Raw genomic sequence first — 50,973 nt, forward strand, 5'->3', positions numbered from 1 at the left:
CGTGGGCCCCGCCTCACCAGCACCCACACCCCGCCGCTTCGCGGCCGCCCCCTGACTCAGGGGGCTGTCATCTCGATAGACTTTTTCGTTGCGTCGCTGCACTCCTCCGCAACATGGCCCCCACCATGACGACCCTCCTGATTGCCGATGATCATCCGCTGTTCCGCGAAGCCCTTCGTGGGGCCGTGCAACGCGTCATCCCCGGCGTGCAGCTGTACGAAGCGGACAGCGTGGAAGCGCTGTACCAACTGGCCGACCAGCACACCGACGCCGACCTGGTCCTGATGGACCTCAACATGCCCGGCGCACAGGGCTTCAACGCGCTCGTGCATATGCGCGCCCTGCACCCGCAGCTGCCGGTGGTGGTGGTATCCGCCCGTGAGGAGCCGACGGTAATGCGCCGCGCGCTCGACCATGGTGCGTTCGGCTTCATCCCCAAATCCGCCGATTCGGACACGATCGGCCATGCGCTGGGCACCATCCTGGATGGCGAGACCTGGGCACCGCCGGAAGCGCACAACGTGCCCCAGACCGGGCGCGAGGAACGCGAAATCGGCCAGCGCCTGCGCGAGCTGACCCCGCAGCAGTTCCGGGTATTGCAGATGCTCGGCGCCGGCCGCCTCAACAAGCAGATCGCCTACGACCTCAACGTCTCCGAAGCGACGATCAAGGCCCACGTCACCGCGATCCTGCGCAAGCTCGGCGTCACCAACCGCACCCAGGCGGTGCTGATGGCCGGCAAGCTGGCCATCGATGACGAGCAGATCGTGCTGCCGCCGGAAGAAGAGTGACGGTGGTTGCCAACTGCGGCGCGCCTTGTGGGCGCCTAAAACGCGACGATGACGAGATCAGCTCTGGTGGGCTGACGGGTGCCGATCGTAGAGTGGGCGATATCGCCCACCAACCACCGCGATGAACCAATCTCCTCACGGCAACAAACCTGGTTGCTTTCTTCATCCCAAGGAACGGGACGCCATCCGCGTCCTTATCTCGTTCATTCGCGACGGCTGCCCAGACGGCCCCTTACCTGACGGATTCCCAATCAATCAGATCGAGGACTTCAGGCGCGTCGCTCTGGAGTACTTCTCCGATCCTCCCGACCCCATCCATCACTTTCGTATCGATGTGCCCAGTGACGACTTTGTTCGTACGCAGGCTGCGGTTTACTGGCGTCCTTCAGGCATGCAGATCGAGTTGGCTCTCACGACCGATGGCGAAAGCAGCGATCTGACGGCTGTCTTCGATATGGACCGCCAGAGCACTACGTTTGCAGGCCCGAAACTGTACGACCTGCATGTGCTTTAGCATGCTGAGGTCCATTCAACGAACAGCAACGCACCGCAGATGAACGACTGGAAACTCATCGACAGCGATTCCGTCGAGATTGGGTGGCTTCGTCATTGTCGGCCTGGCCGCTACGGCACGTTTGAAGGTGAGTTCGAGCCTTGCGTCGGATATGGGAAGTACGAAGCATGCTTCACTGCATTGGAGCGGGCGGCGAACGAGATGCGGCTGTCGGAGATTGATCAGATCGAGGGCCACATTGCCAGCCTCGGCCTCCATGTCCAGCCCATCGGAGGCCGCAGCAAGTCGCAAACGGTAGTTGATCTGCAAATCATGGAGGGACACTGCAGTTTTAGATTGCTTCGTTCGCAGTCGGATAGCGATACGTCTGCCGATCCACACCGTCAGCCGCTGTCTGCCAAGCCGCCGCTGAGTGACTGACTGCAGAACGGTGGACCCGGATCATGAGTCGCTGACGCTATGCCGGAACGAACAGCATCCACGCATGGCGTGGATCTACACGCGCCGGCGTTATAGCCGGAGCTATGAATTCCAGCGTTACCTGCGCAATTCGCGGTAAACGTTCCACGCCGCACACCCGGTGCTAAGCTTCGCGTCCCCTTGGGGAGTAGCCGGATTCCTGCTGAAGGAATCGCCCGTATCAACATACTCGGCCAGTGCGCCGTGGTGCGGGCAACCATCTTGGTTGGCGAGACCAGCGGTCCGCGTGCGCAACGACAGGTTGGGCGCGTCCGCGGTCCGTTGCTCGCTCTCGCCCGACCTGTCGCGTACCCCAATGTCCCCCATTTCGATCCTGCTGATCGGCTTTGCCATGTCCACCGATGCCTTCGCTGCTGCCATCGGCAAGGGCGCAGCCATGCGCAAGCCACGCTTTTCCGACGCCTTGCGCGCCGGCCTGATTTTCGGTGTCATCGAAGGCATCACGCCGGTGATCGGCTGGCTGCTCGGCCGCGCTGCACTGGCGTATGTGGAGGCCTTCGATCACTGGATCGCGTTCGGCCTGCTCGGTGCGCTGGGCGTGCACATGATCATCAACGGCTTGCGTCCCGATGACGGCGCCGAGGACGAAGACACCAGCAAGCACCATGGCTTCTGGCGCCTGGCGATGACCGGCTTCGCCACCAGCATCGATGCGATGGCGGTCGGCATCGGCCTGGCTTTCCTCGACGTGCATATTGGTGTGATGGCGCTGATCATCGGCCTGTGCACGCTCACCATGGTGACCGCCGGCATCATGCTCGGCCGCGTGCTGGGCGGCATGGTCGGCAAGCGCGCCGAGATCATCGGCGGTCTGATCCTGATCATCATCGGCTCCACCATCCTGTACGAACACCTCAGCGGCGCCGTGGCCTGACCGGCGGTCATGCCGGCCCCGCGGCTAAAGATCGCCGCGGGTGTCGTGGAAGGCGGCCAGGAAGGCGCGCAGCGAGGCCGGCTTGATTGGTTTGGTCAACAACCGGTAGCCGCGGTCACGTGCCATCCGCTTGAGCTCATCGCGCCCATCGGCGGTGAGCAGCGCGCCGGGAATCGCACGCCCGGCCTTCTGGCCCAGCGCCACCAGCGTGTCCAGCCCGTCCAGGCGGTCGTGCAGGTGGTAGTCCACCAACATCACGTCCGGCCGTTCGACCACTTTCTCCAGTGCCTGGTCGACGGTGCTGGCGGTGATCACCTGCACCTGCCAACGGCCCAGCAGCGCCCGCATGCCATCCAGGATTTCCTGGTCGTTATCCACGCACAGCACGCGCATGCCGGCCAGTGAATCGGCGCGGGTGACCGGGCTCGGTGCCGGCAGTGCTTCTGCGGTCGGCAAGGCGGGGGCCGCCACGAGGGGCAGCAGGATCGAGAACATGCTGCCGCTGCCGACCCGGCTGCGGGCGTTGAGGCGGTGATCGAGCAGGCGCGAGATACGCTGGCAGATCGACAGGCCCAGCCCCAGGCCCTGCTCGCCCCAGTCGAACGGCTGCTGGTAGCGATGGAACTCATCGAAAATCTGTTGCATGTGGTGTTCGGGAATGCCCGGGCCGGTATCCCATACCTGCAGTTCCACCTCCGGCCCGCGATGACGCACGGCCAGCACGATGCGGCCCTGGCGCGTGTAGCGCAGCGCATTGGCCAGGAAGTTCTGCAGCACGCGGCGCAGCAGGCGGCGATCGCTGCGTACCCAGGCCGGCCGCGCGAACAGATCCATGCGCAACCCACGGCCGGCCGCGACGGGCGAGTACTGCGCCGCCAGCTCGCGCATCAGCAGGCTGACATCGAAATCGCCGATCACCGGATGCAGGCCACCGGCATCCAGACGGGAGACATCCAGCAGGCCATCCAGCAGTTCCTCGGCTGCACGCAACGAGGCATCCACGCGCTCGGCCAGATGCCGTTGCTCTTCGTTGTTGTGGTGACTCTCACGCAGCGCTGAAGCGAACAGACGGGCAGCATTGAGCGGCTGCAGCACGTCATGGCTGATCGCGGCCAGGAAGCGCGTCTTGGACTGCTGGGCCACCTCGGCTTCATGCGAGCGCTCGGCCACGCGCTGCTCCAGCGTTTCGTTGGCTTCCAGCAGCGCGCGCTCGGCGTGCTTGTAGTCGGTGATGTCGTTGTAACTGGTGACGTAGCCACCGCCGGGCAGCGCCTGCCCGCGCATCTCGATCACCTTGCCGTCGCTGCGGGTGCGCTCGAAGATGTGCGGCGAGCCGGCACGCATGTAGCCGATGCGGCGGTTGATCTGCAGCTCGATGTCACCCTCGCCGAGCTCACCGCGCTCGGCGTTGTAGCGGATCAGGTCGGCCACCGGCCGGCCCACGTAGAGCATCCCGTCGGGGTACCCGAACATCTGCTGGTAGCGGCGGTTCCAGGCGGTCAGGCGCATGTCCGGATCAACCACGCTGACCCCCGCGCTGATGTTCTCCAGGGTGGTGGAGAGAATCTCGCGGTTGAAGCGCAGTTCCTGGCCTGCCTCGTCGAGCACCGCCACCACTTCGCCCAGGTCCATGCCCGAACCGCGCAGCAGGCTGGTCAGCAGCAGGCGGGCCGACGCCGCGCCGATCGAGGCCGCCAGCAGGCGCTCGGTGAACTGCACCCAGGCACGGTCCGCCGGCGCGGACGCCTGCAGCTCGCGGTCCATGGACTGCGCCTGCTCGAAGAACGATCGCCGGGCATGACGGTCGCCCACCACGCGCGAGGCCAGCGCCAACAGGTCACCGACATGCACGTTGCCCGGCCACGCACCGGCCACCGACGGGCGCTGCGCGTAGGGGTCCAGGAACGGCGCCGCACGCAGGCGTTCATCCACGCCAGGACGCCAGCGCACCGAAACCAGCACCATCGCCGCGACATTGACCAGCAGCGACCAGAATGTGCCGTGGGTCAGCGGGTCCCAGCCGCTCATGCCGAACAGGTGCTGCGGCTGCAGCCAGCCGATCCCGAACGGGCCCTGCACCAGCCAGGCCGACGACATCCAGCCGGCCTGGGTCAGCGCCGGCAACAGCAGCGTATATACCCAGGTGCCGAAGCCGAGCAGCATGCCGACTTCCACGCCGCGGCGGCTGGCGCCACGCCAATACAACCCACCGATCAGCCCGGGCGCGAACTGCGCCACCGCCGCGAACGCCATCAACCCGTACGAGGCCAGCGTGCTGTCGTTGCTGCTGCCGCGGTAGTAGCTGTAGGCCATCAGGGCCAACACCAGGATCGCGGTGCGGCGGATCCACAGCACCCGCGAGGCGACATCTGCCGCCTCCTGGTGATCGCCACTGCGGCGCAGCAGCACCGGCATGACCAGGTCGTTGCTGACCATGGTGGCCAAGGCGATGGAGGCCACGATGACCATGCCGGTCGCGGCCGAGAAGCCGCCCACATACGCCACCAGCGCGAGGAATTTGTAACCCTCGGCCAGCGGCAGGGCCAGCACCATGCTGTCGTCGGCAACGCTGCCGCCGGTGCCGAACAGGGTCACGCCGGCGGTGGCGATCGGGATCACCATCGCCGAGATGATCACCAGGTAGGCCCCGAACATCCAGCGCGCGCGGCGGATATCACGCACATCGCCACACTCGACCACCGCCACATGGAACTGGCGCGGCAGGCAGATGATGGCCAGGAAACTCAGCAGCGTCTGGGAAATGAAACCGACCGGTGGCAAGCCGGTGAACAGCGTATGCGCCGACTCGATCACCGCATCGGTGCGGTCGTTGAGCCACAGGTAGGCGAACAGGCCCAGCGCGACCATCGCGATCAGCTTGATCATCGATTCCAGCGCGATCGCCAGCATCATGCCGTGGTGGTGCTCGGTGGCATCCACCTGGCGCGTCCCGAACAGCGTGGCGAACAGCGCCATCAGCAACGCCACGTACAGCGCGGGATCGGTGAAGAAGCCGGTGGGGCCGACGTTGCCGGTCAGCACCTGCAGGCTCATCGCGACGGCTTTGTACTGCAGGGCCAGGTACGGCACGATGCCGATCAGCGCGATCACCGCCACCAGTGCGGCCAGGCGGCGCGAGCGGCCGAACCGCGAGGAGATGAAATCGGCGATGGAGACCACGTTCTGGCTGCGTGCGATCAGCGCCAGGCGCTCGATGATCCGCCAGCCGAACACCCACAGCAGCAGGGGCCCCAGGTAGATCGGCAGGTAGCCGATGCCATTGCGCACCGCCGTGCCGACCGCACCGTAGAACGTCCATGACGAGCAGTACACGGCCAGTGCCAGGCTGTAGACCACCGGGCGCAGCCACGGGCGATCCGGGTACATCGGGCGACGGTCGCCCCACCACGCCACGCCGAACAGCAGCGCGGCATAGGCCACCGAGACCAGCAGCAGGATCCAGCTAGAAACCACAGGGTTGTTTCCGCGAGAGCAGCCCGCAGTGTAGCGGCTGGGCCACGCCCGTCGTGGTGCTCATGCCGTGGCCCGCTGGCGGGCAGGAAGCCGGATTCCGATCCGGGTCCCTGCCCCGGGTTTGCTGTCCACGTCGACCTCGCCGCCCGCCGCGCGGACCAGGCTGGCAGTCACCGCCAACCCGAGCCCGGTGCCCTCACCCATCGGCTTGGTGGTGAAGAACGGTTCCAGGCAGTGGGCGCGGACCTCCGCACTCATGCCCTGGCCGGTATCGCTGGCCCGGATCAACAACTCACCACTGGCGGGCAGGTCGATCAAGGTCAGATCGAACCGGCCGCCCTCGGGCATGGCCTGCTCGGCATTCACCGCCAGGCTGAGCAGGATGGACTCCAGCTGCGCGGGATCGAAGTGGATCTGCCCGGTGGCACCGTCGGTGGCGACGCGGCACTGCACGCTGTCGCCGAACACCTGCTGGAGCATCGGCTCCATGGCCATGACCGTGCCGGCCGCATCCAGCAGTTGGGGGCGCCCCGGGTCCAACCGGCTGAAATCCAGCAGCCGCCGGCTGACGGTGGCGGCACGGCGGGTCGCCGACTGTGCGCCTTGCAGGGCCTCCTGCAGCGCTTCTTCACCGGTACTGCGGCGGGCCTTGGCGACATATCCCTGGATCAGCGCCAGCACGTGATTGAAGTCATGCGCGATGCCACTGGCCAGACGCCCGACGTTCTCCATCTTCATCGCGTGCACCAGCTGCTCGCGCGAGCGCTCTTTCTCCTGGATCTCCAACTGCAGTTCATCGCGCTTGCCGGCCAGCTCGGCGCTGCGCTGCCGTGCCACCTGCAGGCTCTCGCGCAGCCCGGTCACGCTGTGGTGCAACAGCCAGGCCCCCAGCCACGTTCCGAACACAGCTATCGCCAGATCGTTCACCGCAAGCAGGACCCGGTCCGGACGGAACATCAGGCTGGAGGCATCCACCCACGCCCCCGCCACCATCAAGCCGCTCAACCAGGCGGTGGCCCACCCCAGCGGCCGCCGCCCCAGTACGGCGGAGACCAGCAGCACCGGCACTATCACCACCAGCTGCAGCCGCGATTGTGCCGCCAGCCCCCAGTACGTGTACGCCAGGGTCGCCAGCAGCAACTCGCCGATCACGAACACGGCGGCTGCCCGCAGCGTGCGACCTGCGTGGTGCTCCAGCAGGCAAACCAGGCACAGCAAGGCGTGAAGGCCGGCGATCAGCGGCACCATCACATCCAGGCCGATGCCCATGCGCAGCGCTATCCAGACGGCCATGCACAGGTGGAACAGACCCACCATGTGCAGCAGCCCGCGCAGCATGGCATCGGTACGGCGCCCCAGCGAGGGGGGTACGCCGGCGACGGGCACGTCGCGGGGAGAGGAAGGCGGAATGGGCATGTGTGGCAGAATACAGGCCGAAAGCGACAGCGGCCGGCCCCGAGGGGTCATCCAAATGCGTTGCCGCCTGCCTGCACTCGACCGGGAAGTCGTTGCTCCTATGCGTACGTTGTCGCTTGTCCGTCGCGGACTGTCCGCGCTTGTCTGCCTGTTCGCATTGGCCCCGTCCGCTGCGATGGCGCAGCGTTCCGCCGACACCGTGCCGCTGACCGCGCAGGTCGAACAGTGTCATGCCTTGTTGACCAGTGAGCCACGCCTGTCGCTGAGCATGGCGCGCAGCCTGCTGGCCACTCCCTCGCTGCCCACCTCGATCGAGATCGGTGCGCTGGGCTGCCTGGGTGTCGCGCTGCGCTCGCAGGGCCAGCTCGACCAGACCATCGATCTGCCGGACAGGCTGGAGGCCGCCGCTGCGCGCGCCGATGCGGGCAAGGAAGACAGGCTGCGGGCGCACTCCATGGCCGCACACCTGCTGCTCTGGCGCGGCGAGCACAGCCAGGCCCTGACGCTGACCAACGCCTTCCTTGAAGACGCGGTGCGCGAGCGTGACGTGCAGGGCCAGATCGCCGCGCTGATGCAGATCGCCATGATCCGCGGCGATGCCATGGGCGATGCGCAAGGGGCGCTGACGTATCTGCAGAAAGCCACGGTACTCAGCCAGCACATGCGCCGGCCGCCCAATCCGGGCGATCTCATCCTGTATTACAACTATGGCTACGCACTGCTGCGGATGCAGCGGCATGAGGAAGCCAACACGGCCTTCAGCCGGGCCGAGGCGATCGGCACGCGGCTGGGCGGACAGGAGTTGTTCCTGTACCGCATCGCCAGCCATCGCGCTGAAATCCAGCGTCTGCGCGGCCAGGTGGCCGAGGCCGAGGCCCGGTTCCGCAGCGTGCTCAGCTGGCAGGCACGGCAGGATCCCCAGGGCCACATCGTGACACTGCAGCGGCTCGCCCGGCTGACCATCGACCAGCACGGCGCCGAAGCGGCTCGTCCGCTGGCCGAGCAGGCCCAGATGCAGGCCGAACGCGGCCACTTCAACGATGAGATCCGCGAGGGCATGGACCTGCTTGGCGACATCCACACCCTGCTGGGCCACCGCGAACAGGCCCTGGGCTATGCGCGCCAGGCACGGGCGATCGACAGCGCGCGCAGCAAGGGGGACATCCTCAACCAGTTGGCCAAGCTGCAGGCCACTGCCGAGCGCAGCATCGATCCGGCCGAGGTCAATGCGGTGCAGGATCTGGACCGCGTCCGTGTGCTTCGCAACGGCGCGCTGATCGCCCTGCTGGTGGTCGTCACGGTTGCCATGGTGCTCCTGCTGCGCATGCGGCGGCAGCGGCAGCGCTTGGCGCTGCTGAGCAGTACCGACTGGGTAACCGGTACGGTCAACCGCCGTGAAGCCGAGCGGCTGCTCAGCGTGGAGTTGGCCAAGGCCAGAGGTGGGCAGCGCAGCGTGGTGATGCTGCTGGAACTGGACGCGTTCAAGGCGCTGAACGAGCACTATGGCCAGGCAGCGGGGGATGCCGTGCTGCGTGCGGTGACCCGATGCCTGCGCCAGCACAGCGACCGCCATGATCGGATCGCCCGCTGGGCGGGCGGCACTTTCCTCGTGGTGCGTCACGATACCGCCGCAGCAGCGGCCCAGGCGCTGGCCAATCGCCTGCGCGCGGCGATCGAACGGCTGGTGGTGGATATCGGCCCGGGCCAGCACCTGACACTCACCGCCAGTATCGGGGTGGCCCCCCTGCCGCTGTTCCCCGGTGCACCGGCCACGCTGGAGGACAGCCTGCGCGCGGCCGATCGCGCGCTGCAGAGTGCCCGCCGCAGTGGCCACAATGCCTGGGCCATGCTCTGGGGCGAAGATCCTGGCCGTGATGTGGATCTGTACAGCCTGCTGCACGACCCCGCGCGGGCGATGGCCTGCGGTTGGGTGTCATTGGCCGGAAGCCGGCCGATGGCCTGGCTTCCGCCACGCCGGGAGCCTGCACGTGCCGCAGTGGATCAGGACGTGCAGACCGGCTGCGGACAGCGCTGATCGCGCAGGCGGATCAGCGCGTCACCTCGAACCGCACCTCGACCCGCCGGTTCGGCAACAGGCATTCCAGCAGCGCCGCACGCGGGCGCACGCCATCGCACTGCTGCACCTGCTGGGTATCGCCCTTGTACTCATAGCGGATGCGGTCCGGATCGATACCCCGCCCGATCAGCAGCTCGCGCACGGTACGGGCACGTCGCTCGGACAACGCCTGGTTGGCATCGAAGCCGCGTCCCTGCATGCGGTCGGCATGACCCACCAGGGTCACACCGTCCAGCTGCAGGGACTCATCGGCGATGCTGGCCAGCGCGCGGTCCACGCTTTCCAGTGAGTAGGTGCGGATGTCGCGGTACGCATCACGGTCGAACTCGAACAGCACATTGGCCACCAAGGGCCCCGGCGCAGCGACGATGGCCGGGTCGACATCGCACTGGCGGGCCAGCGCCTCGGCGTCATTGACCAGTTCCTCGGCGATCTGGATATACGGCTTGGAATGGCGCCACTGCTGCTGGTTGAATTCGTTGCCGGCGTGCACCAGCTCGACCTCGCCACAGGCGACCTGCTGCTGCGCGCACACGAAGCCCGGCGCACCGTGCAGGACCCGCAGGCGCTGCCACAGGTCATCGCGCAGGTACTTGGCATTGTTCACCAGCGGCGTATCGGTGGGCAGCGGCGAGACGCCCTGCTCCATGCCGATGATCAGCTTCTCCGATTCGGTGAGCGCCTGCTGCGGGAACGCGCTGCGATCATTGCGGCTGTACTCGTGGAAGGACACATCCAGCCAGCACTGCGCCTTGGACAGGTGATAGTCGCGGATCGGGCGCCCGCCGTCATTGAGCGCCTGGATGCGGCCCTGGGTGGCCTCATAGGTGCCATGGTCGGCATGGATCGCCTCGTCGGTGATGCGCTGCTGCTGCGGCAACAACTGCGCCTGCTGCGCGCCGGCGGGCCCGGCCACGGCAGCCAGAAGGGCTGCGGCGAGCAGCGACGGAGCAATACGGTCAATCGGGGAAAGGGTCGTCATCAGGGCATCCTCAGCGTGCCGGGTCGCGGTAGCGGACGGGGTCCGGCCGGAAAAGGTCTTCATCGAACTTGAAGCGCAGGCGCAGGAACACGCCCTGCTGGGTGTACTCGTAACCGTTGAGGTCACGATCGCCGGCGAAACCGCTCCAGTTGTAGCCGGCCGACAGCCACAGGTTCTGCCGCAGCAGGCGGCCGACTTCCATGCCGTAGGCGTACTGGTTGGCACCGCTCTGCCCACGGAAGGTGGAGCCAAGCACGCCGATGTCCCAGTTCTCGGTGATGTCGTACACCACGCGGCCGGAGAACAGCATCGCGCGGAAGCGACTGTTGACCCGTGCACTATCGGTGTAGGCGAACTGGTCCTGCTGCCACTTGCCGGCCACGCGGCCGGTGAACCACCACGGTCGCGACGGATGCCAGTCGGCATGCGCCGAGACGATATGCGCGCGGGTGCGTACGTCCTGGCTGCTGCCATCGGCGGTATTGCCGTCGGACAGGGTCAGGCCGCTTTCATCGCGCTCCAGCTTGTACTCGTAGCGGGCCAGCGCGTTGATCCGGTTGCGGTCGGTATCGCGGTACGCCACGCCGAGCTGGAATCGATCCTGCAGCACATCGCCGCGGGCGTCGTAGCGGGTGCTGAGCAGATAGTTGCGCGCCAGCAGCGTCCAGTCACGGCTGAGCTTGCGGGCGAGCATGAACTGCAGCAGCGTGGTGTTGAACGCCTCGTTGGTCTCGGTATCAGGCACATCCTCGGAGATGCGGTGCTCGGCACGGATCGCACCGCGCCACAGCGGGTTGGCGCTGTAGTCCAGCGCCAGCGCCAGGCCGGTGCTGTCGCCGGTGCTGCCGTCGATCACCTTGACGTGCTCGGCCGAGCTGGCCAGGCGCAGGCCTTCGCGGATGTCCCAGTTGTTGCGGATACCCGAAGCGGCCTGCACATCGCGGCCGCTGATCGAATCGCGCAGGCGGTACTCGCTGAAGGTCTGGGTATCGCGTAGGTAACTGCTGTCGATACCGAACACCAGCGCATCGGCTTCGCGGTCGGTGGTGGTGATGCCGTAGGCGCTGGTCAGGCCGGTCTGCTTCTCATAGCGGCCATACACGCGGCTGCGTTCGAACACCTGGTAATCCAGGCCGGCCGCCAGGCGCTTGCGGTCCTCGCCGCTCACGCTGTGCTCCACTTCCGCACCGGCACTGAGGCGATCGCTCAGGCGATAGCCCAGCCCGAACCGGGCACTATCCGATTCCAGCTCAGTGCCGACCGGCAGGTCGCTGGTAATCGGGCTGCCACTGCTGCTGCCGTTGATGACCATCAGGCCGGTCAGCGGATCCAGCGCCTGTTGGCCGTAGCCCAGTGCGCCGCCACCGGAACCGGTCGCAAACCCACCGGTGAGACCGCCAGCATTGCCGAACGGCACCCCGGACGACCACGGCGAGGTCACGCCGATGGTCTCGCGGATGCTGCGCACGCCCAGGTCCACGGTCAGCCGTTCGGTAGCGCCGATGCGTACACCGGCACCGCCGGCATCGCGCTTGCCGCCATCGGGGTTGCGATCCTCGCTGCGCAGGCCTTCCACATACAGCTCCAGCCGCGGGCCCACCCGGTACGCCAACCGCGCGTTGTACTCGCCACGGCCACCGTACAGCGGTGCCGCCGGGTTGTTGAAGGCCGGATCGGTACGTGCGGCGAACACGCGGGCGTCGAGCTTGTCGGCGCTGTGCGCGAACTCCACCCGCCAGGCGTCGCCCTCGACCTCCCCGGTGATGTCCTTCAGGCCCTGCGAGGTGATCTGGTTGATAGAGTTGGTATTGACCTCGCTGCGGGTGCGCGCGAACTCGGCGACCAGCAGCGTGTTGGCGCCGAACCGGTAGCTCGCGTTCGCGCTACCCATCTTGAACTCGGCATAGGGATTGCGGTCATCGACCGCCGCCGCGCCGACCTCGAGCTGCTCGGTGAGTTTGACCTGCGCATCGGCGCCGACCACCCAGAACTTCTCGGTGCCCTGGTCCAGCTCATAGGTGATGCGCAGCGACACCGGATTGAGATCGCTGTCGAACGCCGGCAGGAACTGATTGAGCAGGATCCGGCCGGAGAACGGCTCGAAGCTGTAATCGACCAACCGCGCCAGCGAGCGCACCGAGGTGATGCGGGTGGGCTGGTTGCGATCGCGCACGATCACCTCCACCCGCTCGCTGCCTTCCAGCACGGCGTTGTTGCGCAGCGCATACGGGCCACTGCCCTGGCTGCGGAACTCCTCGATCACCTGGCGCAGCGAATCCTGCATCGCAAACACGTTGCTGCGTACGCGCTCGCTTTCGAAGTGCCAGCCCAGGCCAGTGGCGGTGCGGTTGTAAGTGCCCAGGCTGCGCTGCGGGATCGCGCCACTGCCGCCGATACCGGTCGCGGTGGCCAGCGTGTCGCCGGTCTGGAAGTCGCCGTACAGCAGGTAGCTGCGCTGATTGTCGATGCGCACATACAGGCGCTCGGCCGAGCGCGCATCGAAGCCGCGCAGCGAGGAATCCCCGTAGACCGGGTAGAACTCTTCCGGCTGGATGTCGCGCAGCAGGCGGCCCCGGGTGTCCTTGTCCGAATCGTAGGCAGCGGTGAGCAGGTACTCGCCCTTGATCCGCCCCTTCACGAAGAACGCGGTTCGCGCGGCGGCGTTGGCCTTGCCGTTGTTGAACTGGCGCTCCCAACGGCGGATGTCGCGGTCGAAGGCATCGTGATGCTCCACCGGCGAGATCAGGCCGGCGTTGCTGCGCCGGCGGAAGTTGACCACGCCTTCGATCAGACCGGTAGCCAGCAGCTCACGCATCTCCGGCAGGAAGCCGATCGTGCCCTGCGCCGTCTCTGCGCCGGCAGTGATGCGCAGCACCACATCCTGCGGCTCATGCGGGGCAAGCAGATCGAATTCGGCCACGCCATCGACCACCTGCAGCTGGATGCCCGGAGTGACCTTGTCGGCGTCCAGCGCACCCGGACCGAGTTCATCGGTGCGCGAGCCGGGCAGGCGGATGCGGCCACCGCTGGTCTCGATCGTGGCGTAGGTGGTGCCGGTCAGCGCACGACCGGCGGCGTCCAGCAACTGCACACGCACATGCACGGCGCTCTGGCCGTCGGCCGGTACGCCATCACGGTCCAGTTCGACCAGGATCCGATCGAGCGTGCCTGGCACCGCGCTGTCCAGCGCGCGCGGGGCAGCATCGGTACTGGCCGGGCTGCGCGGGTACAAGCTGCTGGCATCGCCGAGCACCGGCGTGAAGCGGCCGGGGCTGCCCACGCTCTGGGCCATGGCGGGCACGGCCGCCAGGGCGCAGGCGAGCAGGCTCAGGCGCGGCAGGCGGGACAACGTCGCGACGCGGCTCATGGCTGGCCCTCCGTCGAAGCGCCGGCAGCGGGCGGATGGGCTCTGGGTTGCACGATCGGTCTCTGGTTGGCCGAGTCGGTCGCCTGTTGCGGCGCCCGCGCGGGTTTGCTGTCGAAACGCAGCGGCGGCTGCCCGGTCTCGGTCTCCGGCGCACGCACCTCACCCTGGGTACGGCGGGCCTTGACCTGCTCCAGCACCGGGTTGGCACAGCTGCCTTCGATGAAGTCGGCACGGTGCAGCTCACCGTTCTTGAGATCCAGGAACAGGCTGTCGGCATCGCCCAGGTTGCGGTTGCTGCTGGTGGTCAGGCGCGCGCCGAGCGGCAACGTGCTGGCATCCACCTTCAGCGTGTGGCTCTGCGGCGGCAGGCCGCAGTAGCTGTACTTGCCTTCCGAGTCGCTGATCACCCAGGTGCCGTCGGAGAAGTACAGGCGCACGCCGGGGATGCCCAACTCTTCGCGGTCCTGCACGTGGTTGTTGTTGCAGTCCACGAATACCTTGCCGAGCACGCAGGCCTGGGCGGTGAACACACCGCCGGTGACGCGCACGCGGTATTCGGCGCGGTTAGACGGCAATGCGCCCGGCAACGGGGTAAGGCTGCCGGTGTCGATGCAGCCACCGCTGAAGGCACACCCGAACGCCTGCGCGCGGTTGATGCCATCGCCCTGCTGCGCGCCCACGCCCACCCGCACCCGGTAGGTCAGCACGATCTGCCCACCGACCGTGATCGGGCCGACATCAAAGCCCAGCAACGGACCCGGCTTGCCCGATGGATCGGTCACGGCGCGGCCATCGGCACGCGCGGTGCCGTCGATGTAGGTGAAGCCACGCGGCAGGCGATCGATCACGTTGACCGTGCGCAGCGCGCTGCCCGCGGTCTGGCGGATGGTGATCGTGTACTGCACGGTGTCGCCGATCTCGGCGGTCTGGCGGTCACCGTTCTTGCTGATGGCCAGGCCGGTCGCTACCGCAGTGTCCAGCGGCAGGTGGTTGTTGACGATGGCCGCGGTGTCCGAGCCGGCGAACAGGCCGAGGTAGTACTGCGTCGCCATGCCGACCGCACCGGTCGGTGCCAGTCGATTCGGCTGCACCTCGTGGTTGGCACCGGCGCTGCCGGCGGGCGACAGCGAGCCGCCCTGCGGTGGGATCAACGACGAGACGAACTGATAGCTGCCCGGCGGCGTCACAGTGAGCTGGAATTCGCAGCGGGCCGGCGCAGCCGGGCCGAAGGCGAACTGGTAGAAGCCCTCGCTGCCGACCGTCATCGAGATCGCGCTGCCTTCCAGGCGATAGCCGCCGCTGCCGGCATTGAGCACCGAGGTGCGCGGGTCGTAGCCGGCACACATGCCGACCGGGCTCAGCGTCACGATCGAGCCCGGCACCGGGTCGCGGGTGGTGGCGTCGTAGACCACGCCCGACGGATCCACTGGCAGGCTCTGCTGCGGCAGGTGCTGGCCCGGGCGGAGCACGACTTCCAGCTGGCTGACGCCGTTCTCGTTGATCCGGCAGGCGCTGACCCCGGCGCGCGCGATGGCGGCCGGTGCGTCGCAGGCTTCCTGGATCCCGGCCACGGTTTCGCGGGTGACCGGGTTCGGCCACAGGATGTTGGAGGTCGGATCACGGAAGCGGATGTTCCAGGTCACGCCCGGCACCACGTCGCCGAAGCGGTAGCTGCCGTCGGCACCGGTCGTGGTGGTCTTCACCACCTGGCCGCTGGCCGGGTCGACCAGTTCGACGATCCACGATGGCAGGCGCTTGTCGCCGCCGTCCAGCAGCTGGTCATCGCTGCCGATGTCGTACCACACCGTACCGCCGACCGAGGCGGCCAGCTGGACGGCATTGGGCACGCGGCAGGCGTTGAACTGGATCGTCTCCACGCACTCGGGCAGCTGGGTCACATCGCCTTCGAACGCGCCGCGCTCGGCCGGGGTCGGTGCGCGGAATTCATTTTCGCCACCGCCTTCGACCAGCACCGCATTGTTCACGGTGCCCGCTTCCGCGGCCGCCGTACCGACCAGCGCCTGCACCTCGATCGTGTCCACCGAGGTGGCACCGGCGGCCAGCACCTGCTGGCTGCGGCAATCGAAGCGGGTGTCGCCCACCGCGCCGGTGCAGACCCAACCGGTCCCGCTCGGCGCCGCTGCCAGGGTCAGCCCCTGCGGCAGACGGTCGTGCACCATGTATTCGCCGCGCGACGGCTGCTGCCCACCATTGCGCACTTGAATGGTGTACGTAGCGATGTTGTTGACGGTGAAGCGTGCGCTGCCCGCGGTCTTGCTGACCAGCATGTCCGGCGAATCGCCGATCTCACCGAAATTGTTGTCGAGCGAGTCGCCACCCAGCGGCAACACGATCTGGCTGATCGCCGAGGGCACGGTGTCGCGGCCGGTGGCCACGCCGGTGACGATGCCGTCCACGGCGCCAGCACTGGTGATGCCGTTGAGGGTCTGCGGCGGCTGGGTCGGCTCGGTCACCGTATAGGTGCCCGGACGCAGCTCGTCGAAGCGATAGCGGCCTTCGGCATCGGTGGTAAGCGTGATCGAGACCGCCTGGCCCAGATCATCGGTGCCGGTCAGCACCACGGTGACGTTGGCGATGCCGCCCTCACCTGCGTCGACCACGCCGTTATCGTTACTGTCGTTGTAGACGCGGCCGGCGATGCTGCCGGTCGGGATCTCACCGAAGTTGTTGTTCACCGACTGCTGGTTCACGCCCAGCACCAGGCCGGTGATCTTCGACGGCGCGGTGCCTGGCGCGGTCACGCTGCCACCGGTGCTGCCGGCCACGGTACGGCCGTCACGGGTGCCCGCCGGCTGGTCCGGCTCGGTCACCGTGTAGGTACCTGGCGGCAGGTCGCTGAAGCTGTAGTTGCCGTCGGCGTCGGTCACGGTGTCGCGGCTGACCGGATTGCCCACCAGATCGGTGCCGGTCAGGGTGATGGTGACGTTGGCCAGGCCGGTTTCGCCGGGGTCGACCACGCCATCGTTGTTACGGTCGATCCAGACCTTGCCGCTGATGCCGCTGTTGAGCGGGATCTCACCGAACAGGTTGTCCACCGAGGCACTGCCCGGGGTGGACAGATCGATCGTGCTGATGCGGCTGGGCACGGTGGTCACCGGCGTGGCGGTGCCACGGCTGACGCCGTCGACGGTGCCGGCGGTGGTGATGCCGTTGCTGGTGCCGGTCGGCTGCTGCGGTTCGGTCAGGGTGTACGTGCCCGGGCGCAGATCGGCGAAGGCGAAACGGCCATCGGCGTCGGTCTGCACGCTGCGCGTGACGCTGGCGCCGGTGTCGTCGGTGCCGGTCAGCTCGATGGTGACGCCTTCGATGCCGGTTTCGGCGGCGCCGCTCTGCGCACCATTGTTGTCGGCGTCGAAGAACACGGTGCCGGACACGGCGACGGCCAGCACTTCACCGAAGTTGTTGCTGATCGAGGCCTTGCCGGCCGGCAGCACGATCGCATTGATCGCACTGGGCACGCTCGCCACCGCAGTGGCCGTGCCGACGGTCGTGCCGTCGATGGTGCCGGCGGCCGTAATGCCATTGATCGTGGCAACGCCGTTGAACACCGGCTGCGCGGCCTGCTGGGTCACCGTATAGGTACCCGCCAGCAGGTTGTCGAAGCGATACCGCCCGTCGGCATCGGTGACGATCGCCGCGACCGGCTGGCCCAGCGCATCCACGGTGCCGCCCGGCAGCTGCACCTGCACGTTGGGCAGGCCCGGTTCGCCGGCGTCCTGCACGCCGTTGTTGTTGCGGTCCAGGTAGACCGTGCCGGAGAGTGCAGCAGCACGCTCGCCGAAGTCATTGCCGGTGGAACCGGCCGCGGGCAGGTTGGTGATCGTGATCAGGTTGCCCGGGGTTTCGCGTCCCTCGGCCAAGCCGGTCGGCTGGGTCTCGGTGATGCGGTAGTCCTGGCCGGCCACGGCGCCGGGATAGCTGTAATGGCCATCGGCATTGGTCACCAGGGTTTCGGTGGTGTCGTCGGCGGTGCCGAACACACCGTCCGGGCCCGCACCGACGATGGTCACCTGCACGCCGGGGATGCCGACGTCGCCGGCGTTGTTGTCGCCGTCATCGTTGCGGTCCAGGTAGACCGTGCCGCTGATCGGGGCGTTGGCCAGCTCACCGAACAGGTAGCCGGTAGCGTCCTGTCCAGCGTTGATGGCGATGCCGGAGATCACGTTGGGCACGGCGGTGCTGCCCGGCATGGCGGCGTTGCCGGCGGTGTGCTTGCCGTCCAGGTACGTGGCCGGCTGGGTTTCCGTCAGCGTGTAGCCGGTGCCCGCCTGGGCCGGCAGCAGATCGCTGAAGCGGTAGGCACCATCGGCGTCGGTGGTCGCGGTCAGGGTGACCGGATTGCCGAGCACATCGGTACCAGTGAGCGTCACGATCACGTTGGCGATCGGGTTCTCGCCGCTATCGCGGAGGCCGTTGTTGTTGCCGGCGGCCACGTTGGAGAAATCTTCGTAGACCGAGCCGGCAATCGAGCCGAGCTTCTCACCAAAGTCATTGCCGCTGGAACCGGTCAACGGCAGCGCGGTGATGTCGATCTGGTTGCTCGGGTTCTCGGCCGCATCGGCGTAGCCCTGCGGCTGCGTTTCCGTGATGCGGTAGTGCTGCCCCACGACCAGGTTGTCGAAGGTGTAACGGCCCTGTGCATCGGTCTGCACGGTGATCGGCGGCAGATCGTCGGCGGTGCCATAGAGGCCGTCCGGGCCTGCGCCGGTCAGAGTGATGGTGACGTCCAGCAGGCCACCATTGGGCTGCGAGCCGCGGCCGCCGGCGTCACCGCCGTCGAAGTCGCCATTGCCGTTGCGGTCCAGATAGACATGGCCGGAAATGGACGTGATCGCGTCTTCGCCGAAGTTGAACGCGGTACCGTCGTCGCCACTGGACAGCTCGATGCCGGCAATGCGATCCGTCGTGGGCGCATCGCCGCTCGCGCCGGTAGCGACCGTGCAGCTCGCGCAGGCGATCCCACCGATCAGGCCGGGATTGATCGCGCTGGGGCGATTGCGATAGCTGCCATCGGGCAGCACTTCGCGCAGCGTATAGACCTGCAGCGGGTCCAGCCCGATGAAGCTGTAGCTGCCGTCATTGCCGGTGGTGCGGGTGTCCAGCACGGTGCCGGAAGCATCGAGCAGCTCGATGGTGGCGTTGGCGATCGGCGCATCACCGGCATCGCGCACATTGCTGTAGTTGCTGTCCACGTAGACGACGCCGGACAACGACGGGCGACGCACTTCGGGGAAGTTGTAGCGCACGGCATCCACGCCCGCGCCCAACGCGATCGTGGTGTAGACCGAGTCGGCGCTGGTGACCGGGGTTACCGCGGCGAATACGCCACCGGCCGACGGCGCCTGCGCGCCCGTTGACGGCGGCGCAACCGGACCGTTGACGTAGGCGGCCGGCTGGCTCTGGGTCAGGGTGTAACCGGCGGTACCGGCCGGGGCCAGGTTCTCGAAGCGGTAGGCGCCCTGCGCGTCGGTGGTGGCATCCAGCGAAACAACATTGCCGTACGCGTCTTCACCACTGAGATGCACGGTGACGCCGGAGATCAGCGGCTCGCCACTCTGCAGCGTGCCACCGTTGGCACCGTCGCGGTCGCGGTCCTGGAATACCACGCCGGCCAGCGAAGAACGCACCACGGTGTGCGTGGTGGTGTCCTCGTTGTTGTCCGGCTCCGGATCGAGCTGGTCACTGGTGGCCTTGGCGGTATTGATGCCGGCGCCATTGGCCGGCAGGGTGGTCCAGCGCGCGGGGATCAGCACCCGCACGCGCCCGTCCAAGGCCAGATCGCCCATGCGGCAGGTGACGGTGCGGCCCACCAGCAGGCAGTTGCCGAGGCCGGTGGTCTGCACGCCGCTGTCGTTGGTGCTGCCAAGCTTCTGCCAGGTGATCGCGGTGGCCCCACCGAGGACTTCCAGCCCTTCGGGCAGGGTATCGGTGACGACCACGCCATCGCCGTTGAGCGGGTTGGTACCGCTGCGATCGCGCGAGAGGCTGTGCCCGGGGCCGTGGTTGATCACGTCCAGCACGAACCAGAACGGCTGGCGCAGGCTGACCGTGCCTGCCGCGGCCGGCAAAGCCTGGCTGGGGTCGGCGCTCGGGGCCAGCACCACGCTGGACTTCGTCATGTCCAGATCCGCGCGGGTGCGGATGCTGGTTTCCTGGGTCGCGGTGTTGTTGCTGGTGTCGCTCTCTGCCTCAGAGGAACGCGCGGTCACCGAGTTCTTCAGCGTCTCGCCAGTGGCCGGCGGCGCGGTCATGTACTGGTAGACCAGATACAGATAGCTGGTCTGGTTGGCGATGATGACGCCTTGGTCGGCCGTGGGGACACCGGCGCTGGGCATGGTGCAGGAAATGGTCTGCGGCCCGGTGCTGGGATTGGTGCTGCCAGCAGCCACCGAGCAGCGGGAGCCGACCGGCTCCAGAGCACCCTGCGGACCGGCGATGTTGCCGGTTCTGCTGCCGACCAGGCTCACGCTGGCGCCGGGCGGCGGGCTGATGGTGTCATCGATCATCGTATGCGTGGCCAGCGAGGGCCCCGCGTTGCGCACGCTGATCTGGTAGTAGATGTAGTTGTTGGTTTCCATCCCGGTGCGGGAGTCGAAGCCCAGCGGGTCCACCGCGCCGATGAAGTTCTGGTCGATCTTGTTGACGATCAGATCCACGCGACCGGCATCGAAGGGCAAGGTGGCGTCCTTGGTGTCGTCGTCGGTGCGGCTGTTGTAATCGTAGGTACGGCCATTGGCATCGGTGCCGCTGGACGGATCCGGCGTCCCATCGCCATTGAGGTCGAAATGGAAGCCACCGGTGTTGGTGAACTGGCGTCCGGTATTGCCACTGTTGACGTTCGGGCGGATCTCCACCGTCATCGTTTCAGTGGAGTTGTTGGCCATGTCCTTGGGCGTGCAGGTCAGGCGCAGCGTGGCCGGTGCGCCACCGGTGTTGAACCAGGAGGTGCCGCCGGGCGCCGGTGCGGAGCTGATCGACGGGTCGGTCGTGGTGACCTTGCACGCCTTGACCGCTGCGTCCGAACCGGTGCGCAGGGCGGAAAGCAGCACGAAGCCGGCATCGTTGGCAGGCAGCGTGAACAGGTCGCTGAAGACCACACCGCGTGCCGTCGACGGCCCCATGTTCTGGTAGGTGATGCGATAGGTCGTGTTGACGCCGGCGCGCCCGGGGGTACCAGAGGTGATGTCCTTGCGGGTGGTGGCGACGTTGGCCACCGCATCGATCTGGACCCAGTCCGAGGCGGTGTTGTTGGTCTGGTCGATCTCGCCGAGCGCGCCGGGGATGGCCGGATTGATACGGACACCGGCCGTATTGCAGAAGCGACCCGGCAGCAGCGGCTGACCGCCGCAGACGCCGGCGGGCTGACCCTGGCTGTCGAACAGACCACGGTTGACGGTGAAGCGCACGGTCGCGGTCTCGTTGCGGTCCAGCACGTTGGTGCCCGCATCGCACACCCACGCACTGCCATTGAGGCGGCAGTTCCAGCCCGCCGGCGTAGTGTTCGCGGTCACCGTGGTCACCCCGGTGACGAAGCCCGGGATCGGATCGTTCACCACCACGCCGGTGGTGGCTGCGCCGCCGTTGTGGATGTTCAGCGTGTAGGTCACCGACGCATCACTGTTGCGGATGATGTTGTCGGTATCGCCCGGCCCATTGGTCAGCTTGGTGATCGACAGGTCGGCACGGTCGTCGGTGGCACGGCTCTGGCCACCGGCACAGTCATTGGTGTCGTTCGGGTCGCGATTGATGCCGCCGCCGGTAATCGGCTCAACCGAGCCGCCGCTGCCACCGGTGCAGGCGTCGTTGCGAAGCGCCCCGGCGGTGCGCGCCAGGGTCTGCAGCGCCAGTGCGGGCGCGTTGGCATTGACGGCCACCGGATAGCCGGTGACCAGGGTGCAGGTCACCGTCTGCGCCTGGCCGACGGCCCACGCACGATTGGCGCTGCAGCTCCAGGGCCCGATCACCACCGAGGTGCCGGGCAGGATCGGCTGCCCGTTGGCATCCACCCACTGCTCGCCCACGGCGAGCGTGTCCACCACCTGCAGGTCGCCCGTGACGGTGCGCGGCCCCAGGTTCTGCACGCCCAGCGTGGAGGTCATCATGCTGTCGCTGCGTACGCCGGTGCCGTTCCACACTGGCACCAGCAAGGGAGACTTGGACTTGCTCATCTGCAGGTCGGCGCCATCGGGAATGATGGTCAGGCCAACCGTGCCACTGTTGTTGCCAGGCACCGGATCCGGCGTGGTTGCGGTGATCTGGGCGGTATTGCTGACCACGCCGCTGCTGTTGGCACCGGTCGAGGGCACCTGCGCGGTGATGGTGATGATCGCCTGCGCGCCCGGCGCGAAGCTGCCGGCCAGGGTGCAGGTGCGCGTGGTCGCGCTGACATTGTTGGTGCAGGTCCAGCCCGCCGGGACATTGCCGCCGGTGATAACGAAACCTTCCGGCATCGCATCGGTGACCACCACCCCGGTGGCCGCACTCGGGCCATCGTTGCGCGCGGTCAGGGTATAGGTAACGACCGACCCCGCGGCCGCCGGGGCCGGCGAGACCGACTTGGACATCGCCAAATCCGCACCGGCCGTGACGGCAGTTGTCACCTGTGCTGAATTGTTGTCCGGCACCGCATCAGGGACGGAACCAGCATTGACCATTGCGGCGTTGACGATGTTGCCAGTGCCGACGTTGACCTTGCCGCGGAACTGATAGCTCGCGCTCGCACCCACGGCCAAGGTGCCGTTATAGGTGCCGTTCTGTGCGCTGAAGCTCCAGTCCGCACCGCTCGGTGCACCGACCAGGGTGACGTTGGGCGGCAGCGTATCCACCACGTGGAAGCCGGTGGTGACGCTGGGGCCGTTGTTCTTGACGGTCAGGGTGTAGGTGATCTCGCCGCCACCGATCACCGGGTCGGGCGTGGCGGACTTGCTCAGCTCCAGATCGGCAGCGGCCTGGATCGTCGTGGTCTGGTTGGAGATGTTGTTGCCGGTATTGGTGTCACCGGCAAAGAAGGGGTCATTGCCCGGCAGCGTCACGATCGGCGTGGTCGCCGGCGGCAGTGCGGCGGCGAAGCCGATCGCCGCATGCAGGGTGATGGTGGCCGGCTGGGTCTGCACGGTGGTGACCGGCAGCTTGAACTGATACGGCGCACCGGAGGCGCTCAGGGTCGGGTTGGTGCACACCACGCGGGTGGCCCCAGCAGTGCCGGGCGAGGCGCTGCAGCCGGCCGGGGCGGGGCTGCCCAGCGCGGTGCCCACCGGCAGATCGATGATCGTGACGCTGCCAGTGGCGTTGTCATTGGCGCCGTTTTCGACCTTGACGTTGTAGATCACCGTGGTGCCCGCCGGTACCGGGTCGTAGCCGGTGTCGGAGAAGTCGGTGATCTGCAGATCGATCGCCAATGCAGACAGTGGCAGGACCAGCAACAGGGTCGCCAGGGCGGCGCGCCACCGGCCCAGGCGGGCAGATGGTGTTGCGCGCTCGAACGGCGTCACCGCCGCGCAGATGGCTGCGCGATCGCTATGGCTGGACATGCGTTGTTCCCCTGTTCCGGTCTCTGCTGCTTTCAGAGGGAACGCACTGCGCTCCCGTGACGTGATGCGACCTGACCGTGCACGACTGTCGTCATTGGCACGCTCAAGCGGGGCGCATTGTGGTGGTGCAGCATCAGCAAGTCAGTGCCGCCCGCTCACGCTGGCTCACACTTGCTCACACGGGGAAACGCCGGCTCAGGCGGTCAGCAGGTAACCTTGGCCACGCAGGGCGCGCATCGGCAGTTCCGCGCCGGTGGCCGCACGCACGCGCGCGCGCAGGCGATGCACCAGCACGTCCAGCCGATGCGGGTCGAAGTCCCAAGGGGTATCGGTGATGCGTTCGATCAGACGCTCGCGGGTGATCGGCTCACCCGCCGCGTCGAACAACAGTTGGAGTGCAGCACGCTCCATGGCGGTCAAGGCGAGCGTGTGCTGCGTGGGCGACTGCAGCGTCCAGCCATCGGCAGAGAGCTGCCAGGCCCGCTGCACCTCCGTGACGGTCTGCACGGCCGGGCGCCCTGCGGACAGGCGACGCCGCAGGCTGAGCAGCCCGGCGGCCAGCACGTCCAGATCCAGCGGTTTCACCAGGTACACATCGGCGCCCTGGGTCAGGCCATGCGCCATGTCGTGCGGACTGCCACGCCCGGTCAGCATCACGATGCCGATATCGGCGGCCTGGCGCAGGTGACTGGCCACCGTATACCCGTCTTCGCCGGGCAGGCCGACATCGAGCACAACGATATCGCATCGATCATGCAACAGCGCGCGATAGAGCGCCTCTGCACTGCCCAGGCCCCGCACCGCGGCACCGCGCCACTGCAGGTCGTCGAGCATCAGGGCCAGCAGTTCCGGGTCGTCCTCAACCACCCAGACGGTCAAACCGTCCAGTTCCTTGTGCGCTGCTGGCAGTTGTGCGCCGCCGCGGTTGTCCTGGTCTGCCGTCACGTGACCGCTGCCTCCCTTCACCGGCCTGCAGTCTAGCTGCCGCCCGGAAACGAGCCAAATGCGACAAAGGTGGGCGCTGTCCTTTACTCGGCGGGGACGCCCATTTCCTTCAGCAGCTCCGGCGCCGGGTAGACCTTGGCCAGCAGCCAGCGCAGGTAGCGCATGTCCACGTGCACGGCGCGCTTGAAGCGCGGGTCGAACCACCAGCTGGCGCTGACCGACTCCCAGTTGCTGTCGAAGTTCAGGCCGATCAGTTCGCCCTTTGCGTTGAGCACCGGCGAACCGGAGTTGCCCCCGGTGGTGTCCAGGTTGGTCAGGAAATTGACCGTCTGGGTCTTCAGCACCGGATCGGCGGTGGAGCCGAAATCACCCTTGGCGATCGCGTCCAGCAGCGGCTTGGGCGCATCGAACGGATAAGCGTTGGTGTTTTTCTCGACGATGCCGGCCACGGTGGTCACCGGGTCGAAATGCACGGCGTCACGCGGCGACAGTGCCTCGACCTTGCCGTAGCTGATGCGCAGCGTACGGTTCGCATCCGGGTAGACCGCGCGGCCCTGCTTGGCACGCCAGGCGAACAGCGCCTGCATGTACGCCGGGCGCAGGCGCAGCTGCTCGCCTTCGCGGGTCTTGCGCTCGTCATCCAGGCGCAATTGCGCGGCGACCAGCGGGCCAGCCAGATCGATCAGCGGATCGCGTGCCAGCGCCTTGCCCTCTTTCGCCGCGGCAAAGCGCGACAGGCGCTCGGCTTCGTCGCCCAGGTGCGTGTTCGCGTACAGCGTATCCAGAGTCTTGGCGAGTGCGGCCGGGGTACGGCCGAAGGCCGCGTCGAACGCGGGCACGCGCTGCGCATCCGGCAGCTGCTGGTAGCGGGTCAGCAGCGTGGTCAGCAGGGCTTTTTCGATGGCCGGATCGTAACGGCGCTGGACCTGCTTGAGCACGCCTTCGATCAAGGCCAGATCGCGCTGCTGGTAGCCCGTGTCACGCTCGGCATCGGGCTTGGCCGATTCGATGCGCAGGCGTTCCAGGGTCAGTGCCGAGCGCAGCAGCTGGCTCTGCGCCGCGAGCAGATCGAGCAGCAGATCGCGCTCGCCCACCGAGGCGCCGCTGGACAGCGAGGTCAGCAGGGACTGGATATCGTCCCGGTACTTCGCGTCGGTGGCCTGCAGCATCGCTGCCTCATCGGCCGCACGCTGCGCCTTGGCATCGCTGCGCAGCAGGCCTTCCAGCTCGCCAGCGGCGCGCTTGCGGTTGTTCTTCAGCGACTGCAGCTGCGAGGCGTAACGGGTGCGTGCCTGCGCGTCCTTCGCACTGGCCGCTTCGATGGTGTCGATCATCTGCTGGAACACCGCCACGCGGCGCGGCAGCACGGCATCGATCTGGCTGGCGAATTCCGCGGCGGTACGATGGCGGTAGGTGATGCCCGGATAGCCGGCCAGCATGGCGTAATCGCCGGTCTTCGGGCCGTCGATCGCCATCTTCAAATGCGCCGGCGGGTGGTACGGCACGTTGTCCACGCTATAAGGGGCGGGCTTGCCGTCCTTGCCCACGTAGGCACGCAGCAGGGTGAAATCGCCGGTGTGGCGCGGCCACATGAAGTTGTCGATCTCATCGCCGTAGTTGCCGATCGCGCGCGGCGGCGCGTAGACCAGGCGCACATCGCTCAGCTCGAGCTGGCGGATGCGATAGAAATCGGTGCCGTAGTACATGTCCGCCACGCTGCAGCGGATGTTGCCTTCCTTCTCGCACTCAGCCACCAGCTGCTTGCTGGCGCGGTCCACGGCATCGAAGTACGCCCGCCCGGTCTTGCCGCGCGCATCGCGCAGCACCTCATCGGTGACCTTGTCGAACCCGACCGTGACCAGCACGCGGAAATCCGGGTTGGCCGCGCGCTCATCGCTGCGGCCCTTGGCGATGAAGCCTTCGTTGATCAGGTTGTGCTCGGGCGAGGTGTTGTACTGGATCACGCCCATGGCCACATGGTGGTTGGTCAGCAGCAGGCCGTCGTCGGAGACGAACGAACCGGTGCCGCCACCGGCCCGCACCACCGCACTCAGCGGCGGCGCGGTGACGTTGGCCAGGTCGCCCGGGTTGCCCTTGAAGCCGGCCGCCTTCAGCGGTTTGGCCAGGTCCGGCAGCTGGGTCGGCATCCACATGCCTTCATCGGCATGGGCGCCGGCGGCGAGGGTCAGGCCAAGCGCCAGCGCGGCGGTGAGGGGTTTGCGTGAAGACATGGGCACATCCGGTACGTCAGAACAGCCCGAGACCTTAGCCACTGAGGCCCGGCAGGGCAACGGCCGATGGTCAGGGGTGGCCGGGGCTGGCTAGAATCGGCACTTCTCAGGGGGAGATGGCAGGAATGATCGTAGGGATCGATCTGGGCACGACGCATTCGTTGATCGGGGTGCATGACGGCCAAGGGGGCCGCCTGTTTTCCAATGCTGACGGTGACCTGCTGACACCCTCGGTGGTCAGCCTGGAGGGCGATACGGTGCTGGTCGGGAGGGCCGCCCGGGAGCGGCTGGTGACCCATCCCCAACTGACGACGGCAACCTTCAAGCGACTGATGGGTACCGACCACGAAGTCATGCTCGGGGAGCGCCGGTTCCGTCCTGAGGAGCTTTCCGCCCTGGTACTGCGATCGCTGCTTGCCGACGCCGAGGCGGCACTTGGGGTTCGTATCGAAGAGGCCGTGATCAGCGTGCCGGCCTACTTCAGCGATGCGCAGCGCAAGGCCACGCGCACGGCGGGAGAGTTGGCCGGCATCCGCGTTGAACGGTTGATCAATGAGCCGACCGCCGCCGCGTTGGCCTATGGCCTGCGCGACCGCGAGGGCGAAGGCCGGGTCCTGGTGCTGGACCTGGGCGGTGGCACGTTCGATGTGTCGATCCTTGAGTTGTTTGATGGCGTCGTCGAGGTGCATGCGTCGGCGGGCGATACGTTCCTGGGTGGCGAGGACTTCCTGGACGTGCTGCTGCAGGCGTTCGCGACCGATACCGCCACCGATCTGAAACAGTTGCCGGCGCCGGAGCTCGCACGCCTGCGCCAGCAGATGGAAGCGTTCAAGCAAGGCCTGTCGACCCGTGGCGACAGCACACTGCAGATCCAGCTGCTGGGTGCGGTGGTGCAATGGGACTGCACCGCGGAGCGCTTCGAGACGCTTGCCGCACCGTTGCTGCAGCGCATGCGCCTGCCCATCGAGCGAGCGCTGCGTGACGCGCGGCTGGGGGCCGATCAGATTGATGACGTGGTGCTGGTTGGCGGCGCGGTGCGCATGCCGATGGTCGGGCGACTTGCGACACGGCTGCTGGGCCGCCTGCCGTTGCGGCACATCCACCCGGACCAGGCCATCGCGCTGGGGGCCACCCTCGCGGCGGGCCTGAAGGAACGGGCCATCGATCTGAATGAAGTCGTGTTGACTGACGTGTGCCCCTACACGCTTGGCATCGACATATCGCGGATGGACGAACGCGGTCGCTATCACCCGGGTTACTTCCTCCCGCTGATTCCGCGCAACAGCGTGGTGCCGGTAAGCCGTGAGCAGTCGATCAGCCCGGTGTCGGACAAGCAGAAGATTCTGTCGGTGGGTGTCTACCAGGGCGAACATCCCGTGGTGGAACGCAACATCATGCTCGGCCGGCTGGAAATACCCATCGATGCCACCCGCGGTGGCGATGGCAGTTTCCGCGTGCGCTTCACCTACGACGTCGACGGCCTGCTGCAGGTAGAGATCACCGACACCAGCGACGGTCGCAGACACGACCTGGTCCTGCAGCGCAATGAGGGCGCGCTGGATGCTGCACAGATCCAGGCGCGGTTGGCCGCGCTGCAGGCATTGAAGGTGCACCCGCGCGAGCACCTGCCGAACGTGGCGCTGATGGCACGCGCCGAGCGGGTGTATGCGGAGTACATCGACGAACGGGACCAGGTGCAGGCATGGCTGGCGCAGTTTCGTTCCACCCTGGAATGCCAGGACATCGCACGTATTTCCGAACAGCGCGAGGCGTTCAGTGCGGCGCTGGATGCGCTGGAGGCTGAATTGTGAGTGCCGGCGAGGAACTACTGGAACTTGCCGGACAGGGCGACGAGCGCGCGATCAAACGCGCGTATGCACGCCTGCTGCGCTCCCACCGGCCCGATGACGATGCGGACGCCTTCCAGGACCTGCATGCCTGCTACCAGCATGCGCTTGCACTGTGCCGCAGCGCGACAGACGAGCGACACGATGCATCCGATGCGTCCGACGCATTCGACGCCCGACAAGCGGGTGTAGAGCCTCCCGCTTCTCCACGCGTCGCCGTCACCGGACCGGCTGCGCCGGTTCTGGACCCGCATGTCGCGGCACTTGAGCTCGTCCAGTACGCGGCCGTCGCCGATGCATCCGCATTGGCCGTGCTGCTGCAGGACCGGGCGCTGGGCTGGTCGCTGCGGTTTCGCAACGACGTTGGATGGGCACTGCTGGGCCACCTGCAGCGGGAACATCCGCCGCTGTCGGAGGCGCACTTCAACGTAGTGATACAGGGGTTTGACTGGGACGATATTGCGCTTGACCTCGATCCGCTATGGCTGGCGGCAGTGGCCCGGCGGTGTCGACAGGCATGGCTGCTGCTGCCCACGTCGCGGGGCGCGCTCCGCGTCGCCTATGAACGATGCAGTGATCGCTATCTGTCCACGCAGGAAGTCGATGAGGCCGTGGCGCGCCTGGGTGAGCAGCGTCCGCATTGGCGCAACCGTCTCGAGGCGATCGTCCCCACCCGTGCCCGTGACACCCCTTACCTGCTGGCCGCACTGGAGTATTGGCCGGCAGAAGAGGTACCCGCAGGACTGGATCCGAACCAGGTCGGCTTCTGGGCGAGGTTCGGCGAGCCATCGCATCGCGTCCATCTTCGCTACGGCGCGCTGCGGTGCGCGATCATCGGCCTCTTCATGGGGCTGGTAACCGCGTGGGGCGTCCACGCCAGCCCCGCGGTGAGCGCGGGCCGGGGCGCGATGATGATCGCCGTGGCGACCCTGATGATCCCTTTCGGCTGGCTGCTGCTCCTCGGCTACAGGGCGTTGCTGCGTTGGCAGTGCGCCCATGAAAGCGATGCACGTGGACCGGCCTGGCTGCGCTGGGCCTTCCTGCCGACAGCGGCCGCCGCGGTGGGAACTGCGATGTGGGCACAGCGGGCGCTGGGAATGGATGGGCTGTTGTTGATGTCGCTCGACCGCGCCTGGGTATTCGGCTTGGCCCTCATCGCGATGACGCGCGCCAGGACGCGTGGCCCGGATCCACACCGCGAGGCCAATGCACTGCCGCTGATCCTCGGCGTGATCTGGCCGGTGGCGGGGATCGCGCTCTCGCTGGTGTTCTGGTTCATCGACCTGCGCAGGAACCTCAGCGCGTCCCGAAGATGACCACGGCCGCATACGGCCGCATACGGCCGCATGACCAATGGCAATCGCCTACCGGGCTGCAGGCACCTGCAACCCGGCAGTGCACGCCGTCATTTTTCCCGCCGCCAGTTCAGCGACCCACGGTTCTCCACCGTGCTCGATTCCAGCTCCACATCGAAGCCACGGCGCAGCAGGTACTTCAGTGTCAGCACCGAGCCACTGCCGACCAGCGAGACGCCGTAGCCGATGTAAAGCTTGGGCGAGATGTACTTGCCGAAGCCGATCACCGAGCCACCCAGCGCGCGCGACTGGCTCACGCCGGCGTCGTCCAGGCCGAGCTTGGCGCCCAGCTGGGAAGCGAGCAGGCCGCTGCCGGCCGACAGCGCCGCCGAGGCCGCGTTGACCTGCTGGGCCTGATCGCTGCTGGCACCGGTGAGGCTGCGTCCCAGCACCAGGTAGGCCAGTGCTTCGGACTGCGACATCGCCGGTTCCGACCACACATCCACACGCGGCGACTGCGCCCGCCCGGTCACGTCGATGCCGGCGGTGACATCGCCCACGGCGCGCTGGGCACGGATGTTGATGCGCGGATCGGAGACCGCGTTGTAGTTCCAGTTCAAGTTGCCGCGGGTGATGGTCAGGTCCTGGCCGTAGGCCTTGTAGCGCCCACTGACTTCCAGCCCGCCGTTGGCGGTCATCTCACGCCCGGGGCGTGCCCACACCTGCATCTTGCCGGTCAGCGCACCCTTCAGGCCGAACCCGGCCATCTTGACCTTGTCGCCCAGGCTCACGGTCAGGTCCATGTCCAGCGGCGAGCTGGGGCCCTCTTCCGAATCGACCGGATCCAGCACCACCACGTCTTCGGAGACCGAGGTGCCACGGTCCAGGCGCTCCAGGTCCAGATCCGCTTCAGGCACGTGCACGGTGCCGCGCAGCTGCATCGCGCTGCCGGCCAGAGTGAAGTCCAGGTTCGGGTTGGCGATCACGCGCAGCTCGCTGGTGTTGGCCAGCAGCACGTTTTCGCCGTGGATATGCAGCTGCAGCGGCTGTGCATCGCCGAACCACGACAGCCCGCCATCCACGTACAGCGTGCCCTTGCCGGAGTTGGCCTGCGCGGTGATCTTGGCCGAGCCGTCCGGCTGCGCGGTGAAGCTGCCCTTGCCTTCGGCGAAGGTCAGGCCGAGCGCGGGGAACTCGCCATTGAACTTGCTCAGCGTCGCCTCACCACCCAGCGAGGGCGTTCCACGCGTGCCGCGCAGGCTGACGTGGCCTTCGATCAGGCCGGTCGGGCGCACGATGTCGGGCGAGAACAGTTCCAGCCAGTACAGCCGCGCGATGTTCATGTACAGCTCGCCGGTCAGCGGTGCGTTGGCATCCCACCCGGTCTGCACCTTGGCATCGACGAAGCCGTCGCCCTGGAAACCGACACCGAGCTTGGCGTTGATCTGCTGCGGGGTCATCTCCAGGTTCACCGAGAACTGGTCGTAGCGCACCAGCTCGCCACGCGCGTTGTCGCCCAGGCGTACCCCGCCTTCGCGCGAGGTGACCGAGGCGCTGCCTTCCCACGCGTTGCCGCGGGGGCGGATGCGCCCATCCAGATTCACTTCACCGCGCAGGAAGATGCGGCGGCCGGACTGCGGGGGCAGCCACGGCTGCACCAGCGCCAGCGGCAACGCATCGCCGCGCACCAGCAGGCCTTCGCGCGGCCAGTTCGCACTGGCGCACAGCGCGCCGCCGGTGGCGGCACCCAGGCACGCATCGCTCAAGGTGACGTTGCTGCCCTGCACGCTGAAGGTGGCAGGCGCACGCAGGCTCCAGGCATCGCCCTTGACCGGTGCGATACGCAGCGCGGTCAGATCACCGCGCCAGGCCTGGCCCTGCTGGCGCACGCCGCCTTCCAGCGCGACAGCACCCAGCTCGTTTTTCGTCTGTGCATCCAGGCGCAGATTGGAGAGGCTGCCGCGGGCATTCACGTTGAGCGTGTCCAGCAGCATGCCGACCTGGATCTTGCTGCCCTGCACCGCCAGCGTGCCGCTGTCGCCCTGCCACGGCAGGCGCCCCTTGATGCTGATCGCCTCAGCGCTCCAGTCGTCCCAGCGCAGGCCACTGCCGACCAGATCGGCGGTGATGTCCGGTGCGGTACGCGCGCCCTTGATCAGCACGTGGCCGCGCAGGCTGCCGCTGCTGTTGGGCAGCAGGTCGTCCAGCTGCACCGGCTCCAGCTGCGCATCGATATCCAGGCGGTCGCCCACCGAGCCCTTGGCGGTCAGGCGGCTGTTGCCCAGCGCCAGCCTGAGGTTGCCCTCGCCCTGCTCGCCGCGCAGCGCGAACTTGCCCTGTGCATCCAGCGCGCGCTTGCGCAGCGTGCCTTTGATGCCGGGCACATCGACGGTGGCTTCGTAGCTGCCAGCCGTACCGGCCGGACTGCCGGCCGGCGGCGGCAACTGGCGGCCCTTTGAGGCAAACGAACCGGACAGCTTGCCGTCCCAGCCCGGTGCGAAGTAGCCCGGATCAAAGCCGGCCAGTTTTCCGGCCACGTCCCAATCCAGCTGCGGTGCCCAGGCCACCTGGCCGGTGACATCGAGCGACCCGCCCGGCGTGCTGGCCTGCAGCTGTTTGATCACGGCCGCCTGGTCGTTGCCGCGCACGTCGAACTGCAGATCGGCCACCTGCTTCTCGCGTTCCACCGAGGCACGGCCGACGGCCGCCCACGCCTTGAGCGTGCCGGCCAGGCCCATGCGCGCTGCTTTCAACGTCACCGGCACCGGCGCAGCGGCGCCCGGGGTGGTGGTATCGGCGGCGGGCACGAAGGTGAGGTCGTTGGCGACGATGGAGAAGCGCAGGCTGGCGTTTTCCTTGTCGGTGAAATCAGCGATGCCTTCCAGCCGCGCCTGCCCACCAAAGCCCTTCACCTGCAGCGGCGACACGGTCAGTACCTGGTCGGCCAGGCCGACCTTGGAGGGCGCCAGTTCCACCGCGATGTCGCCCTGCTTGAAGCTGCCCTGCAGATTGGCCTGGCCACCCTTGCCGTCGGCCTGCACATCCAGCGCCATCGGCGTGCTGGTGCTCGCGTCCATCCCCGGCACCAGCAGCGCCAGGTCCAGTTCCTTGCTGCGCGCGGCGAGTTTCCACACCGGGTCGGTGCGGCCATCAAAGACCAGGCTGGCCTGCAGCGGCGCCGGTGCATTGCCGGCGATCGCCACTTCCATATGGCCCAGATCGCCGCGGGCGACCAGGCCGAGCCGGGCCGGGGTACGCCCGCGCGGTGCCGGCATCAGCGCGCCGATGGTGATGTCGGTGTCGTAATCGCTGCGCGGCAGATAACGGCCGTCCACGCGGAAATCGCCCATGTCGCTGTCGACCTTCAGCTGGGTCGCGCGGAATTCGCCATTGGCGATCTCCACGCCACCGCGCACCTTGGCGATGTCGATCAGCGGCTGCTGCGCCTGGGTAATGCGGAAGCCATCGATGATGATCGTATCGGCCTGGATCGCCAGCGGCATTTCGATCTGCGGCAGCGAGTCCGGCCACGAGGGCAACTCGAACGGCTCATCGCTCTTGGCCAGGTTCAGCGTGGCGTTCTTGATCTGCAGCGCATCGAGCTGCAGCTTGCGACCCAGCAGCGGCCGGATGTCCGGATCCAGGTAGGCGCGTTCGGCGGTGAAGTGGATGTCGTCGTAGCGGAAGTCCAGATCGTGCAGCACCAACGGCCCGGCGACCGGGCCATCCACCTTGCTCCAGGTGAGCGAGGCGCCGACCGGCAACCGCGCGACTACCTGGGCCAGCAGCACATCGCGGCCGGCCACGGTCTGCAGCAGCCAGTACACCAGCAGCAGGGCCAGCAGCACCAGGCCGAGCACGGTGAAGCCGGACCACGCCCAGAAGCGGCGCTTGCGGTAGAAACGCACCCGCGGCGGCGGCGGGGTGGCGGGGGCGGAAGGTGTCGGCGTGCTCACAGGTCCGCTCCGATATTCAGGTACAGCTGGAACTGCGAATCCGGGTTGTTCAGGCCGTGCGCGATATCCACGCGCACCGGGCCCACCGGCGATTTCCAGCGCACGCCGAAGCCCACGCCGGTGTGCAGATCGATCGTATTGTCGAACGCGCTGCCGGTATCGACGAACACCGCCGCACCCCACGGCCCGCCCTTGAAGTAATGCTCATACTCGGCCGAGCCGACCACCAGGTTCTTCGCACCGAGCGCGTATTTGTCCGGTGGTGCAGTGCGCGGGCCGACTTCGCGGAAGGCATAGCCGCGGATGCTGCGGTCGCCACCGGCGAAGAAGCGCAGGCTCGGCGGCATCGCCACCAGGTCGCTGGTCCAGGTGGTGCCACCTTCGCCACGCAGGATCAGGCGGTCGCTGTCGCCGATCGGCACATACCAGCGCAGCACCATGTTGGCCTGCACGAAGCTGGTGTCCGAGCCGGCGCCTTCGATGCCACCGCGCAGGGTGGCGCTGCCACTCAGGCCACGACGCGGGAACATCTCATCGTCCACGTTGACGTAGTCGGCGACCAGCTGCGGGTAGACCAGCGTGGAGCTGTTGTAGACCGCATCGGTGAACTCGGTGCCCGAGGCGTAACGCCAGCGCTCGCGCAGGGCGTTGATCGAGGCGATCGCGGTCCAGTACTCGTTGATCTCACCGCTGCGGCTGGCCGACAGTTTGAAGTTGCGCAGGTCGATGTAATCGGTCTGCTCGTCATACGCGCTGGCGGTGAACGCATACCAGCCGTCGAGCCAGGCGAAGCCCGGGATGCGGTAGCTGGTGACCAGGCTCTTGCGCTTCTGCGCATAGTCGAGCTGGGTGTTCATCTTGTGGCCGCGGCTGTTGAGGAAGCGCCGCTCCAGGCCACCGCGCACACCGGCGCCACTCTCGCTGCCGTAGCTCAGGCCGGCGGTGTAGATCGTGCGCTTGGCGCGGGTCAGGTTGACGTCCACCGGCACATCGCCGTTGTCATCGGCCTGGTCCGGGCGCGGCTGGATGTCGATCACGCTGAAGTAATCGAGCTTCGTCAACGATTCGCGCAGGCGGTCCAGCTTGCCTTCGTGGAAGTAACTGCCTTCGTCCCAGTACACCAGCGGGTCGAACAGCTTGTCGACGAAGTAATCCTGATGGAAGCGGATCTCGCCCATGTTGTAGCGGCGGCCACTGTCCCAGGTCAGATCGACGTCGGCCGCGTTCTCGGCACGGGTGATCTGCACTTGGCGTTGGGTGAAATCGGCATCGAAATACCCTCGCTCGGCCAGGCGCCGGGTCACCCGGATCTTGCTGGCTTCGTACTCGGTGTGCTCGAACCGCTGGCCCTTGCGCGGCTTGAATTTCTCGAGGTCTTCCTGGAGGTACTGGTCCAGCTGGCCCGGGCCGGTGATGTCGATGTGCTCGCGGCGGACCAGGGTTGGCGGTCCCTTCTCGACCTGGATCACCACGCGCAGGTTCTCGCCCTCGCGGGGGCTTTCCACGGTGATGGTCGGGTTGTAATACCCGAACGGCTCCAGCGCCTCGCGGGTCTGGCGCTCTGCCTGCGACAACAGATATTCCAGCCGCGACTCGCCCTGGACCTTGCCGATGGTGTCGTACAGGGACAGCGAGACCTCGATGTTCTCGATCATCTCGGCATCGTCGCCCTTGTCCAATCCTTTGATGTCCACTTTCTCGATGGTCCCCCGCGCATGTGCCACCGAGGCGGTGGCAAGGGACAGGAACATCAGCGGAAGGGCGAATTTCGTTGGCTGCATGGCGACAGCATAACGGGCCATCGCGAGCATGCGAAATCGGCGTGGCCGTTTCAGAACGCCGGTGAAGAAGCCGTTAAATTCCGCGAGAAAGTCGCGAGTGACGCATCGGCCCTGATCGATGGCAGCACGGTGTCGGACAGAACCGTCCGCGACGCCCCATGACGCATCCAGCGCGAACGAAGCGCGCGGCACTCGCCGCGCCTGAAGACGAAGAAGGCGCGAACAGCCCAAGCCGTCGCGCCTTCTGGTCCACCGTGGGGCGCGCGGCCCCGCCGCATCAGTTGGACAGGTGTTCGATCGCCGCCACGCTGCCCAGGCGGTCGCCCAGGCGCTTGAGCAGGGCCAGGCGATTGGCCCGCAGCGCAGGATCCTCGGCATTGACCATCACCGCATCGAAGAACGCGTCCACCTGCGGGCGCAGACGCGCCAACCGGTTCAACACGCTCACGTAGTCCTTCTGGTGCAGGCTGGCGTTGCTGTCATCAATGGCTGCTTCCACCGCTTCGGCCAGTTCGCTTTCGGCCGGCTCGGCCAGCAGCGCCGGGTCGATCATCCCCGGGATCTCGCCCTCGGCCTTGCGCAGGATGTTGCGGATGCGCTTGTTGGCCGCGGCCAGTGCTTCGGCTTCCGGCAGCGCGGCAAAGGTGCCGATGGCATCGATGCGGCGGTCGAAGTCGTACAGCGAGGCCGGCTTCAACTCGGCGACCGCGTTGAAGTGCGTGGCCGGCACGCCCTTGTCGGCGTAATAGCCGCGCAGGCGGTCGATCACGAAGTCGTACAGGTCCTGCGGCAGCGCCTCGGTCTTGCGTTCGGCACTGGGCTGCACGCCTGCCGGCAGGCCGGCGATGGCGGTGCCGATCAGCGCGCGCAGATCCAGGTCGAACCCGCTCTCGATCACCGTACGGGCCAGGCCCAGCGCATTGCGGCGCAGCGCGAACGGATCCTTGTTGCCGGTCGGCTTCAGGCCTGCGGCAAAGCCACCGGCCAGCGTGTCCAGACGCTCGGCGATGGCCAGCACCTTGCCCAGCGGCGACAGCGCGATGTCATCCCCACCGAAGCGCGGCTGGTAAGCCTCGTCGATGGCCAGCGCGACCTCGGGCGACTCCCCGCCGACCACGGCGTAATGCCGGCCGGCAATGCCCTGCAGTTCCGGGAACTCGTTGACCATGCGCGACTGCAGGTCGTTCTTGGCCAGCACCGCAGCACGCTTGGCCAGCACCGGGTCCACACCCACCTGCGGCGCGATGGCCTCGGCGAGGGCCGCCACGCGGGTGACCTTGTCGGCCACCGAACCGAGCTTGGCCTGGTAGGTGACGGTCTTCAGGCCGTCGCCCATCGCTTCCAGACCCTGCTTCAGATCTTCGTCGAAGAAGAACTTGGCATCGGAGAAGCGCGGACGGATCACGCGCTCGTAGCCCTTGGCCACTTCGGCCACGTCCTTGGAGTCGATGTTGGCGATGCCGATGAACTTCTCGGTCAGCTTGCCGCTGGCATCGAGCACCGGGAAGAACTTCTGGTTGATCTCCATCGTCTCGATCAGCGCTTCCTGCGGCACCGCCAGGAATTCGCGCTCGAAACTGCACAGCACCGGCGCCGGCCATTCGACCAGGTTGACCACCTGTTCCAGGTTGTCCGGGGTGATGCGCGCCTGGCCGCCGGCCTGCGCGGCCGCCGCGTTGACCTGCTCGACGATGCGGGTACGGCGCGCGTCGGCGTCGACCAGCACATAGGCGGCCTGCAGCGAGGCGACGTAGTCCTCCGGCGCGCTCAGCCACACGGTCTTGTCATGCATGAAGCGATGGCCGCGGCTCATGCGGTCGGCCTTCAGGCCCAGCACCTCGGCCTCGATGATGTCCGGGCCGTGCAACAGCACCAGCCAATGCACCGGGCGGGCGAAGCCGTAGGTGTGGCTGCCCCAGCGCATCGGCTTGGGGATCGGCATCGCGGCGATCGCCTCGCGCAGAATCTCCGGCAGCAGCGTCGCAGTGCGCGCGCCCGGCGTGGTGGAGCGGTGCACGAAGCGCTCGCCCTTGGCATCGCTGGTGCGTTCCAGCGCGGTCCAGTCGATCCCGGCCTTGGCCGCGAAGCCCTGCAGCGCCTTGGTCGGCTGACCCTCAGCGTCAAGCGCGATGTTCAGGTACGGGCCCAGCACTTCGCTGTGCTGTTCCGGCTGTTCCACCGCCACGCCGGGCAGCAGCACGGCCAGGCGGCGCGGGGTCGACAGCGGCTTGGCATCGCCCCGTTCAATGGTCACGCCACGCTTGGTCAGGCCGTCCACGACGCCATCGAAGAAGGCCTGGGCCAGGCCCGGCAGCGCCTTGACCGGCAGTTCTTCGGTACCCAGTTCGATCAGCAGCGGCTGCATCGTGTTCATGCCTGCACCTCCTTGGCGGCCACCGCTTCCAGGCGCTTGGCCTCGTACAGCTTGGCCACGGCCTGGGCCAGCGCGCGCACGCGCAGGATGTAACGCTGGCGCTCGGTCACGCTGATCGCGCGGCGCGCATCCAGCAGGTTGAACGCGTGGCTGGCCTTGCAGACCTGCTCATACGCGGGCAGCGGCAGGCCGACATCGACCAGCTTCTGCGCTTCTTTTTCGCAGGCATCGAAACGATGGAACATTTCGTCCACGTCGGCGTATTCGAAGTTGTAGGTGCTCTGCTCGATCTCGTTCTGCAGGTACACATCGCCATAGGTGACCGGGGTGCCATCCGGACCGTAGGTCCAGATCAGGTCATAGACGTTGTCGCAGTTCTGCAGGTACATGCACAGGCGCTCCAGACCATAGGTGATCTCGCCGAGTACCGGCTTGCACTCCAGGCCGCCGGCCTGCTGGAAATAGGTGAACTGGGTGACTTCCATTCCGTTCAACCACACTTCCCAGCCCAGGCCCCAGGCGCCGAGGGTCGGCGATTCCCAGTTGTCCTCGACGAAGCGCAGGTCATGCACCAGCGGATCGATGCCCAGCGCCTTGAGCGAATCCAGATACAGCTGCTGGATGTTGTCCGGGCTCGGCTTCATCGCCACCTGGTACTGGTAGTAGCGCTGCAGGCGGTTGGGGTTCTCGCCGTAGCGGCCATCGGTCGGGCGGCGCGAAGGCTGCACATACGCGGCATTCCAGCTTTCCGGACCGATCGAGCGCAGGAACGTGGCCGGGTGGAAGGTGCCCGCACCCACCTCCAGGTCCAGCGGCTGGATCAGCACGCAGCCCTGCTGCGCCCAATACTGGTTGAGGGTCTGGATCAGGCCCTGGAAAGTGATCGGAACGTTCGGGATCGCGGACATGCGGCGGATTCTTGCCTGCAGAAGGGGTGCGCTAGTATAGCGACCGACCGCACGGGCCTTCCGTGCCTGGGGAAATGGAGGATGGATCCACGCCTGCCAGCGGCTTCTGCCAGCGTCCCTGAGGGGGTTCTCCCCTTGCCGCACGGCCGCCTCGATTTCGACAAGGTCGCCGCGGCGCTGGTCGCCGATGGCCTGGTCGCCGCCGCCGATCTGGAGCGCATCCGCTTCTCCGCCCCGGGCGCGCGCAACGCCAGCGAGGTCCACCCGCTGGTGCTGCTGGCCAACCTGAAGCTGGGCGCCAGCGGCGGCGGTGAGCTCGGCCTGGAACGCCTCAGCGAGTGGCTGGCCAAGCGCGCGGGTGTGCGCTACCTGCGGGTGGACCCGACCCGGGTCGATGTTTCGGCGGTCACCGCCCTGGTCTCCCATGCCTATGCCCGCCGCCATCGCTTCCTGCCGCTGGCGGTGGACAGCGAGCGCGTGCTGGTCGCCACCAGCGAGCCGCTGGCCCAGGAATGGCTGCGCGACCTGCAGCACCTGAGCCGCCGCCGGATCGAGCTGGCGATGGTCAACCCGCTGGATCTGCACCGCTACACCATGGAGTTCTACGGGGTGACGCGCTCGGTGCGCGGCGCCCGTGGCGATGTCCGCGGCGAGACCAGCAGCACCCTGCCCAGCTTCGAGCAGCTGGTCGAGCTGGGCCGCGCCGGCGACGTCAACGCCGACGACCAGCACATCGTGCACATCGTCGACTGGCTGTTGCAGTACGCCTACGAGCAGCGCGCTTCGGACATCCATCTGGAGCCTCGCCGCGACATGGGGCGCATGCGCTTCCGCATCGATGGCGTGCTGCACAAGGTGTTCGAGGTGCCGCCGGCGGTGATGACCGCCGTGGTCAGCCGGATCAAGGTGCTGGGCCGCATGGACCTGGCCGAGCGCCGGCGCCCGCAGGACGGCCGCATCAAGACCCGCTCCCCGGGTGGGCGGGAAGTGGAAATGCGCCTGTCGACCATGCCCACCGCGTTCGGCGAAAAGTGCGTGATGCGCATCTTCGACCCGGATGCCGCCTTCAAGAGCATCGACCAGCTCGGCTTCAGCCCGCAGGAGGCGGCCGGCTGGACCGCCCTGGTCGAGCGCCCGCACGGCATCGTGCTGGTCACCGGGCCGACCGGCTCGGGCAAGACCACCACCCTGTATTCCACGCTGAAGCGGCTGGCCACCCCGGACGTGAATGTCTGCACAGTGGAAGACCCGATCGAAATGATCGCGCCGGAATTCAACCAGATGCAGGTGCAGACCAACATCGACCTGGATTTCGCCAGCGGCGTGCGCACCCTGCTGCGGCAGGACCCGGACATCATCATGATCGGCGAGATCCGCGACCTGGAGACCGCGCAGATGGCGGTGCAGGCCTCGTTGACCGGCCACCTGGTGCTGTCCACCCTGCACACCAACGATGCGCCCTCGGCGATCACGCGGCTGCTCGATCTGGGCGTGCCGCATTACCTGCTCGCCTCCACCCTCAACGGGGTGCTGGCCCAGCGCCTGGTGCGCACCCTGTGCAGCAGTTGCAAGGTGCCCACGGTGCTCTCGGCCGAGCAATGGGCGGTGCTGACTGATGCCGATGCGGCATTACCTGAGGCGCCCACGCCATATGCACCGGTCGGCTGTATCGACTGCCGGCGCACCGGTTTCCTCGGCCGCGTCGGCCTGTATGAGTTGCTGCCATTGGGTTCCAGCCTGCGCCGGCACATCCGCGCGGACATGGATCTGGCCGCCTTCAACCGTGCCGCACGTGCTGAAGGGGTGCGAACCCTGCGTCGCGCAGGGCTTGAAAAGGTAGCGGCAGGGCTGACTACAATCGAGGAAGTCCTCTCGGTCCTGCCTCCCCCGGATGAATTCCGCCCCGTTCCTGATTCTTGAAACCGGCCAACCCGTCGCCTCGCTGCGCCGCTACGGGCGGTTTTCGCACTGGATCCGGGTCGCGGCCGGGCTGGACGCCGACGAGACCGTGGTGGTCGATGTCGAGCATGGCGGCACCCTGCCCAGCCACCGCGATTTTGCCGGCGTGATCGTCAGCGGTTCGGCCGCCTACGTCACCGACCGCGCCGAGTGGAGCGAACGCAGCGCGCAGTGGCTGCGCGCTGCCGCCCACGACGACCGCCCGGTGTTTGGCATCTGCTACGGCCACCAGCTGCTCGCCCACGCGCTGGGCGGCGAAGTCGCCTACAACCCGGCCGGGCGCGAGTCCGGCACGATCGAGCTGGCGCTGGATCCTTCCGCAATCGACGATCCGCTGTTCGGCGGCTTGCCCGCACGCTTTCCGGCCCACGCCACCCATCTGCAGACGGTGCTTCGCGCGCCCGAGGGCGCGGCGATCCTGGCACGCTCGGCGCAGGACAACTGCCACGCCTTCCGCTGGGGTGCGCATGCCTGGGGCGTGCAGTTCCATCCGGAGTTCGCCACCCACCATATGCGCGGCTACGTCCGCGCCCGCGCCGAGTGCATCCGCCAGCACGGCGGTTGCGCGCGCAGTGTCGCCCGCGACGTCAGCGCCGCGCCGCTGGCCCGCCAGCTGCTGCGCCGTTTCGTCCGCCAGGCACGCAACGCCTGAGGCCGGCGCGGCGCCGTCATCCGGGCGCAACGCAGCGTCCGCGCCGCGCAGGGCGGCCTTCAGGTCACGCGCCGGGAAAACAGGGATAATCGACCGCAATCGGGCGTTCGCGCCTTCTCCCCTGTCCCGGAATGTTATGAGCGAGATTCGCAAGCTGCCGGCCTCCGCCGGCGCGGAATGGCTGGTGTCGGGTTTCACCCTGCTGCGCAAGGCGCCGTTGGCGCTGGGCCTGCTCGGCGTGATCTGGGCCGTGGCCGCGTTGCTGGTGATGTCGCTGGCGATGGTCAGCCCGGCGCTGAGCACGCTGGCGCAGCTGTTGATGGCGCTGGCCGGCCCGCTGTTCTTCGGCGGCCTGGTGTGGGCCGTGCGCGAAGTCGACCAGGGTCGCGTGGCGCAGCCGTCGCACCTGCTGCAGGGCCTGCATGAAGGGCGCGCCTTGAACCTGCTCGCCTCGCTGCTGCCGCAGCTGGTGGCCGGCCTGTTCCTGGGCGTGTTGCTGCTGGTGCTGATCGGCAGCAGCGGCCTGCAGCACCTGAGCGAGGTGATGGTGCAGCTCAACGCGATCAGCCAGTCCGGCGCGCAGCCGGACCCGGCGCAGATCGAAGAGTTGATGGCGAGCCTGCCGGCGATGCGCATCCTGCTCTGGCTGGCACTGGTGGTGGTCACCTTCCTGGCCATGGCGCTGGCGCTGTTCACCCTGCCGCCGCAGGTGATGTTCGAGCACCGCAACGGCCTGCAGGCGATGCGCCTGAGCCTGCGCGCCTGCCTGCACAACGTGCTGGCGATGCTGGTGTTCTTCCTGCTCGCCTTCGTGGCGGTGTTTGCGATCTACTTCGGCGTCATGCTGGTGGCCCTGATCGCGCAGCTGATCGGCGGCACGATGCTCGCGCTGTTCGTTGCGCAGCTGCTGCTGATGGGCGTGGTGATGCCGGTCTTCGCCGGTGCCATCTACACGGCGTGGAAGCAGATGTTCGGCCAGCAGGGGCCGCAGACCCCGCCGCCGATGCCGGGCCCGAACAACGTGTTCGCCGCCTGATCGACGAAAACCCCGGCCGAGGCCGGGGTTTTTGTTTGTGCCTTACTCCGGCTGCTCTTTCCCGCCCGGGCGCGGCACCAGCCAGCGCGCGGCGTGGATGCCCAGTTCGTAAAGCAGGCACATCGGAATGGCCAGCATCAGCTGCGAGACCACGTCCGGCGGCGTCAGCACCGCGGCCAGCACGAAGATGCCGACGACCGCGTAACCGCGACCTTCCTTGAACTGCTGCGGCGTGATCCAGCCCAGCAGCACCAGGATCACCATCGCCACCGGCAGCTCGAAGCTGGTGCCGAAGGCGAAGAAGATCGCCAACACGAAATCCAGGTACGCCGTCGCATCCGGCGTGATCGCAATCACCTCCGGGCGGAACGTGGTCAGGAAGTGGAACACCGCCGGCAGTACCAGGAAATACGCGAACGCGCAGCCCAGATAGAACAGCAGCACCGACGAGGCCAGCAAGGGCACCGCCAGGCGTTTTTCGCGGGCATACAGGCCCGGCGCCACGAACGACCACAGCTGGAACAGCAGCCACGGTACGGCGATGAACACCGCCACGAAGAAGGTCAGTTTCAACGGCGCGAAGAACGCACCGGCCGGATTGGTCGCGATCATCGTCTGCCCGTTCGGCAGCTGCGAGATCAGCGGTTCGGCGATCATCGTGTAGATCTGCCGCGAGAACGGCATCAGCCCCAGCAGCACCACGCCCAGGCCGATCAACGCGCGCACCAGGCGTGCACGCAGCTCGATCAGGTGTTCGACCAGCGAACTCTCATTGCTTTCATGCTCGCTCATCGCGGTGCCTCTTGGTTCGACGGCGTGGGCACAGGCGTGGGCGGCGCGGTGTCAGTCGACGGCGGCAGGGCTGCCGGCGGATCTGCACGCGGTGCGCTGCCATCGATGCCCGGCGGCGCCATCGCATCGCGCGGCGGCTCGGCCTCCTCGGTGGCCACCACATGCTGGGCCACGCTGGCCGGCGAACCCGGTGCGGGGCCGGTCATCACCGGTTCGTCGTCGGCAGCCGCGGCGACGTCATCGCCATGCCGTGCCACGTCCTGGCGCATCTGCTCGGCCTCGCGGCGCACCGCTTCGCCACTGGCACGCAGCTGCGACTCGGTATCGCGCATGGAGGTTTTCACATCATCGAACTGCCGCTTGATCTCTTCGGCGTGCAGTTCACGCTCAAGCTCCTGCTTCACCGAATCCCACTGGTTGCGGGCACGGCGCACCCACAGCCCGGCAAAGCGGGCTGCCTTGGGCAATCGCTCGGGGCCGAGGACGACCAAGGCCACCACCGCGATGACCAGCAGTTCACTGAAACCGATATCGAACACGCCAAGCCGCCCGGATCAGCGCGGGTCGCGGTCGTGCTCGGTCTGCGACGTCGTCGTCGAGTCCTGCGGACGCGAACTGTCGCTGAGCTGCGCGTTCGGCTTGTCCTCGTCGCGCATGCCCTTCTTGAATTCCTTGACGGCGCTGCCAAGGTCCTTGGCGCCGCTGGTCAGTTTCTTGGTGCCGAACACCAGCAGAACGATGACCAGCACGACCAACCAATGCCAGATGCTGAAAGTGCCCATGACTCGCTCGCGTTACGTAGTGATCAGACGGTTGAGCATAGCGCACCGGCGGTAAGCCGGCGCGCGTGACAAAAGTCAGTTGCCGTCCAGCGATTCGGTCCGGACTTCACCGTCGCCAACCGGCTGGAAGCCTTGCTGCGCGGCCGGTTGCGCCGGCACGGACTGCAGCGGGGCGGTGGTCGCGCCGGCAGCGGCCGGGGCAGGTGCCTGTTCAGGTCGAACCGGTACGGCGGCGGCGCGCGGCGCAGCGGCCGGCGCCGGGGCGTTGCCCGCGGTGCCGCGCTTCTCGCGGGCGGTATAGGTGGCTTCTTCCAGGCGATCACGGAAGGCGACCACGTCCACCGAGGGCGGCTCGCCGACACGGCCTTCGAACACCATGCGCGGCGTGGTGTTGCTGCCGTAGGCGTCCAGGTTGGCGGCATCGTCGATCTGCAGCACGGCGCCATCCAGCGCCACACCGGCAAACAGGCCACGGGCGCGCGACCAGGACCAGATTTCGGCCTTCAGCTGGCCATCGGTGGCGGCGGCGGCGTTGCGACCGACCGGACCGGCGGCGACGCCGGCATCGGCGCCCAGGGTGAACTTGCCGTTGACGAGATTGTCCAGGCTGCGGTCGTTGCGGAACACCAGCACCACATCGGAGGACTGCACGCCGGCCTGGAAGCCGATGCTGCCGCCGGTGAGCTTCACGAACACCGGGTTGGACCAGCTGCCATCCGGCGTCTTGACGGACATCAAGCCATGGCCGCGACGGCCGCCAATCACCAGACCGGCCTTGATCGTGTCGGGAATGACGATGACCGCGCGGCCTTCGTCGAGCAGCTTGTCGGGAATCCCCTGCTCGGGGATGTCCTGGATTTCATTCAGGACGCGCACGGCGTTGCGGGCGCGCTGGTCCTCCTGTGGCCCGGCCATGGCCTGGGTCGACAGCAGGCTGGCGGAGATCAGCAGAACAAGGCTGAGGCGGCGCATGGGTGGGCTCCAGAAAGTCGATTCATACAAGATAGCGGCAGGTACGACCGGGGTCGATACGCTTCTCGACGTTAGAAGGCCGGCGATGAATCGGCAATGAGTATTCGGGGCTGTCGATATGCATGCTGGATCGCGTTCATCATCCAAATCCATCCCGCCAATCGCGCAGACCTGCGAGAATGACGCCATGCTCGACGCACCCGACACCGCCGTGCTGGCGGTCAATCTAGGCACGCCCGAGACGCCAACCGCCCCGGCGGTGCGTCGCTACCTGGCTGAATTCCTCAGCGATCCGCGCGTGGTCGCGATTCCGCCGCTGTTCTGGAAACCCTTGCTGTTCGGGCTGATCCTGCCATTGCGCAGTGGCCGCTCGGCCGCCAAGTACGCCCAGGTCTGGCTGCCGGAGGGCTCCCCGCTGATGGTCTATACGCGCCGGCTGGCCGAGGCCATGCAGGGCCTGATGCCCGATCTGCGGGTGCGCCATGCGATGCGTTATGGCGGCCCGGCGCTGCCGGCCGAGCTGGACCGGCTGGCCGCCGAAGGCATGAAACGGATCGTGGTACTGCCGTTGTATCCGCAGTATTCGACCACCACCACTGCCTCGATCGAGGACCAGGTGCGCGAGTGGCAGCCGAAACATCCCGGCGTCACCGTGACCCTGGTGCGCGATTACGCGGTCGATCCGGACTGGGTCGCCGCCGTCGCCGGCAGCATCCGCCAGTGGTGGGAGCAGCATGGGCGCGGCGAGAAACTGGTGTTTTCCTTCCACGGCATTCCGCAGCGCCTGGCCGACGCCGGCGATCCGTATCCGCAGCGCTGCGAAGCCAGCGCCCACGCGATCGCCCACGCGCTGGAGCTGGCCGACGATGCCTGGCAGCTGACCTACCAATCGCGTTTCGGGCGTGAGAAGTGGCTGCAGCCCTACGCCGAACCCACCCTGTGGGCGATGGCCGAGAAGGGCGTGCGCAGCATGGACGTGGTCTGCCCCGGCTTTGCCACCGACTGCCTGGAAACCCTGGAAGAAGTGGCGATGGGCTTTACCGAGACCGTGGCCGAGCGCGGCGCGACGATGCGCTACATCCCCTGCCTCAATGACGCGCAGGCGCATGCACTGGCGCTGTCGCGGCTGAGCATCGCGGCGCTGGCATGACGCTGCAGCCGTTCTCGCTGCCGGTTGCCGGCAGCACCGTGGCCGGCCTGCGGTCGCCTGTAAGCGGGGGCCTGCGTGTGCTGGCCCTGCATGGCTGGCTCGACAACGCGGCCAGTTTCGTGCCGCTGGCGGCGCAGCTGCCGGGTCTGGAACTGGTCGCCATCGACCTGCCCGGCCACGGCCACAGCGCGCATCTGCCGCCGGGCACGCAATACAACACGCCGGGCGCGATCTGCCATGTGCTCGATGTCGCCGATGCGCTGGGCTGGGACCGCTTCGTGCTGCTCGGCCATTCGATGGGCGCCGGCATCGCCAGCCTTGCCGCGGCGGCCGCACCCGAACGCGTCGAGCGCCTGATCGCGATCGAGGCCCTCGGCGGCCTGCGCGGTCCGGAGAATGAAACCGCACAGCGCCTGCGTGAGCATGTGCGTGCCGCGCGGGCGCTGCCCACCCGCAGACTGCGCGTGTTCCCCGATCTGGCCGCGCCGATCCGCGCCCGCATGATGGCCAACCAGCTCAGCGAGCCCTGCGCGCGCCTGCTGGTCGAACGCGGCGTCAAGCCGGTTGAAGGGGGTTTCAGCTGGTGCAGCGATCAGCGCCTGATGCTGCCCACCGCGATGCGCCTGAGCGAAGCGCAGATCGACGACCTGCTCGCCGCGATCGAATGCCCGACCCAGGTGATCTACGCCACGCCAGCGCAGTCGTATTACCCGGAGCCGTTGCGCAGCCAGCGCATCACGTTGCTGCGCGAAGGCCGCTTGGCCGTGTTCCCGGGCACGCATCATCTGCACATGGAGCAGCCGCAGGTGGTCGCTGAGGTGATCCAGGGCTTCCTCGCCGGGTAAGCCCTGCACGGTGCGACACACGGTCGCACTCAACTTATCCCGGCAGCGACCGATACCGATGATGCAGGCCGATCTTCATCGGCCGCACTGTCGTCGCTTGCTCCGCCGTTGCGAAGCCGCGCATCACCCAGGCTTCCAGGGAACGTCGTCGCAATGCCGGATTGGCCGTGCCATCGCCCACAGGACCGGGCCATGCCGGCGGTGATCGCCACCGCCGACATGGCACCGGCCGGCACGTGCTCTGTGCATGCCCTTCTGCTTCTTTCTGCTGCTGCGCCCACCGCTTCGCCGGTGACGGGTGTGGCATCCGCCTGCGCGCGATCACGCCGCGGGCTTTCTGCTTTCTGATGATTCTGGAGCCGCCATGTCCGCCATGCCCGATGCCACCTCCCGCCCACCCGACCTGCTGCGCAAGCGCACGTCCCGGCCGTCCACGGATGCCGCCTGTCTGATGTCGGCCGGGGTGCTGCTTGCCGCCGCGGTGGCCGCCGCGATCTGGCAGCGGCAGCCTTGGGCACTGCTTCCCGTCGCAGTCGCGGCGTTGCTGCTGGGCGTGGTGGCACGGCGCGTGCGGCAGCAGGGCCAGGCGTTGCGGCAGGCAGAGATGCAATCGCTCTCGCTGGCCGCGGAGGCAGCACGCGCGCAGGCGCGTGATCGCGTCGAACACACGCACGATGCCCAGGTCCGGCAGGCGCTGGATGTCTCCCGCACCGCAATGATGATCGCCGACAACGACCACGTGATCCGCTACGTGAACCAGTCGGTGGTGACCCTGCTGCGCAACCAGCAGGCCAGCCTGCGTGAGGCTTTCCCCGACTTCGACGCCGAGCGCCTGGTCGGCAGCAGCATCCATCGTTTCCATGCCAATCCGGACCGCATCCGCGCCATCCTCAATACGCTGATGGTCACCCATCACGGGCGTGTGCGGATCGGCCCGGTGCACTTCGCCCAGGTTGTCACGCCGGTATTCGATGCGAAGGACCAGCGCCAGGGCTTCGCAGTGGAATGGCATGACCGTACCCACGAACTGCTGCTGGAACACGCCGTGGCCGATATCGTCGAGGCGGCCAGCAAGGGCGATCTTGATCGCCGCCTGCAGGCCACCGATGGCGGCGCGAGCTTCCTCAATGGCCTGACCGGCGGCATCAACCAGCTGCTGGACAGCGTGGGTGGCACGGTCGGTGAGGTCCGCCGCGTGCTCTCGGCGCTGGCCGACGGCGATCTGGACCAGCGCATGCGGGGCGATTTCCACGGGTCGTTCCAGGCCATGCAGCGCGATGCCAATGCGACGGCGCAGCAACTGACCGCGATGGTTGAACGGATCAAGCAGTGCACCAGCTCGATTACGCTGGCCGCCAGTGAGATCGCCAGTGGCAACGATGATCTGTCCGAGCGTACCGAACGCCAGGCTGCCCATCTGGAGGAAACCGCCGCCTCGATGGAGGAGCTGACCTCCACCGTCCGCCAGAATGCCGAACACGCGCGCCAGGCCAGTGCGTTGGCGCACGGCGCGCACGACGTCGCCACGCGTGGCAGCCAGGTGGTGAGCGAGGTGGTGACCACCATGGACGCGATCCAGAGCGCCTCGCGGCGGATCGGCGACATCACCCGCGTGATCGACGGGATCGCCTTTCAGACCAACATCCTTGCGCTCAACGCGGCGGTGGAAGCTGCCCGTGCCGGAGAGCAGGGCCGCGGCTTCGCCGTGGTTGCCAGCGAGGTGCGCAGTCTGGCCCAGCGTTCGGCCGAGGCAGCCAAGGAGATCAAGGGCCTGATCGATGCCTCCGTGGAGCAGGTCGCCGACGGCGCGCGCCTGGTGCAGGACGCCGGGCAGACCATGGGCGAGATCGTGAGCAGCGTGGCCAGTGTCAGCGGCATCATGGCCGAGATCTCGTCGGCCTCGCAGGAGCAGGCCGCCGGCATCGATCAGGTCAACCGGACGGTGGCGCAGATGGACGATGCCACCCAGCAGAATGCAGCGCTCGTTGAGGAAGCCAGCGCCGCCGCACGCTTGTTGGAAGCGCAGGCGGCCGACCTCACCCAGGCGGTGGCCGTGTTCCGCCACCAGGCCCACCCCGTGCGCCAGTCCGCGCTGGCGTGATCCTCAGCCCAGCGTGCGCCGCGGCGTGCCTTGCAGCCAGGCGGCGATGTTCTCGACCGCCTGGCCGAAATAGTCCCGGTAATTGCGTTCGGTGACGTAGCCCAGATGCGGCGTCGCCAAGACGCTGGGTAATGTGCGCAGCGGATGCCCTGCCGGGAGGGGTTCGATGTCGAAGACATCCAGGCCGACACCGGCGATGCGCTTTTCAGTCACGGCATCGATCAATGCCTGCTGATCAACGAGGCCGGCCCGCGCGGTATTGATCAGGCACGCGTGTATCGGCAGGCAGGCGAGCGTGTCGGCATCCACGATCCCGCGGCTGCGTTCGCCCAGGACCAGATGCAGCGAGACCACGTCACTGCCGGCGAACAGGGCCTGCTTGGACGTGGCCAATTGCACCCCGGCCGCCGCCGCACGGGCGGCATCGAGATTCGGACTCCATGCACTGACCTGCATCCCGAACGCCTGGCCGATCTGCGCCACGCGTTGGCCGATCTTGCCCAGCCCCAGCAGTCCCAACCGCGCACCATACAGGTCACGGCCTACCGTCTGCTGCCATGGTCCGTCGCTGCGTAGCGCGTTGACCTCCGGCACCAATTGACGCATCAGGCCGAGGATCAGCGCCCAGGTCATCTCCACGGCAGGCTCGGGATGGCTGTCGGTGCCGCAGACGATGATCCCCTGTGCTTTCGCTGCCGCGACATCGACCGCCGCATTGCGCATGCCGCTGGTGATCAGCAGGCGGAGACGGGGCAGGCGGGTCAACAGTGCCGCGGTGATGGGTGTGCGTTCGCGCATGACCACCAGGATGTCGGCATCACCGAGCGCGGCCACCAGTGCATCGCCGGTGTGTGGCGTCGTCAGCGTGCGTACCTGCACCGCCTGGCCGAGCGTGTTCCAGTCGGCATACGCCACCGCGACGTTCTGGTAGTCGTCGAGAATCACGCAGTTCAGCGCCATGGGGTTCGTCCATCGTCATCAGCAGCCATGACGATACGCCCATGCAGTGGCGCGCTCTACGGACAGACACGACACCTCGCGGCGTGTCGGGCACGCGTTGGACACGCACTTGATCGCGGACATAAAGAAAACCCCGCTGCGTGAGCAGCGGGGTTTTCGGGGTAAAAACCCTGGCGATGACCTACTCTCGCATGGCTTAGGCCACACTACCATCGGCGCAGCTGCGTTTCACTTCCGAGTTCGGGATGGGATCGGGTGGTTCCACAGCGCTAATTTCACCAGGGAGACAGTTGGAGCGGCGCATTGCGCCAGCTCAGCAGAGGTCTCTTCCGAGAAACAGATACCTGCAAAAACCAGGTGCCTGCAATAAAGGAAAACCCCGCTGCGTGAGCAGCGGGGTTTTCGGGGTAAAAACCCTGGCGATGACCTACTCTCGCATGGCTTAGGCCACACTACCATCGGCGCAGCTGCGTTTCACTTCCGAGTTCGGGATGGGATCGGGTGGTGCCACAGCGCTAATTTCACCAGGGAGACGGTTGGAGCAGCGCGTTGCGCCAGCTCAGCAGAGGTCTCTTCCGAGAAACAGATACCTGCAAAAACCAGGTGCCTGCAATAAAGGAAAACCCCGCTGCGTGAGCAGCGGGGTTTTCGGGGTAAAAACCCTGGCGATGACCTACTCTCGCATGGCTTAGGCCACACTACCATCGGCGCAGCTGCGTTTCACTTCCGAGTTCGGGATGGGATCGGGTGGTTCCACAGCGCTAATTTCACCAGGGAGACAGTTGGAGCGTCGCCATCCTAAGGAACGGATTAAGGCGCCTGCCTCTCGTAAGTCTTGTGACGTAGCGTGCACTTGGGATC

The 50,973-nt window shown here is 67.2% G+C and carries 29 protein-coding genes and 3 rRNA genes; 13 read left to right on the plus strand and 19 right to left on the minus strand.

Annotated elements, in window-relative coordinates; translation table 11 throughout:
* Positions 1-125 precede the first annotated feature (125 nt).
* From ACE026_RS11620 to ACE026_RS11635, 4 genes are all read left to right on the plus strand, one after another.
* A complete protein-coding gene (locus ACE026_RS11620) occupies positions 126-791 on the plus strand; it encodes a response regulator transcription factor (protein ID WP_121040978.1) in 666 nt (221 codons plus the stop codon).
* A gap of 121 nt (positions 792-912) precedes the next feature.
* Complete coding sequence (locus ACE026_RS11625) at positions 913-1,305, plus strand: hypothetical protein (RefSeq protein WP_486039115.1); 393 nt, start codon at positions 913-915, stop codon at positions 1,303-1,305.
* Between the two features lie 39 nt (positions 1,306-1,344).
* On the plus strand, positions 1,345-1,725 hold the full coding sequence (locus ACE026_RS11630; protein WP_486039116.1) for a hypothetical protein: 381 nt from the start codon (positions 1,345-1,347) through the stop codon (positions 1,723-1,725).
* 355 nt (positions 1,726-2,080) lie between these two features.
* Positions 2,081-2,659 carry a manganese efflux pump MntP gene (locus tag ACE026_RS11635; RefSeq protein WP_486039117.1) on the plus strand — a complete coding sequence of 193 codons (579 nt, stop codon included), beginning with the start codon at positions 2,081-2,083 and terminating at the stop codon, positions 2,657-2,659.
* A gap of 24 nt (positions 2,660-2,683) precedes the next feature.
* Here the strand turns inward: ACE026_RS11635 and ACE026_RS11640 are convergent, their stop codons facing one another.
* Together ACE026_RS11640 and ACE026_RS11645 are read right to left on the minus strand one after the other, a co-directional pair.
* The gene (locus ACE026_RS11640) at positions 2,684-6,133 is read right to left on the minus strand and encodes a hybrid sensor histidine kinase/response regulator (protein WP_486039118.1); all 3,450 of its coding nucleotides are present in this window, start codon (positions 6,131-6,133) and stop codon (positions 2,684-2,686) included.
* Positions 6,134-6,193: 60 nt separating this feature from the next.
* Positions 6,194-7,549 (minus strand): sensor histidine kinase, encoded by a 1,356-nt coding sequence (locus ACE026_RS11645; RefSeq protein WP_486039119.1) that lies wholly within the window; start codon positions 7,547-7,549, stop codon positions 6,194-6,196.
* Between the two features lie 175 nt (positions 7,550-7,724).
* On the opposite strand from ACE026_RS11645, the gene ACE026_RS11650 reads away from it, so the two are divergent.
* Positions 7,725-9,584, plus strand: coding sequence for a GGDEF domain-containing protein (locus ACE026_RS11650; RefSeq protein WP_486039120.1), 1,860 nt, complete (start codon positions 7,725-7,727; stop codon positions 9,582-9,584).
* Between the two features lie 13 nt (positions 9,585-9,597).
* Here the strand turns inward: ACE026_RS11650 and ACE026_RS11655 are convergent, their stop codons facing one another.
* From ACE026_RS11655 to ACE026_RS11675, 5 genes are all read right to left on the minus strand, one after another.
* On the minus strand, positions 9,598-10,608 hold the full coding sequence (locus tag ACE026_RS11655; RefSeq protein WP_486039121.1) for an OmpA family protein: 1,011 nt from the start codon (positions 10,606-10,608) through the stop codon (positions 9,598-9,600).
* A gap of 10 nt (positions 10,609-10,618) precedes the next feature.
* Entirely contained in the window at positions 10,619-13,975 is a 3,357-nt protein-coding gene (locus ACE026_RS11660; RefSeq protein WP_486039122.1) for a hypothetical protein, read from the minus strand.
* Positions 13,972-23,526 (minus strand): SdrD B-like domain-containing protein, encoded by a 9,555-nt coding sequence (locus tag ACE026_RS11665; protein ID WP_486039123.1) that lies wholly within the window; start codon positions 23,524-23,526, stop codon positions 13,972-13,974. Before ACE026_RS11665 ends, ACE026_RS11660 begins: the two co-directional genes overlap by 4 nt.
* Positions 23,527-23,721: 195 nt before the next feature.
* A complete protein-coding gene (locus ACE026_RS11670) occupies positions 23,722-24,471 on the minus strand; it encodes a response regulator transcription factor (protein WP_461769707.1) in 750 nt (249 codons plus the stop codon).
* 83 nt (positions 24,472-24,554) lie between these two features.
* Positions 24,555-26,702: a S46 family peptidase gene (locus tag ACE026_RS11675; RefSeq protein WP_486039124.1), complete on the minus strand. Its 2,148-nt coding sequence runs from the start codon at positions 26,700-26,702 to the stop codon at positions 24,555-24,557.
* Positions 26,703-26,827: 125 nt separating this feature from the next.
* Here ACE026_RS11675 and ACE026_RS11680 point away from each other — a divergent pair, with 125 nt between their 5' ends.
* Positions 26,828-28,513 carry an Hsp70 family protein gene (locus tag ACE026_RS11680; RefSeq protein WP_486039125.1) on the plus strand — a complete coding sequence of 562 codons (1,686 nt, stop codon included), beginning with the start codon at positions 26,828-26,830 and terminating at the stop codon, positions 28,511-28,513.
* A complete protein-coding gene (locus ACE026_RS11685; RefSeq protein ID WP_486039126.1) occupies positions 28,510-29,865 on the plus strand; it encodes a hypothetical protein in 1,356 nt (451 codons plus the stop codon). The genes ACE026_RS11680 and ACE026_RS11685 overlap by 4 nt, the downstream gene beginning before the upstream one ends.
* Positions 29,866-29,954: 89 nt before the next feature.
* Here ACE026_RS11685 and ACE026_RS11690 read toward each other — a convergent pair whose 3' ends face one another.
* From ACE026_RS11690 to glyQ, 4 genes are all read right to left on the minus strand, one after another.
* Positions 29,955-33,800, minus strand: coding sequence for a translocation/assembly module TamB domain-containing protein (locus ACE026_RS11690; RefSeq protein ID WP_486039127.1), 3,846 nt, complete (start codon positions 33,798-33,800; stop codon positions 29,955-29,957).
* Positions 33,797-35,602, minus strand: coding sequence for an autotransporter assembly complex protein TamA (locus ACE026_RS11695; RefSeq protein ID WP_486039128.1), 1,806 nt, complete (start codon positions 35,600-35,602; stop codon positions 33,797-33,799). Before ACE026_RS11695 ends, ACE026_RS11690 begins: the two co-directional genes overlap by 4 nt.
* A 256-nt stretch (positions 35,603-35,858) precedes the next feature.
* Positions 35,859-37,955 (minus strand): glycine--tRNA ligase subunit beta, encoded by a 2,097-nt coding sequence (gene glyS, locus ACE026_RS11700; RefSeq protein ID WP_486039129.1) that lies wholly within the window; start codon positions 37,953-37,955, stop codon positions 35,859-35,861.
* The gene (glyQ, locus tag ACE026_RS11705) at positions 37,952-38,863 is read right to left on the minus strand and encodes a glycine--tRNA ligase subunit alpha (protein WP_346468667.1); all 912 of its coding nucleotides are present in this window, start codon (positions 38,861-38,863) and stop codon (positions 37,952-37,954) included. Before glyQ ends, glyS begins: the two co-directional genes overlap by 4 nt.
* Positions 38,864-38,944: 81 nt before the next feature.
* Between glyQ and ACE026_RS11710 the strand changes: the two genes are divergently transcribed.
* The 3 genes from ACE026_RS11710 to ACE026_RS11720 all read left to right on the plus strand — a co-directional run bounded on the left by ACE026_RS11710 (position 38,945) and on the right by ACE026_RS11720 (position 42,510).
* Positions 38,945-40,783, plus strand: coding sequence for a GspE/PulE family protein (locus ACE026_RS11710; protein WP_486039130.1), 1,839 nt, complete (start codon positions 38,945-38,947; stop codon positions 40,781-40,783).
* Complete coding sequence (locus ACE026_RS11715; RefSeq protein ID WP_486039131.1) at positions 40,755-41,474, plus strand: glutamine amidotransferase; 720 nt, start codon at positions 40,755-40,757, stop codon at positions 41,472-41,474. The genes ACE026_RS11710 and ACE026_RS11715 overlap by 29 nt, the downstream gene beginning before the upstream one ends.
* A 136-nt stretch (positions 41,475-41,610) precedes the next feature.
* Complete coding sequence (locus tag ACE026_RS11720; RefSeq protein ID WP_070470085.1) at positions 41,611-42,510, plus strand: BPSS1780 family membrane protein; 900 nt, start codon at positions 41,611-41,613, stop codon at positions 42,508-42,510.
* A gap of 42 nt (positions 42,511-42,552) precedes the next feature.
* Here the strand turns inward: ACE026_RS11720 and tatC are convergent, their stop codons facing one another.
* From tatC to ACE026_RS11740, 4 genes are all read right to left on the minus strand, one after another.
* Complete coding sequence (gene tatC / locus ACE026_RS11725; protein WP_486039132.1) at positions 42,553-43,302, minus strand: twin-arginine translocase subunit TatC; 750 nt, start codon at positions 43,300-43,302, stop codon at positions 42,553-42,555.
* A complete protein-coding gene (gene tatB, locus ACE026_RS11730; RefSeq protein WP_486039133.1) occupies positions 43,299-43,841 on the minus strand; it encodes a Sec-independent protein translocase protein TatB in 543 nt (180 codons plus the stop codon). Before tatB ends, tatC begins: the two co-directional genes overlap by 4 nt.
* 15 nt (positions 43,842-43,856) lie before the next feature.
* On the minus strand, positions 43,857-44,084 hold the full coding sequence (gene tatA, locus ACE026_RS11735) for a Sec-independent protein translocase subunit TatA (protein WP_070426251.1): 228 nt from the start codon (positions 44,082-44,084) through the stop codon (positions 43,857-43,859).
* A 75-nt stretch (positions 44,085-44,159) separates the two neighbouring features.
* A complete protein-coding gene (locus ACE026_RS11740; protein ID WP_123729775.1) occupies positions 44,160-45,056 on the minus strand; it encodes a lipid-binding SYLF domain-containing protein in 897 nt (298 codons plus the stop codon).
* 187 nt (positions 45,057-45,243) lie between these two features.
* Between ACE026_RS11740 and hemH the strand changes: the two genes are divergently transcribed.
* The 3 genes from hemH to ACE026_RS11755 all read left to right on the plus strand — a co-directional run bounded on the left by hemH (position 45,244) and on the right by ACE026_RS11755 (position 49,152).
* Positions 45,244-46,206, plus strand: a complete 963-nt coding sequence (gene hemH / locus ACE026_RS11745; RefSeq protein WP_486039134.1) for a ferrochelatase — start codon at positions 45,244-45,246, stop codon at positions 46,204-46,206.
* Entirely contained in the window at positions 46,203-47,051 is an 849-nt protein-coding gene (locus ACE026_RS11750; RefSeq protein ID WP_486039135.1) for an alpha/beta fold hydrolase, read from the plus strand. Before hemH ends, ACE026_RS11750 begins: the two co-directional genes overlap by 4 nt.
* A gap of 364 nt (positions 47,052-47,415) precedes the next feature.
* Positions 47,416-49,152, plus strand: a complete 1,737-nt coding sequence (locus tag ACE026_RS11755; RefSeq protein ID WP_486039136.1) for a methyl-accepting chemotaxis protein — start codon at positions 47,416-47,418, stop codon at positions 49,150-49,152.
* Positions 49,153-49,155: 3 nt separating this feature from the next.
* Here ACE026_RS11755 and ACE026_RS11760 read toward each other — a convergent pair whose 3' ends face one another.
* The 4 genes from ACE026_RS11760 to rrf (ACE026_RS11775) all read right to left on the minus strand — a co-directional run bounded on the left by ACE026_RS11760 (position 49,156) and on the right by rrf (ACE026_RS11775) (position 50,887).
* Complete coding sequence (locus tag ACE026_RS11760) at positions 49,156-50,112, minus strand: D-2-hydroxyacid dehydrogenase family protein (RefSeq protein ID WP_486039137.1); 957 nt, start codon at positions 50,110-50,112, stop codon at positions 49,156-49,158.
* Between the two features lie 168 nt (positions 50,113-50,280).
* A 5S ribosomal RNA gene (gene rrf / locus ACE026_RS11765) occupies positions 50,281-50,395 on the minus strand.
* Positions 50,396-50,526: 131 nt separating this feature from the next.
* Positions 50,527-50,641 (minus strand): 5S ribosomal RNA (gene rrf, locus ACE026_RS11770).
* Between the two features lie 131 nt (positions 50,642-50,772).
* Positions 50,773-50,887, minus strand: a 5S ribosomal RNA gene (gene rrf / locus ACE026_RS11775).
* Between the last annotated feature and the right edge of the window lie 86 nt (positions 50,888-50,973).

The organism is Stenotrophomonas sp. AGC87 (genome assembly GCF_057333975.1).

What these genes read in the sequence shown, in the direction of transcription:
- ACE026_RS11675 (WP_486039124.1), bottom strand. Translation starts at nt 26,702, where the DNA reads ATGTCTTCACGCAAACCCCTCACCGCCGCGCTGGCGCTTGGCCTGACC.
- tatC (WP_486039132.1), bottom strand. Translation starts at nt 43,302, where the DNA reads ATGAGCGAGCATGAAAGCAATGAGAGTTCGCTGGTCGAACACCTGATC.
- glyS (WP_486039129.1), bottom strand. Translation starts at nt 37,955, where the DNA reads ATGAACACGATGCAGCCGCTGCTGATCGAACTGGGTACCGAAGAACTG.
- ACE026_RS11650 (WP_486039120.1), top strand. Translation starts at nt 7,725, where the DNA reads ATGGCGCAGCGTTCCGCCGACACCGTGCCGCTGACCGCGCAGGTCGAA.
- tatA (WP_070426251.1), bottom strand. Translation starts at nt 44,084, where the DNA reads ATGGGCACTTTCAGCATCTGGCATTGGTTGGTCGTGCTGGTCATCGTT.
- ACE026_RS11660 (WP_486039122.1), bottom strand. Translation starts at nt 13,975, where the DNA reads ATGAGCCGCGTCGCGACGTTGTCCCGCCTGCCGCGCCTGAGCCTGCTC.
- ACE026_RS11655 (WP_486039121.1), bottom strand. Translation starts at nt 10,608, where the DNA reads ATGACGACCCTTTCCCCGATTGACCGTATTGCTCCGTCGCTGCTCGCC.
- ACE026_RS11695 (WP_486039128.1), bottom strand. Translation starts at nt 35,602, where the DNA reads ATGGCCCGTTATGCTGTCGCCATGCAGCCAACGAAATTCGCCCTTCCG.
- ACE026_RS11625 (WP_486039115.1), top strand. Translation starts at nt 913, where the DNA reads ATGAACCAATCTCCTCACGGCAACAAACCTGGTTGCTTTCTTCATCCC.
- glyQ (WP_346468667.1), bottom strand. Translation starts at nt 38,863, where the DNA reads ATGTCCGCGATCCCGAACGTTCCGATCACTTTCCAGGGCCTGATCCAG.
- ACE026_RS11715 (WP_486039131.1), top strand. Translation starts at nt 40,755, where the DNA reads ATGAATTCCGCCCCGTTCCTGATTCTTGAAACCGGCCAACCCGTCGCC.
- ACE026_RS11630 (WP_486039116.1), top strand. Translation starts at nt 1,345, where the DNA reads ATGAACGACTGGAAACTCATCGACAGCGATTCCGTCGAGATTGGGTGG.
- ACE026_RS11720 (WP_070470085.1), top strand. Translation starts at nt 41,611, where the DNA reads ATGAGCGAGATTCGCAAGCTGCCGGCCTCCGCCGGCGCGGAATGGCTG.
- ACE026_RS11755 (WP_486039136.1), top strand. Translation starts at nt 47,416, where the DNA reads ATGTCCGCCATGCCCGATGCCACCTCCCGCCCACCCGACCTGCTGCGC.
- ACE026_RS11740 (WP_123729775.1), bottom strand. Translation starts at nt 45,056, where the DNA reads ATGCGCCGCCTCAGCCTTGTTCTGCTGATCTCCGCCAGCCTGCTGTCG.
- ACE026_RS11710 (WP_486039130.1), top strand. Translation starts at nt 38,945, where the DNA reads ATGGATCCACGCCTGCCAGCGGCTTCTGCCAGCGTCCCTGAGGGGGTT.
- ACE026_RS11620 (WP_121040978.1), top strand. Translation starts at nt 126, where the DNA reads ATGACGACCCTCCTGATTGCCGATGATCATCCGCTGTTCCGCGAAGCC.
- ACE026_RS11635 (WP_486039117.1), top strand. Translation starts at nt 2,081, where the DNA reads ATGTCCCCCATTTCGATCCTGCTGATCGGCTTTGCCATGTCCACCGAT.
- ACE026_RS11665 (WP_486039123.1), bottom strand. Translation starts at nt 23,526, where the DNA reads ATGTCCAGCCATAGCGATCGCGCAGCCATCTGCGCGGCGGTGACGCCG.
- ACE026_RS11680 (WP_486039125.1), top strand. Translation starts at nt 26,828, where the DNA reads ATGATCGTAGGGATCGATCTGGGCACGACGCATTCGTTGATCGGGGTG.
- ACE026_RS11750 (WP_486039135.1), top strand. Translation starts at nt 46,203, where the DNA reads ATGACGCTGCAGCCGTTCTCGCTGCCGGTTGCCGGCAGCACCGTGGCC.
- hemH (WP_486039134.1), top strand. Translation starts at nt 45,244, where the DNA reads ATGCTCGACGCACCCGACACCGCCGTGCTGGCGGTCAATCTAGGCACG.
- ACE026_RS11760 (WP_486039137.1), bottom strand. Translation starts at nt 50,112, where the DNA reads ATGGCGCTGAACTGCGTGATTCTCGACGACTACCAGAACGTCGCGGTG.
- ACE026_RS11645 (WP_486039119.1), bottom strand. Translation starts at nt 7,549, where the DNA reads ATGCCCATTCCGCCTTCCTCTCCCCGCGACGTGCCCGTCGCCGGCGTA.